The following is a 50,366-nucleotide window of genomic DNA, read 5'->3' as shown; positions in this document are numbered from 1 at the left end:
CAGGATACTCATAAGATGATTGATCATTCGATTAGAATACGATTTGCATAAATCTAATTTTTTAAACTGGTTGTATATGAATGCTGAATGATGTATAGTATTTGCAGGAGACACCTTCTTTCGTGAATGCTGTAAATGTTGGTTTGGGCACTTTCATTATACAACACAATCGAATTCAAGGTGTCTTTCTTTTATGCAAAATCACGAACTTGCTCATTTATAGTTTATTTTAAGAAAAACTCTCTTTTTATCAAACAGAGTAGAGAAATGATTCTGTTTTGAGATAAGAAGGGAGCTTTTTTATTTTGCGGGGAAGGCTGTTTTTTAGCAGAAGCAGATACTTAATAATAGAAAACATGTAGTTCTTTGAAAAATGAAATTAGAAGATGAAAAAGAAAAAAAGATACAAATGAATAAAAAAGATAAAATTGATTGACAACATTTAGGGGGGGTTACAATTATAACACACATTAAGGCACGATAAGGGGGGAGTTTTTTTATGGTGACTTTTTCGATGTTGAGCAAACCGGGAAATCGAGAAAATAATGAAGACAGTATTGGAATGTATCAGGATGAAAATCGATATTGCTTTATTTTAGCGGATGGACTTGGCGGTCATGGAAAGGGAGAAGTTGCGTCAAGGCTGGCAGTGGATTCTGTCATAGAGAAGTTTGCACTGGGAAGAGAAGAAGAAAATTTCATAGATGGGGCATTTGCGCGTGCACAGGATGCCATTATAGAAAAGCAGGGTGAAGATCGCTTATATATGGATATGAAAACCACGCTGGTTGTTCTCGATATTGAAGACGAACAGATACAGTGGGGACATATCGGTGATTCCCGGCTTTATTTTTTTGAAAATAAAAAAATTGTGGAGAGAACGCTTGATCACAGTGTGCCTCAGATGCTTGTTGCAATCGGTCAGATAAAAGAGAAGGAGATTCGACATCACCCAGATCGGAACCGTCTGCTTCGAGTTCTTGGAACAGAGATGGATGAGATGAAACATCAGAAATCAGAAGAAATTCCAAGACAGAAAAATCAGGCATTTCTGCTCTGTTCTGACGGCTTCTGGGAGTTGATTGATGAGCGGAAAATGGAGAGTTGTCTGAAGCATGCAAAAACTCCGGAAGAGTGGTTAAGCAGTATGGAAGAAATTGTATTAAAGAACGGAAAAAATACAGATATGGACAATTACTCTGCGATTGCAGTCTGGCTAGAATAAAACAATAAAAGAAACAGCAATAGAATAGAAACTATTAAACGGGAACAAGGTACGGAAAAGGGAAATAAAAAAGCCTGTAAATAAAAAGAGAATGGAGAGGACAAAAGATGGCACTGATTAAATGTGGACATGGACATTATTATGACACGGAAAAATTCTCACAGTGTCCTTATTGTGGGATTTTCGCTGTGGATGAGGATGAAAAGACGGTTGCAGTAGATAATCAGGGAACTCAGGGGAGATTTGGAAAAGAGGAAAAGACAGTCGCTCTAAAAAAAATCCAGTTATTTGGAAAAAAACAGACCGTGGATGATACAGAAGAAAAGACGCAGGCGATCGATCAGAATCTGACGAAGAGAACAGAGCCGGATCTGCTCGCCGGATGGCTGGTATGTGTAAGTGGACCGGAAAAAGGAAAAGATTATCATTTATACCGGGGGTTCAATCGAATTGGAAGGGCAGAGAATCTGGATATCGCAATTCGAGAAGATCAGAAACTTAGTAGGGAGGCATCCTGTGCGGTGGTCTATGATGACCGTAGCAATCAGTTTTTTGCGGTACAGCAGGCTGGAGGAAGCGCATACTTAAACGAAAAACTTCTTATGCAGGCAGAAAAACTAAAAACTGGGGATCGGATCAAGGTTGGAGGCAGTGAGCTGGAATTTGTGGCATTCTGCAGAGAGGGGCATGTATGGAGCGAAGATTAAAACTGCAACCCCCCGGGTATCTGTTTTTGTGTCTGATCACAGCCCTGTTTTTAGGACTTGGAATTGGAAAAGAAAACTTGGTTTATGCGGAAGAAAATCGAAGCATAGAACAGGTATATGTAAATCTGCCAGAAGTGACGGTATATGGAAATGGAACAGCAGATGGAATTTCAGAGGCATATCTGGGATCTCAGAAATTAAATTTAGATTCGACAGAACAATTCGGACAGACCGGAGAGGCAGTCTATTACTGTATTCTTCTTGATGTATCAAACTCGATTCCAACTTCTTATTTTGAGGGAATCAAGGCATCGATCGGATCGTTTGAGCAGACTTTGCGGGCGCAGGATCGGATGCTTCTGTATACGTTTGGAGAAGAAGTTTCAATGCAGTTAGGAGAGGAACATACTCCGGAGCAGACGCAGGCGGTGCTTGCAAGTCTTAAAAATACGGATAATCGCACGTTATTGTTTGAGGCGATCAATCAGGCTTCGGATATGCTTGACCGTATTCCAGACGAGGTATGTAAGAGACGAGTGATGATCGTAATTTCGGATGGCGAGGATTTTACGATCGGAAAAACCGGGGCACAGGAAGCACAGAATATCTTGGCACAGAGAGGAATTCCAGTATATGCATTTGGAATTGCAGATACAGCCCGGGAAAACACAAACAGTTTTGGCGAGTTTGCGAGAACTTCTGGAGGAAATCTGACCGTATTTGAGGTGAGTGAAGCGGGACAGATTTTAAATAATTTTGCAAGACAGACAGAATCTGCAAATGTCTGGAAGTTTTCAGCGGAGACGAATATTGTCCCGAACAGCATGCAGTCATTTATGATGACCGGGGCAGATGGTCAGAAACTGACAAGGGATGTGATGGTATCCCGCTACATTCCGGATCGAACTGCTCCCGTTATTTTACGGGCAGAGTTGGTATCGGATCAGCAGTTGGAAGTGGAATTTTCGGAGCCGGTGGATGGATCGGATCAGGCTTCTGCTTATACACTGAAAATAGAAGAAGAGAAAAAAGAGAAAAAGGAAGAGAAGAAAGAGGACAGCGATCAGGACGACGAGAGTCAAAAAGAGGAAGATAAAGAAGATGAGGAGCAGGAAGAGCAAGAAACCCAGGTTGCAGATGTGACAATCACGGGTGTAACGATTTCCACAGACGCGTTAAATACTGTGATTCTGGCACTTTCCGAGAAGCCGAAGAGTGGAAATTACCAGCTTGTCTGCACCAATATCACAGATCGGTCCATGGAGAAAAATTTGGTGAGCGCTCCGGCATCTTTTGAAGTGGAGAAGGGATCATTCAAGGAGAGAACCTTTCAGGCAATCCGAGAATGGTACTGGATTGGACTGATTCTTCTGGCAGTCGTTTTGGTTGTGATTCTGCTTGTTGTTTATTACAAGGTGAAGAAAAAACATGGTGTGATCTATGTGGATGGAAAACCAGTGCTTGCCTCCAATGTAGAACTTCACAAGCATATCAAGATTGAGGAGGCTCAGAGCAAGTCGTTTGAGCTTGTGGTTCGGGCAAAGGGTTCTGCACCGGAGACTCTGAAACTCACGATGCAGGACAGCTTTATCATTGGACGGTCGAAGATCTGCAATCTCTATCTGGATGACAAACAGTTGTCACGTCAGCATTTCGCATTGGAGTGGGATGGAACACACATGTTTATCACAGATCTTGATACGACAAATGGAACGTTTGTAAATCATAAAAAAATTACAAAGAGAAATCCTTTGCGGGTGGGCGATGAGATTTCGGCTGGATCGCTGAGTTTTGTAATCAGATGGTAAGAAAAAATCAGGTGGTGATAGAAAGTGACACAGGAGATCAAAAAGATTTGTCCAAATTGTTTTTCGAGTCATTATGATCCGGAGCAAGGATGTCAGGACTGTGGATATCTGGAGAACCTTGAAAAACGTGGGACTTATGTCTTGCCGGTTTACACAATTCTTGCAGATCGGTATCTGATCGGGCGGGTTCTTGGAATCGGTGGTTTTGGAATTACCTATAAAGCATTTGACAGAAAGACGAGAGAAATCTGTGCGGTTAAGGAACTTGCACCATTTGGGCTTGTTTTTCGCAATCCGGGCGAATGTCAGATGCAGTTGAGTCATGCAAACTTTACGGCACAGTTCGATCACATCCAGATGCGATTTATCGAAGAAGCCCAGATGCTCAAAAAGTTTGAGACGATCTCGGGAATTGTTCAGGTTCGGGATTGCTTTAAGGCGAATCAGACTGCTTATTTTTCCATGGAATTTCTTGATGGAATGAACCTCAGAAAAATTGTTCAGGTGACAAAGGCAAGACTTTCTGTGGAGTCTGTCAATCACATTGTTCGCGAGGTGGGAGAGGCGATGGAACTCATTCATCGAAAGACGGGAATCCTTCATCGTGACATCAGCCCGGAGAATATTTATATTCTGAAAAATGGAACGGTAAAGCTGTTAGATTTTGGAAGTGCGAGACAGCAGAGTATGGACGAGAACAAGGAGTTTACTGTCCAGTATAAGCATGGATTTGCCCCACCGGAGCAGTACAGCAGAACCGGTCATCAGGGAACCTACACAGATGTCTATGCGCTTGCAAGCACCTATTACTATACGCTGACGGGAATTCCAATTCCGGATGCAATGGATCGTCTGGAGGGAGGAAATTATTTGCCACTCTCGAGTCTTCGCACAGATGTCAGCAAGTCTGTTTCGGAGGCGGTAGATCGGGCGTTAATTCTGGACTATCGGGAGCGGACACAGACGATGGCGCAGTTTCTTGAAGAGCTGAGCAATTCTGATAGTGGAGTAGCAGTTGAAAAGACGGGTGTTCCGTATTTGGAGTTGATTTCAGGTGCGCATGCGGGGATGAGATGGAAACTTCCGATGGATCAGGAGATAAAAATCGGGAGATCGCCGAAATGGAGCAATATTATTGTTTCGGAGGATGAGTGCATCAGCAAGCAACAGTGCTGTCTGACCTATGACAGCAAAAAGAGAGAATTTTTGCTGAGAGATGTCTCATCAAATGGTACGTTTGTGCAGGGAGAGCGCCTGGAGAAAGAACGGGAGTACCGATATTCTGAGAATGTTCAGATTTCTTTTGCGGGATCAGACTGTGTGTTGAGAGCGGGGATTTCTTATGAGTGATAGCAATGTGATCGAGCGGATTCAAAACAGGGAGAACAGCCCCATCTGTGGTGCGGTTTACAGCATTATCGGAGACCGGGAGTATCAGCAGGATTTTGCTGGCTTGGTTGTGGAAGAAAAAGGTACGCTTGCAGTTGTCTGTGATGGGATGGGCGGTTTGAATGGTGGAGAGGTGGCAAGCCGGGAGGCGGTACGACTCCTGCTTCAGGATTATGAACATATAGATCCCAAGCTGGGAATGCCACAGTTTTTGCTGGCGGAGGCAAGCCGGATGGATCAACTTGTCTCGATGATGAAGGATTCTAACGGAAAGGATCTTCATGCGGGAAGTACCGTTGTCTCGGTGATCGTTCAGAATGGACAGCTTTTCTGGATGTCGGTGGGGGACAGTCATATTTATGTTTTTCGCAGACCCACTATGGTCCGTGTCACAAAAGATCACAATTATCGTCAGGAAGTGACCGAGGCGTTAGAACATGGGGAGATCTCTTTTGATCAGTATGAACAGGAGCTGAATACGAAAAAAGTGGAGGCTCTGACCAGCTATCTGGGAATGGGAGGGCTGTGGAAAGTCGAGAGAAATCTTCATCCGCTGATGCTTGAGGACGGGGATGAGATTTTGCTGTGCAGTGATGGGCTGTATAAGAGTTTGGAGGAACAGCAGATTCAGGCATTGCTGGAAGATAATTACAGCAGTGTTCCGGTCGCAGTGAAGAGACTTGTGAGAATGGCGTGGGAGCAGTCAACCGGACATCAGGATAATACAACTGCAATCTTGCTGAAATATCGCAAGAAATAAAAAGATAATTAGAAATACAAATAAAAATACAAATAACAGGGATAAGGGAATTACAAGAGGAAAAAGACAGGGGGAGGACAGCTGTGAGCCGTTGCTATAATTGTATGAAAGAGTACCCGGACGGATTTGATGTCTGCCCGCACTGTGGATATGACAGGACAAAAGAAAATGAGAATTTGTACTATCTGAATCCGGGGACAGAGCTGTCGAATGGTCGCTATCTGATTGGAAGAGCGATCAATGCAGGTGGATTCGGTATTGTGTATAAGGCGTGGGATCATGTACTGAATAAAGAGCTGGCAATCAAGGAGTATTTTCCGGGAGGAATTGCCTCAAGACAGCCCGGAAGCAGTGAAGTTCAGATTTACTCAGAAAAGCGAATTCAGGCGTATGAAGAAGAAAAGCAACGCTTTCTGAACGAAGCGCGAACGGTTGCAAAGTTTAATGACCATCCTAACATTGTCGATGTATATGATTTCTTTGAGGAAAATCATACAGCATATATGGTGATGGAATATATGGATGGAATGAACTACAAGGAGTTTGTTCGTTCTCAGGGTGGAAAAGTGAAACCGCAGATTGCAGTCAGTGTGGCATTAGCAGTACTTGACGCACTCAGAGAGGTTCACAAGGCAAATATCATCCATCGTGACATCAATCCAAACAACATCTTCATCTGCAAGAGTGGAGTGGTCAAGCTGTTTGATTTTGGAACAGCCAGAATTCAGAAAATGGATATGACGACAGTTTTGACTCCGGGATATGCACCACCTGAGCAGTACAGCACGGGGGCAAAGCAGGGCGCATGGACGGATCTGTATGCGGTTGGAGCGACAACCTACTATGCGCTGACTGGAATCAAGCCGGAAGAGTCGACAGACCGAGAGCAGGAAGATCATGTGATTCCTCCTCATGAGGTGGATGCAGAGATTCCGCTTGAGCTGAGCAATACGATTATGAGAGCGATGGCAGTGAAACCGGAATTGAGATTTCAGAATACGGAGCAGTTTCGGGATGCGTTAATGAAGAAGAAAAATGTTCGCAACGTGGAGGAGGAGATTAAGCGAAGACGAAAGATCCGACTGATTCAGGTTACTTCTTTGACAGCAGTCTTTGCGCTTGCCGGAGTAGGTCTTTACAGTCAATATCGAAGCAGGAATGAGATGGGAACGTTACATTCCGCTGTGGTTACTGTGTGGATGCCTGCAAACAGGGATGAGAGCGTGGAAGAGGCACAGCAGAGATTCGACAATATGACGCAATCCTTTCAGCAGGAATATGGTCAGATTGAGTTGCAGGTGAAAGTGATTCCAGAACAGGAGTATGAAATGCAGATCAATGAATCTGCAAAGAACGGTACACTCCCGGATCTTTTTGAGAGTACAGAACTTGATCCTTCCTATGCAAGCAACTTAGAACCTCTCGATATGACGTGGCAGTTGCTTGCCTCGGCGGACTCCTCCTCGTACCTCTTTCTTGATCAGTATGAAAACTTGTTTCCGGATAAAAAACAGATGCCGTTGTGCTTCCAGATTCCAGTCGTTTATGCGAGAAGAGACTCGGAGATGGATGAAACAAAAATAGGGGAAGAAGTTCGATCCGGATATGAGACACTCAGAGAAAATGAGGATTTGTCCTACTCGGTTAAGGTGGATGATTTGAGGCTCTATGATCAGCTCCTGGGAGATGGATGCGCGGAGACTTATCGGGAACATCGGGGGCAATGGAAAGGAAATCAGGAATCAGATCAGGGACCGAATCAGAATCAGAGTCAGAGTCAGAGAAAATCAGAAGAGGGATATGAGTTGTTTAAGGATGGACAGGTGAAATTCTATCTCTCTGACACAAGTGACTATCGAAGAATCAATGAGGAGATGGGCGGGCAGTACCTGGTCATTCTTCCATTTGAAAAGCAGTTTGAGGTCCGTTTTGATCATCTGTGGAGTGTCAATGCAAACTCGGATGAGAATCAGAAGAAAGCATCAGAATGGCTGATTTATTATATGCTGTCAGATCAGGCACAGAATGTGATCGGCGTGAAATCACAGAGGGGAGTCCCGCTGAGTCGCAGGATGTGTGAGGTGTTTGCAGATGTCTATGAGGGAGACTTAAAGTTAAAGGACGAGATTCAAAACGGAAGAGCACTCGGAAGCGAGTGGATGCAGGAGAATCAGAGATACATAAGGGAATGGGAAGGAAACGAGTAAATGGATACAAGATCGCAGAAAGAACCACTCTTGCTGGTGATTTCCCCGGACGGGAGTGTGAAAGAGTATCATCTGAATCAGTTGAACAGAGATGTCTATGACATCGGACGAAGTGGGACGAATGATATTGTGCTGGACAGCAATGTGGTATCCCATGAGCATGGAAGGCTGACGAGAAGTGGAGAAAACTTCTTTTATGAGGATTTAAACAGCAACAACGGCACCTATGTGGATGTGCTGGGAAATAAGAGATATTTAAAGAAAACCACAGCGACAATCGAGCTTCGAGATGGAATGGTTTTGAATATTGGGGGACTCAAGAAACAGGGAGCGGTTTATCTGCTTTATTCGCTCTGTCAGGAGAATGAGAGCTGGAAGAAAATCAGCATCAATAAAAAGAAACTCTCGATCGGACGGGAAGCTGGAAATGATATTGTGCTGGAACATCCGGCAGTATCGAGATTTCATGCCGTGATTGAACCGCTTGGCGATGAGGAGTATGAACTGGTCAGTGTAAACAGCACGAATGGAACTTTGCTGAATGGCAAACTCATAGAGGGAAGACAGAAGCTGAGTGAGTTTGATATGATTCAGATTTTTGCCTTTCAAATGATTTATATTCAGGGGTGCATTTTTTATAAGAAACGTTCCGAGGGAATCAATCTCACCGTCTCTCATCTCGGAAAGGTTGTGGGAAAGAGCAAAAGGAAAGAACTGCTTCACGATGTGAACCTGCAAATTGAGAGCAATGAGTTTGTCGCAATCATCGGTGGCTCTGGAGCGGGAAAGACCACGCTGATGAATGCGATCAGCGGTTTTGACCGGGCAGTTACCGGAAATGTCTACTGCAATGGCATGAATCTGTTTGAGAATTTCAAGTATATGAAGAGTATCATCGGATATGTGCCCCAGGAGGACATCATTTATCAGAATCTGACTTTGCGCAGAATGTTGGAGTACACGGCAAGACTCAAGATGTCAGGAGACATCACGAAGGAGGAGAGAGAGCGACAGATTGACAGTGTGCTGGAAATGGTGGAGCTTGTTCCACAGCAGAATACGTTTATCCGAAAGCTCTCCGGTGGACAGAAAAAGAGAGCGAGCATTGCAGTAGAGCTTCTGGCAGACCCGCATCTGTTCTTCTTGGATGAGCCGACTTCGGGACTTGACCCGGGCACAGAACAGAATCTGATGAGAACGCTGAACCGTCTGGCAAAGACGAGAAACAAGACGATCATCATGGTAACCCACACGATTCAGAATCTGGATTTATGTGATCGCATTATCCTGATGGGAACAGGGGGACGGTGCTGTTTCTCCGGAACATTTGAAGAGGCAAAGATGTTCTTTGACACGGAGAATCTCGCAGATGCATACAACAAGGTTTCGGCAAACTCTGCGATGTGGGAAAAGGAGTTTGCGAAATTTCAGGAGAGGGATTACACACCTTCCGAAGAAAAACGGGAACCGGCGCGAACCAGATACAGCGGAAAGCGCACTTCTGCGATTCGTCAGTGGGGAATTCTTGTACAGCGGTATGCAGAACTGCTCAAAAATGATATGGCGCGTCTCGCCATCATGTTGCTTCAACCGGTTATCATCGGTCTGATGCTCTATCTGGTCGCAGATGAGAGCGTGTTTGACATCTACGAAAACACAAAGACAATGATGTTTGCTCTGTGCTGTTCGGGAATCTGGATTGGACTGTTCAACTCCATCCAGGAGGTCTGCAAGGAGCGAAGCATTTTGAGACGAGAGTATATGACGAATCTGAAACTTCCGGTTTATATGTTCAGCAAGTTCTTTGTGCAGATGGGAATTGGAGGAATCCAGGCCGTTCTGTTATCCGGAAGTTTTCTGATTGCAGTTGGAAAGAGTGGAGAGGGAGTGTTCTTAGACAGTTTTGTCCCGGAGATTATGCTCACAATCTGGCTTGTGATTCTTGCCTCGGAGGCGATGGGATTTGTTGTCTCGGCAAATGCAAAGTCCGGGGACAAGGCGATGGTGGCAGCACCGTTTCTCCTGATTATTCAGCTCCTGTTTTCAGGAATCCTGTTTAAGCTCGAGAATGTCGGAGAGTGGATTTCCTACATGACGGTCAGCAGATGGACGGTGGAGGCACTCGGAAGTGTTGTCAAGTTGAATGATCTCTCGCTGAAAATGCAGGAGGAGTACCCGATGATCGAGCATGAGGCAGAGGAGTTCTTCGAGTCGACGAGTGCACATGTCTCTTCCTGTTGGGGAATTCTGGCAGGGATGACGATTTTCTTTTTGGTGATTGCGACGATCAGTCTGAGACGACTGCCGAAGGATTCAAGATAGGGGGGATAAACGATGGACTGGTTAAAGATATGGTGTGGAATTGTATTAATTTTATGGGCGATTTTTTTAATCATTGGTCTTTTGTCAAAGCGGGAAGAATTTGATATGTGTCAGGAAACGACCGGAAAAGTCCTCCATGTAAAGCGGGGATTTTCGGTCACATATATGATTTTTGGAGCCTGGGTAGCGCTGTTTCGAGGTCATGTATCCGGATTTTTTACCTGTCTTCTTGTTCAGCTCTTTTCGGGTGGACTGGGAACCTTTGTCCTGGCATTTCATTATAATGGGATGTACATCAACTGGCTGGTAAAAAATGGATACAAGAGAGTTCCTGAAAAAGATGAGTATGAAGAAATTCCATTGACGGGAGAAAAAGTGATTGAACCGGAAAAAGGGGATACGCTTCATGGCGATGACAACGAGACGAGAATTCTTCCGAAAGGTGGTCTCATCGGCATTAAGGGATTTTACCAGGGCGCAGAGATTCCTCTGAATCTTGGAGAAAAGATTGTGATTGGTCGTGATCAGGAAAAGAGCAATCTGATTATCTCAGCAAAGGAGATCAGCAGAAAGCACTGTGAGATCAGTTTTGATCCGGTCAGCAAAGAATATATTGTCTGTGATGAATCGACAAATGGAGTTTATTTGGGAGATGGATCAAGAATAGAATCTAAGAAACCGGTTCACTTAAAATCCGGAACTGTTTTGCAGATGGGACAGACCGAGCATATGTTTAAATTGAAATGATGGAGTGACGGTAAATGGCAGTAGTGAGATGTTTGAATTGTATGACGGAGTACGAGGAGACATTGAGGGGCTGTCCGAAGTGCGGGTGGATCAGAAAGGATGAGAGGGCTTTTGGAATGGAGCTGGAGGCAGGGTCCATTCTGAATTCTCGCTATATTCTGGGGACACTCCGAGGAGAGAGCTCCAATGATTTTCTCTATATTGGCTGGGACGCTCTGTTTTCCCGAAATGTGCTGATTCAGGAGTATTTTCCTAAGGAGCTGGTGTCCCGTGCGGACGATGGCAGTAAGGTGAAGGTAAATCACGAAGAAGACGTGGAAGTTTATCAGAGGGGGTGTGAGCGCTTTGAACAGTGTGGACAGGCTCTTCTGGCTTTAGATGGAATGCAGGGAATGGTAAATGTGTTAGCCATTCCACACGCAAATGGAACGGTCTATCAGATTTTGGAGTATCCGGGAGAAGTTACACTTCGGGAAATCCTTGAAGAAAGAACCTTTTGGAACGTTCAGCAAGCAGAGAAACTTCTTTTAAAACTGGCAGAACCTCTTCTCATCCTGCATGAGAAGGGAATCTATCATGGGCAGATCAGCGTGGATTGCTGTTATCTGACGGAAGATGGGGGATGGCAGATCGGGCGATTTAACAATGCACAAGCGTATGAAAGAAAAGCGTATGAAAAAGAAGAGCTTTCCGAGGAAGAGTTGACAGAATCGGGAAAAAATGCAGACATCTTTGAACTGGCGCATCTCATGGGAGCGGTTCTTTGCGGACTTGAGGAGTGGGAAACGCACAGTGTGGATGAAAATCTGGATTTGATGGAAGAACATTTTCCGGAGTATCTGGTGGATGCACTCGAGTGTGCGCTGAGCGAAGATCCGAGCCTCTGGCCGGCTTCTCTTCAAGATTTTTTGAATCAATTTCTGGATGAGGAGACGACAGAACTCCTGGTTCAGGAGGAAGAAAAGATCAGAGAAAATGTCCAGTGGGATCGCAGTCAATCGATCTGGGAGAAGTTGTTTCGGTAAAACTATTTCGGAAAAAACATTTCGGTGTTTTGTAAAAATAGTTGAAAAAATAAAGATGATTTCATTAAGAAAACGTAATTGAAAGAAAACGTTGGAAGAAGACGAAGGAGGAAATAAAGATGAACTTAAAAAAATGTGAGAATGGACACTATTACGATGCAGATAAATATTCAACATGTCCACATTGCAGTAAGGCAGGTCAGGGGGATGACAGCAAGACTGTCAATATGCAGAAGACCATTCCTGATAGTAAGGACGATGGCTATACGCAGGTTCAGAGAACGGAAGATCCGTATGAAACTCAGGAAAGTTCCGGATCAGTTTCTCTTGTGGATGCTGTGAATGTTGCAACATCTGCGTCTGTGGATTGGAATACGGCGGAGGAAGATAACGATAAGACGATCAGCTATTATGGAGAGTCTATGGGAACCGATCCGGTAGTCGGATGGTTGGTTTGTGTGGAAGGTTCCATGCTTGGAAAGGCATTTGAGCTGAAAAACGGAAAGAATTTTATCGGACGTTCCAGAGAGATGGACATCGTTTTGGAAGGAGATATGAACGTATCGAGAGGAAGACATGCGATTGTCACCTATGAGCCGAGAGGAAGAATTTTTATCGCACAGCCGGGAGAGTCCAGAGAACTGTTTTATATGAATGATCAGGTTGTGCTGACGAATATGGAGATGCATGCCAGAGATGTTCTGTTGGTTGGAAAGACAAAGCTGATGTTTGTTCCATTCTGTGGACCGGAATTTTCATGGGACGACAACGACAGATAGAGGTTTGACAGCAGATTGACAGCAGAAAAATACGAATGAGTAACAGGAATGGATAAGAAGTAGAAAAAGGACTGGGGAGCAGTAAGAATGAAGACGCTTTGTTTGGGTTGTATGGAAACCTATGAAGGAGATTTTGATGTCTGTCCATACTGTGGATATGTCCAGAGTAGTCCGGCAAAAGAGCTTTTTCATATCACACCGGGAAGCGTTCTGCGAAAGCGCTACAAGGTGGGAACAGCGCTGGGAGCTGGTGGTTTTGGAATCACATACAAGGGATATGATCTTGTATTGGAGAAAAAAGTTGCGATCAAGGAATATTTTCCGGTAGAATTTGCGACCAGAACCCTGAATCAGACAAAATTGACGGTATACACCGGGGAAAAACAGGAACAGTTTCTTGCAGGAATGAAGAAATCGCTGGATGAGGCGAGACGACTTGCCGAGTTTCAGCAGACAGCCGGGATTACGCAGATCTTTGATTTCTTTGAGGAGAACAACACAGCTTACATTGTGATGGAGCTTCTGGAAGGAGAAACGCTCAAAGAAAAGCTGAAACGAGATGGCAAAATTCCTGTGGAAGAGGCACTGCCGATTGTCCTTAAAGTGCTTGGCGCTTTGAAAGAAGTTCATGCGAAGAAGATCATTCACAGAGATATTGCGCCGGATAATATCTTTCTGTTGAAAGACGGAGGCGTAAAACTCATGGACTTTGGCGCATCGCGTCAGGCGACGGGAACGCACAGCAAGTCGTTGACCGTCATTCTGAAAGTTGGATATGCGCCGGTGGAACAGTATCAGAGCAATGGAAATCAGGGACCGTGGACCGATATCTATGCATTGGCGGCAACGTTTTACAAGATGATCACAGGAGTTCGACCTCCGGAAGCTCCTGATCGGAGATTGAAAGATACCTTAAAAGAACCATCCAAGATGGGAGTCACCATCGACAAAAATATTGAAAATGCATTGATGAATGCGCTTCATGTGAGGATGGAAGACCGCATAAAGTCGGCGGAGGAATTTGAGGAGGCACTTCGATCTTCTGATGTAAAGAGAACGACGCCAACTGTTGAGAAGGCAGATATGGGAAAGTGGCCACTGTGGATGAAGGCAGGGTGTGGAGTTGCGACAGCGCTTGTCATCGGTGCAGGTGTTCTGATTGCGACAGGAGTCATTGACACCCCGCTCCCGACGCTTCCGGGATTCTCTCAGAGTGAGGGAAGTGTCTGGATGCCGAGTCTCGTCAATTTGTCTCAGGATATGGCAAAACAGCGACTTGAGGAGAGTGGACTGAAATTTGCGGTAGGTGCGACGGAGGCATCCGATACGATTTTGAAGGGCTATGTGCTTGGTCAGACCGATGAGAATGGAAATAAAATTGCCCCGGGTGATGAAGTAAAACAGGGACAGACGATCTATGTGACGATCAGTTCTGGTAATGGAATGGCAGTGATTCCGGATATTCTGTGGATGAATCAGGAAAGCGCAGAGCAGATGTTAAATGAGAGTGAACTGATTGCGATCAACACGGAAACGGATGTAGAGAGCTGGGCACCGGCAGGCGTTGTCACAGCGGTAGAACCGGAACAGGGAACAGAGGTGAAACTGGAGGATGTGATTACGCTGAAAATCTCAGCGGGAAACAGCATTGCGGAAAGTGGAGAAGTCTCTGTACCGGATTTATCGGGAATGGATCAGACAACCGCCTATGATACTTTAAAGACGGAAGGGCTGTTTGTACAGAAAGAGGGACTGGAAAACAGTGTAACCGTGCCGGCAGGAACTGTAATTCGACAGGAACCGGAAGCTGGAAGCGTACAGAGCAAGGGCGATACCGTTCGCATTGTCGTCAGCAGTGGACCGAGAAAGATACAGCTGACAAGCGTGGTAGGTCAGGCAGAGGCGAATGCGCGCACAGAGCTGGAAGCTCTTGGACTTGTAGTCAATGTTGCTTATGAGTACAGTGACAGCGTTGAGAGAGGCGTTGTGATTTCACAGAGCATAGAGCCGGGAACGGTTGATGAGGGAATGGGAATTACAATTACTGTCAGTCAGGGAGCAAAACCGGCGGAGACGACCCAGAGCAATCGAAACATTAATCGAACAAATACCAACACGCAAAATAACAGAAATACAAATAATGGAAATTCTAATAACAATGTGAGTGCGCCGACACAACAGACTGCACAGCCGACACAGGCACCGACAAGCGCACCGGTTCAGGAGACAGCACCTCCGGCAACGCAGGAGCAGAAGTCGAATCCGTGGAACTGGTAGAAACTGGCGGATAACATAAATGGTGTGAGCAAGCAGACAGAAAAAAACAGGAAAACGGGCAAACAGATCTGAGTCGGAAAAGCATTACAGTATTACAAAAATGGAAAAGATACGTTAGGAGAGAGAAAAATGAGAAAGAGAATAACAGGATTGTTGACAGTTGCAATGGCAATGACGATGACATTTTCTGCATATGCAGGAGAGTGGATTATGGAGGGAGACAATTTCCAGTACAAGAACGACAGTGGAAGCTATGCGCGAGATCAGTATATGGTGATCGATGGTGCAACTTATGGATTTGATGCAAATGCATACATGATCAAAGGCTGGAATCAGAAAGATTCCAAGTATTATTACTTTGATCCGGAGAGCGGAGTTCAGCAGACCGGGTGGAAGCAGGTTGATGGCAACTGGTATTATCTGAACCCGAACTTATCCAATGCGATGCAGACTTCCTGGCTGAAACTTGGAAACAGTCTTTATTATTTCCATCCAGATGGACATATGCAACCGGGAAACACCACGTTCTTTGCGGACGGTTTCGGGTATGAGACGAAGGAAAATGGGGAAATAAAGAGAAATATGAGTGAGGAGAAAGGCGACGGTGTCACGATGATTTACGAGGATAACGGTAAAATGAAATACCGTAACGCCACGACAATCACCACGAATGCGGCAGCGGGATCGGATGTCTATGTGTACTGGATGGAAGGAAGCCAGAATACACAGATCATTGATGACACAAAGCAGACTCTTCGCGAGAGTGTAACGGAGAAAAAGGAGGATCTGTATCAGGAGTATTTAAAGAAGGTCAGATCCGTGACGAAATCAAAGAAGCGGGCAACGCGCAGAGCAAAATGGGAGGACAAGGTGAAGCGAAATCTTCAGGAGATGAAGGTTTCAGACGAAGAGATCCAGGATTACATTTATGACGTAGAATCCGGATCTTACAACGGCAAGGAACGCGATTATGAGGAAGATGAGTATGACTCTTACTACGATGACTGATTGGCTGAAGGGACATTACTGGAGTCTTATCATAGCCATTGGATTGGTTCTTTTAGGGGCAGTTATAGCGAGTGTGATTATCCTGATGCTCAATAAAAAGAAAAAAGAAGATCCTCCAACTTTTCAAAAATTGGAGGATCAACGGGGAGAAGAAAAGGATAAAGAGAAGGCGGAAAACACAAAGACCATACAACCCTCATCAGATCCGAATGAAAAACATAAAACAAGATATGTTTTTGGGGGTTCAGATATGGAACTAAAAACGTATCAGCTTACTTTTCGTGATCTAAATAATCCAGAACAGGTTTGTCGAGTAAATATTGCTGACAGAATTGTATTGGGAAGAAAGAAATCTTGTACCATATGCATCCCTAATGGCACGATTTCTGGAGAACATTGTGAGATTCTTTTAAAGGATGGAAAACTTTATCTCAAAGATTTGAAGTCTTTGAATGGTACAAGTGTAAATGGGGTTCCAAATCATGGAAAGGAAACTGTTTTGGGAACGGGTAGTATCATTAAAATGGGGGCTGTAAAGCTACAAATGGAAATAGCAGTACTTCGATTATAAAAAGTGAAGACGGTTTTATATGGGGAAAGAAAATGAAATATCTTTTAGGAATTGTGTGTATAGCATTAGTACTGGGAGGATTTCTTCTGTGGAAGCGATGGAAAGAACAGAAGGAAGAAAGAGTAAGCTATCAGGAAAAAATAAAAGATAAGGTTTTAGATGAAGCGATAAAAAATAACACACTTGCCTTGAAACAATTAGAAAAAGAAAGCATTCTTTCCTTGGAGGAGCAGATACAAAACGACAATAAAAAAAGCAAGGATCAGGAATGCGTCATTGTAGAATTGACGGTACACAGCAAAGCAGGAGAGCAGAATTATATTTTGAATCCTGAGAAAACGATTCATATTGGTTCTGAAAAAGGGAGGAATGACCTTGTTCTGCAAGATGAGAAAATCGCAAAAAAGCAGTGTGAGATTTTTTTGCATAATCGGGAAGTTTATGTAAAAAAGATAGATCAGAGATTTGGAGTTTGGATACAGCGGAAGGAGCATTATAAAGAACTAGAAGAGTCTGCAATAAAATTAATGACAGGGGATAAGCTGTATATGAATAACTATCAAATTTTGATTGTGCTTATGGATTATATGGGGAATGTAATATCTGGTTAGAGGAGGGATTATGAGTACTGTATTATCAATTTATACAAAGAATGCGTATAAAGAATATCAGCTTCCTGCCGTAAAAAATGAAGACTATGATCTGATTATATCCGGAAAAATATTTTCTCTTCAGGAAGATATAGAATTGCGTTTAGAGGCAATCAATGGACGCTGGAAACCGAAATCAGGAAAACGGTATATACTGACAAAAGAAAATGGGAATCCATATGAATATTTTTCGGCAAACGATGTATTACAGATGACGACTTATCAAGAGGAACAACTCTCGATTGTTGTGATGGCGAGGGATGATACATTTTTTGTCATGAAAAAGTATGATATTTCAAAATTAAATCAGGTCAGTATCGGTTCGGCGGGTGAAAATGATATTTGCTACAATTTTCAGGAGCTTGTATCCAGAAAACATGCCGTGTTAAAAAAAGAAACTAATGGATGGCTCGTGGAAGATTTGAGCTTGAATGGCATATTTGTCAATGAAACTCGAATAGACCATTCTTATCATCTGGAAGTCGGAGACTGCATCAGTATTTATGGATTAAAAATCATCTATTTGAATGGACGCATTGCGATTTGTGCAGTAAATCATCAGGTGACGGTCAGCAATGGATTATTGCCATTACATTTTATTGAAGATGGTAAGAAAAGGGCGAGTATAAATTTTCGAGAAGATTCAGAAAAACATAAATATTTTCATCGGTCACCTCGAAGCATGGCAGTATTGGAAACAGAACCGATTTGTATTGAAAACCCGCCTATGCAGAAAGTGATCAGTAAAAAACCATTGTTTTTGACAATTGGTCCGTCATTTACAATGATGATTCCAATGCTTCTGGGAAGTTTGCTTGCAATGTATAGTTCTCGGGCATCAGGCGCTAACATGGGAGCGTTTATGTATACCGGAATTATTATGGCAGTAGGATCTGCAATTCTGGGCGTGTTCTGGGCTTTGGTAAACATTCAGTACGAAAAGAAAACTACCGTAGAAGAGGAAGAAAAAAGATTTCAGGGTTATAGTGAATATTTGCTTCAACAGGTTGAGCGAATTAAAAAAGTATATGAACAAAGTAGAAAAGCCTTACTAGAGCAATATCCGGATGGATCTGCATGCCTTTCCTATAATGAGACGAATCCAGCCTTATGGAGTCGAAATCGTGGACATGAGGATTTTTTGAGTCATCGTTTAGGACTTGGAAATTTGCCGTTTCAAGTTCCAATTGAAGTGTCAAAAGAAAAATTTAGTATGGCAGAAGATAAATTGATGCAGAAACCGAGCATGATTCAAAAAGAATATCAGACGCTGTATGATGTTCCGATATTAATTGAGTTAAAGAAGCATTCTGTAATCGGATTAATTGGTGGCTTAGAAAAGAAAGGCGCTGTGGAATTGATGCATGTTCTTTCTGCACAGATAGCGGCAAATAATGCATACACGGATGTAAAGCTCGTTTATATTTATGACAAAAAGAAACATGCGCAGGATTGGAGTTTTGCAAAATGGCTCCCGCATGTATGGTCAGAAGATAGGAAGATTCGTTATGTTGCATCTGATCGTGCAGAAGCAAGTGATGTATTTTATGAATTGGTAAAAACGTTTCGGGTTCGCTCAGAGGAAAGTGAAAACAGAAAAGAGGAGATTCCGAAACCATACTATATAATGTTCATAGAGGATGCATCCGTTCTGGAAGGCGAATTGATAACAAAATATATTTTGAACGATTTGCCGAATTTGGGGCTTACGTCATTCTTTATGGCGGAATCTTATGAACAGCTACCAAATCAGTGCGATTATGCAATTCAAAATGATAGCAGTTTTCAGGGCATTTATGATTTGAAAACAGCAGGTCAGCAGGAGATAAAGTTTGATCATGTATCCGCAGAAGAACTGGAGCAGATGGCAAGAAGAATTTCTGGCATTGAGATTAATGAAGCAGAAAAGGGAGGCGATATTCCAAATTCCTTGTCATTTTTTGAAATGTTCCATGTACAGCGTCCGGAAGAACTGAATGCGCAGGAGCGTTGGAGAAAAAATCGAAATTATGAGAACATGAGAGCGGAAGTAGGTGTGAAAGCAGGTGGAGAACTCTGCTATTTGGATGTACATGAAAAATATCATGGCCCTCATGGCCTTGTAGCGGGAACAACAGGTTCTGGAAAATCGGAGACGCTTCAGACATATATGCTTTCGCTTGCCTTAAATTTCAGTCCCGATGATGTAAACTTTTTCATCATCGATTATAAGGGTGGAGGAATGGCGAATTTATTCAATGGTTTGCCTCACATGATTGGACAGATTTCCAATTTGTCCGGAAATCAGGTTAATCGAGCCATGATCTCCATAAAAAGTGAAAATAAACGAAGACAGAGAATTTTTAATGAGCACAATGTAAACAATATTAATCTTTACACAAAATTATATAAGAGTGGAGAGGCATCGATACCCGTTCCTCACTTGTTTATCATTATTGATGAGTTTGCAGAGCTTAAAAGAGAAGAAGCGGATTTCATGAAAGAACTCATCAGTGTGGCACAGGTCGGAAGAAGTTTGGGTGTGCATTTGATTCTTGCAACACAAAAACCAAGTGGAACCGTAGATGATAACATTTGGAGTAACTCGAAGTTTCGTCTTTGTCTGAGAGTTCAGGACAGACAGGACAGTAATGATATGCTTCACAAACCGGATGCTGCTTATATTACACAGGCCGGACGTTGCTATCTTCAGGTCGGTAATGATGAGCTTTATGAGTTATTCCAGTCCGGATATAGTGGTGCACCGTATAATGCGAATGCAGAAATGTATCAGTCGGGAATTGCATCGATGATTTCACTGACGGGAAAGATGGCATTGATTGGAAATCGTTTGAAACGTCGTCAGCAAGATCAAATGCGAGCTACTTGGATTGGAAATCTGATTCAGATTATGCAACAGACAGCAGTTGATCGCAATCAAAGCATGCAAGAGCTTGCGGAGAGTGAAGATGCGGTAAGTGCAGTTTATAAGAAACTGGCATTTTTTGAGGTGGATTATCCGGAGAATGAGTATAATGCCAAGCGCTTAGAAGAGCTGATGCAGACATATGTTGCGATCTCTAAGATAGCAGGAGAAGAGCAACAAAGAGAACTGAAAGAGGAAGTAGAAGAAGTTATTAAGTGTGCAGATGAAAATCATATCAAACTTCCAGAGCAGAAGGTTCCGACACAGTTGGAAGCAATGGTTGAATACCTAGCTAAAACAGCGAAAGAAGCTGGATATAATCATAAGTTTCAACTTTGGATGCCACTTCTCTCCACATCCATTTCGCTGGAAGAGTTGGATGGATATTCAAAGAATACGTTTGATGGCAAGAATTGGCCGACACATAGTGGAGAGTGGAAATTGGAAGTTCCGATCGGTCTTTGTGATGATCCGGTGAGTCAGGCACAGATGCCACTGCTTTTGAATTTATCAGAAGGAGGACATCATGCATTATGTGGAATGATTGTAAGTGGAAAGAGCACACTCATGCAAACAATTATTTATGCACTGATTCAGACTTATTCGCCGGAATACATAAACGTGTATGGAATTGATTTCAGCAGTCATATGCTGTCTGCGTTTGAACATGCACCGCATGTTGGTGGAATTGTTTACGAAGATGAACAGGAAAAAATAGAAAAATTTTTCCATATGATGCAGGAAATGCTGGAAGCCAGAAAGAAGCTGTTTCGTGGAGGAAATTACAGCCAGTATGTGCATTCAAATGGAATCAAAGTTCCAGCTGTTGTTGTTGCGATTGACAATTATACGAGCTTTAAAGAAAAGACGGATAACAAATATGAAGAAGTTTTGATGCATATTGCACATGATGGAGTTGGTTATGGAATTTATCTGATTCTGACAGCCGGTGGATTTGGAACAAATGAGATCCAGACGAGAATAGGAGATAACATGAAGACCGTTATCTGTCTTCAGATGAATGACAGATTCCAGTACGCGGATGCGATGCGTGTACCGCGGGTAGAGGTTCTTCCTGAAACGAATATCAAGGGAAGAGGAATTGCAAAAGTTGGCGATCGGATTCTGGAATTCCAGTCTGCTCTTTCTATCAAGGCAGAGGACGATTATAAGAGAATTGAAGCGATTGATAATGATTGCAAGAAAATGCGGGAGAATTGGAATGGAAAGTGTGCACGACTCATCCCTGTTCTTCCAGAAAAACCGGTATGGTCAGAATTCGTAGCAAATCCGGAGGTACAGGAGCTGATCGAGACGCGTCAGTACTTGCCGTTTGGATATGATATGGAAAGTGCAGATGTGTATGGAATTGATCTTTCCAAGATTTATTGTTATGTAGTCTCCGGAAAAGCGCGTACAGGAAAAACAAATGCGATGAAAGCGTTGATTTCTTCTGCTGTGAAGTTTGGCGGAGATGTCACCGTTTTGGAACTGTCCGGGGATGATCTTCAGACCACTGCTCAGAACACAGGAGCGAATTATATCACAACGCAGAAGGATCAGGGAGAATTCTTTAAAAATCTGATTCCACTGGTTCAGGAGAGAAATCAGATAAAGAAAGATTTAATTGCAAATGGAAAAGAGGAAGAAATCTTTTCTAAGATGCAGGAATTAAAGCCAAGTTTCATTTTTATTTCCGATCTGACAGATTTTGTAGAAAAGATGCATAGTCCGGAAGATGGAGTCCTGAATATTAGACCTTTCCTGGAGAATCTTACGGAGAAGGGAAAACAGTTGGGAATCTATTTCTTTGTATCGTTGAATCAGGATAGCGCTTCATCGGTAATGGGTCTTAGAACCTATGAAAATGTAACTGGCTATCATACAGGAGTCCATTTTGGAGGAAATGTCGCAAATCTGCGATATATGGATTTTAGTTACTTGAATTATACGGAACAGTCTCGAACAGAAAAACCGGGAATTGCCATGTTGCCGTTAGCGAATGAGGAGAGTACAAGAAAGATTCTGGTACCGTTGGTGAAAGGGTAAAAAGAATGATTTTAGTGGATATTTATGTTCCAAGCATGAATCGGACATATGATTTTAGCCTGAATGAAAATGCAGAAATTGCACTTTTGCTGGAAGAGATTAGTGGAATGATTTGCCAGAAAGAGCAATGTGAGATTCTTGGTAGTTCAAAAGAATTGCTGTTACTCAGTAAAACACAGAAGAAAATTTTAAATCCACAGATGACTCTCAGCCAATATGGAATTTCACAGGGAGAACAGTTAATGATTGTGTGAAAAAATGATCTTATGATCTCATGTTTGAGCAGAGGAAAAAAGTATGTTTTCAATAGAAATACGGGAGATTGAACAAGCAATACAAAATCTTGAACAGTTGACAAAAAAAGAAGACATTCAGAGACAGTGCTTAGAGAAAACCATATCTGAAATCCGCCAGATATCGGAGTTTGAAGAGGTGATTTGCACATTGCAGAGAGTTTTGAGAAGACTTGAGGAAGAGGAGTGTGCACTTAGAAAAATGAAAATTGGCTTAGAAAAGAGTTGTCAACTTTATCAGCTGTGTGAGAGACGGATTCTGCAATATAAAGATGAAATTATGAAAATGAGTGTATCTAATAACAGCAAGGGAAATTCGGATGGACATAATAGGAATTAATTTAGAGGCTCTGGGTAGAGATATCGGTCAAATGCAGACTGAATTGCAGTTGTTACGTTCTCATATAGGATTAACCTATGATTCAATAAAAGAATTGAATACCATGTGGAATGGCCCGGCAAATGAGGCATTTAACCAGACATTTGAATCAGATTATCAGTCTATGAATGAAATGTGTAAGATGATAAAAAGTTTGATTGAATATATGGAAAATGCGAGAGATCAGTACAGACATTGTGAAGATCTGGTGTCTCAGGAAATTGAATCAATTAAATAAGAGGGTAAGAATCTATGGCAATAGCAGGAAGCGTAGAATTATTAGTAATGCCTGAACTATTAGTTCAAAAAGCGGATGAAGTGCAAAAGAAAGTTATTGATATGAAGAATTGTTTCGATAGAATGAAAACTCTGGTTGACAGAAGTAAAAGCTACTGGGTGGGTGAGGCTGGAGATCAGCATCGAAAAAATTACAGTGAACAGCAACAGAATATCAGCGATATGTTACGCAGATGGGACGAGCATCCCAGAGATTTGAATGCGATTGCACAGACGTATTTGACAACAGAAAAAAACATACAGCAGGTTATCGTTCAGGAACTTCCTGGAGATTTATTATAAGAAACACAAGAGGGGAGGTGAAAAGATGGCGCGCAGTTTAAGTGTGATTCGTATGGATTTCCGAAAAGCGAATCAGCAGGCAAAAGATTTGGACGCGCTTGCAAAGCGCTTGAAAATCTTGTTAGACAGAAACCTTAATGAAACCCTGGATCATGTTTCTCAGAATTGGAAAGGTGAAAATTCTGATAGGTATGTGAAAAAAGGAAGAGTTATTCGAGAACATATGCGAGAAACTGCGAGTGAGATTTCTCAAGTGTCAAATTCGATTCAAGAAATTGCAAAAGCTGTTTATGATGCGGAAATGAGAGCTTGGGAAATTGCGCATGACCGTGATTGAGATCTCATAGGAAGTACAACAGATAACTTGTAAAAAAATATTTTAGGAGGGGCTTATTATGGCATTAATTAGCGTAACATCGTCACAGATAAGAAAAACGAAGGAAACGCTTCAAAGTTACAATCAGAGTTTTAAGTCACAGGTGACGCGCCTTGACGAGTCAGAACAGAAGCTGAATACTATGTGGGAAGGTCAGGCGAACGAGCAGTTTCATTCAGCATTTAGCAGTGATAAGTCGTATATGGATGGATTTTATAATTTAATCAATCAGTTTTGTGAGGCACTTGAACAGATTGCAACCGAATATGATAAGGCAGAGAGCCAGAATGTTGAGACAGCGAAAGTGAGAAAATATTAAAAATTTTTATAGATGGAGGGCATGAATATGGCTATGGAAGGTACGTTATTGGTAACTCCGAGTGCATTGATTACAACTTCTGGAGAGTTTCAGAATTGTATGAATCAGGTGCAGACTTTAACGGGAAACATGATGGAACTTGTAAATGGAACTGCTAGTTATTGGAAGGGTGATGCTGCTGATGCATATCGCAATAAGTTTCACCAGTTACAGGATGATATTGAGAAGATTCACAAGATGATTCAGGAACATGTAGACGATCTGATGGATATGGCAAGGGTATATCAGGATGCTGAGAATAAGAGCCAGCAGATCAGTGCGTCACTTTCAGGATCGGTATTATAAAGGAGATTATGCCCGGGCAGGTGGAATTTTGCCTGTCTGGGTAAAAGGATTTAGATATTAACATTATAGTTGTGTTAAAGAGAGAAGAAAAATAATGGAAATTACAGTTACACCAGAAGAATTACTTAGAAAAGCAGAAGAACTTGAATCTTTTGTAAACAATATTAATCATTCAATTGAAATTATAGAAGATAATATACATTGTACTTCGAGCTTTTGGAAGGGTAATGCAAATGAAAAATTCATTAGTTGTTATAATAAAAAACGACAGAATGTGATTGAAATTTTGCAGGAGTTAAAAAACAGCGAGATAAAATTAAGACAGATGTCAGGAACATATACAAAAGCTGAGAAAGAATCGGAGAAGATTATAGAAGTCCTTCAAGGAGATATTTTATAGGGGAAATGTATGGGAGAATATATAGAAGCAGATACAGGCCGAATGAGTAAAGTAGCAAATGAGATAATGAGTCAAGTTACAAAAATAAAGGAGATTATAAAAGAAATAGGAGATTCCATGTTAGAGTTGGATGCTGATTGGGATGGAGTTGCCAGTATGGTATTTTTGAATGGAATAGGTCAAGAGTGTGAGGCCCTTTCAGAGTATTGTGAATTCATGGAAAAATATTGTAATAATATAGAACTTGCTGTTCGATATTACCAACAGAATGAAACATCAATAAATGATGCTATATTGAATATATAAACTATGATAATAGGATAAACGATAATGGGAAATATTGAGTTGGATTTTCAAAATGCAAAAAGTAAATCGAGGGAATTAAACGAGATTGCCAGTCAGCTGAAAAAAATTTCTAATGTAGAGTTAAAGGATGACATTACTATGATTTCAAGTGCTTGGAAGGGTGATAATGCTTCGATTTTTTGTCGAAAATTAGATAAATTAGATACAAAATTGGAAAAAGAAGTTAAAAAGATGGAAAGATCAGCAGAAAGTATTAATAGAATTGCTAAATGGATGTACGATGCTGAGTTAAGGATTCAGACTTTTTTAAGAAAAAGGTAAATTAATGAAGTATGTAAAGGCAATTTGTATTATAGTTGCATTTGGTATTGCGATAAGTTGGTTTATATGCAGTCAAAGAAAGGAAGTTATGGAAGAACAATTAGTATATGAAGTTGCGAAGAGTCCAGATGATATAAAAAATCAAACTTTGAAGTATTTGAATAGTTTATATGAAGATGAATTTACGGTGGTTTCTGCAACAGCTCCTAGTATAGTAGAATCATTTGCGCGAATTATGGTGAAATCAAAAAAGTATTCAGATCAGATTTTTTTAGTAAAAAGATCTTGTAAAAATGGGAACGTTTCTTTTTCCGATAATTATTTTACGTTATACATGAAAAAGGATGCAGATTTATATGTGCAAGAAATTGTAAATCAGGTGCTTTCAGATGTACAAATTTCCACAAAATTTACTGAGTATGATCGTCCGAAAAAGTTAGATGCAAAATCAAACTTTAATGATTATGTTGCAATGGGAGGTTCTTTATTTTTCTATATAACCATTACATCGAGGAAAGAGCTGGAAGAAAAAGAACGTTTAGATGTGATGGAACGGTTTTCAAATGAAAAGTTTCGTTGTACCGTGATTTTTTGTTCAGGAAGATCAGAATTTAGATATTCCATTGATTCGGATTATGATATTAGAAAGTATAACTAGGAGGGAGAATGGCACTTACAGATAATGAATTGATATTATTGGATAATCTAATTTATTTTGATGGCACCTATACAGAGGGAGATTCCGTAGAACAGATTATTGAAAAAATAGCTGAGCGCATTCAAAGTGATCCGGAAGCAGAGTATGCATCTATGTCAGGAAGTGAATGGATGGATATTATATCAGCGGTTCAGGAAAATGAAAAATTAAAAACTTATAAAGTCACAAATATAGTGACACCAAGTGACGATATAGCGACAGGAACCGCGGCTTGTTTTGTTGATGATATAGAAAATCCATCAGATGTAAATGTTATTTTTAAAGGCAGTCAAAATGCATATGAATGGAAAGATAATGGTGAAGGAATCTATCTGATAGAATCTGATAGTCAGATGGCAGTAGCGAAATATGTTAATGGATTACCTTCAAAATATGGAAATAATATAACAGTATCTGGACATTCAAAAGGAGGAAATAAAGCGCAATATGTTACAATTGCGACGGATCGAGTAGGGCGATGTGTATCTGAAGATGGTCAGGGATTTTCAAGTGAATTTTGCGAAAAATATGCAAAACAAATTGAAGAAAAGAAAAACCGAATTAAAAATTATTGTGCAGAGAGTGATTTTGTTAATATATTGGGGAAGAACATTGCAGGGGAAACAATTTTTATAAAAACAGATATTCAAGAAAAACCGTGGCATTATCATAAACCAAATATTTTACTGAATGAAGATGGGGGATTTAATGATAGAGGAGAACAGACAGAATTTATTCAAGATTTACAAGAATATATTCAGTATATGATTGATGAGGTGCCAGAGCCACAGCGGTCATATGTAATTGACGGTCTTACGGGATGGATGATAGCTATAAGTTATAGTGAAAGTGATAATGTAAGTTTGAACAATAGGATTATTGCTGGATTGACAGCGGCTGGTTATTGGGGAGTTTGGATGTTAGAAAAAAAAGAATGGTTTCGGGATGCACAAGAATGCCTTAGTAAATTTATTAAGGGGATGACGATACTGGTAACACCGTCATCATGGTTTGATATGACTAGATTTAGCGTTGATATTGATTCGTTAGATGTGTGTGTGGAACATATAAAAAACTATAAAACACGATTAGAAGATATAAATGAACAATTGTTAGAGACTAAACGAGGATTAAAAGGAATTACATATGGATCTATTCGCAGATCTATGGATATACAAGCTTTATCGATTCAGGAAGAAGCAAAATGTTGTGAATGTATAATAAAAGCGTTGCTACGAGTAAAATCAAATTATGAGACAACAGAGAGAAGGATTTCAGGATTATTTGAGATGTAAAAAGAAGTTGGCTTAGAAAGGAGAATAGATGGATTATTATAGATACGAAAACAAACGAATCTTAAGACAGCTTCCCTATCTTTTCTGTGGATTAGCCGGAATTGTGGGAATTATGAAATGGATTCGGATTGAGATTCCGTTTGTGACCGATTTTAATGGTTCTTATCACATCTGGCAGTTGTTAAAACTTCTGAAAGAAGTGGATGGTTATATCGATGATGAGGATTTAAAGATCATCAGTATCATTGTATCGATTCCACTGGTTTTCTGGGCGTGTGGAGTTCTGTCAGCAGTTGTGGGCGCAATCATTGACGCAGGAAAGAATTTTGCAAAAAAGGTTTCTGTTTTTGCGATAATTTCTTCTGGTTGTATGATGATTTCCGGATTCTCTTATCTGATTATGGTATATTGGGTAAAGAATAAGATCAATGAGACCATGCGGGAAGAAATTGGAATCGCAATCGGCGGAGGGCTGATCAAAGTTCCAATCTGGCCGTGGCTGATGCTGATTTTTGGAATCCTGGGGATCGTGGCAGTGGTTCTGGCGCAAAATCATACAACTTTGCAGAAGTTTACGAAAGACCAGATTGATAACAAGGAAAGACAGGAGTCTGTAAAAAAACAAACCCTAGGCAAATTTCCGGGGATTATCGTGCTTCATGATCTGAATCATCCGGATCAGCTCTATGGCGGAGAACTGGGAAAGCCGGTGATTGTGGGACGAGAGGCAGGCTGTGAAATTGTAATAAAAGGCGATACGACAGTATCAAGACAGCACTGTAAGATTTTCCGGTCGGCAACTACCTGTTATGTGGAGGATCTGAACTCTTACAATCACACCTATGTGAACGGAGTGATGATAACAAAGGCAGTTGTACTCAAAAAGGGAGATACCTTGAAAATTGGAAATACAAAACTTGTTGTAGAAGAATGTAAGATGGATGCACAGTTTTAGAATGGGCAGATGAGAAGATGAAAAAGAGAAGATTCAAGAGTGTGATGGGGCTGGCATTTTTTATCTGCCTATGTCTATTCTACATAAGTGATTTTCTGTCCTACGCAGGGATAGAACTCGGAAGCTCATTGCCGTTTACAGACCGGGATTTGCTTGTCGCGACACAGATTGCGTATTACGATTTTGATCAGACTTCTCTCAGTGAGGGAGAGAGTTTGGAACTTTCAGAGTTATTAAAGAAAAGCCAAATTGAAGAAAAACTTAATCAGAGCTATGAAAATGCAGAAGAAGAACTGCGAAAACAAATGGCAGAGGGAAGTCTTGATCTATATAAGGAAATCTGTTCGGAAGATTCGGCATATGGACACTGGAAGATTGTGAATGTTCGGGATCTGAATGCAGAGAAAGGCTTTTATGCAGTTCTGATTGATACCGGAAATGACTGCGCGATTCTTGCGTTTCGTGGTTCTGAATCGACCGATACAAATCAGCTGGTGAAAGACTGGATGAATGCAGATTTTGGTCTGTTGATGGATCATGATACAGTTCAACAGGAAGAAGCTAAAAAATACTTAGCAGATATTGAGAGCCAGTATTCTTACAAGACATATGCGGTGACGGGACATTCTCTGGGAGGAAATCTTGCGGAGCACGCAGTTTTGACGGCATCGGATTCTATGAAGGACAAGATTGTTCAGATGATTAATTTTGATGGACCGGGATATTCCAAAACATATATCGAGCGTCATTCAGAAGAAATATCTAAAGTGACAACAGCGATTTCTCATTATAAGTGGTCGCTTGTTGGGGAACTTTTGACACAACCAGATTGTGTGACTTCGAAGACTGTAAAAGTTGTTGAGGCAATCAAACCATATGAAAATATCAATGCAAATTATCTGCGCCACGCTGTATTTTTTGTGGATTTAAAAGAAAATTCTGTGCAGGAAAGCAGTCCGGATCTGTTTTCACTTAGCATGGGAATTTGGTCACAGAAAGTGGATGCTGAGATTATACAGCAGAGAAACAAAATGTAATTTTAGAAAAGGTGATACATACAAAAGATAAAATTATGATTTAAGCAAAGGATTAGAGTGAGTTAACAAAGAAAGGGGGAAATTGTATGAGAAAATTAAAAATCGTGATTGTGGCTGTATTATTATCATCGTTATTTGTAATGGTTTCCTATGCAGGACAGTGGAAAGCAGATGAGAAAGGCTACTGGTGGCAGGAGGATGATGGAAGTTATCCGGTAAATACTTGGCGATGGATTGACGGAGACGGTGATGGAATTTCGGAATGTTATTATTTTGATGGAAATGGATATATGCTTTCTGATACGATCACACAGGATGGAAATCAAGTAAATGAGAATGGTGCGTGGGTTACAGATGGTGGGATAGTACAAACTATGAATGCTATGGAGATAGCTGAACAAAAAGTATTAGCTTATTATAATGAATTATATCCAACTTCAGATGGGACATATGTTATTTTTGAAAGTGAGACTATTATTAAAGATGACTATTATGTATTTATGGTACGTTGGCAAATATCTGAAGAAGAACAAAAACGTCGCATGAGGGAAGAAATTCCAGCAACAACAAATCTTTTGTGTGGAGTGGTTTATTTTAATATTGAAACGGAAGAAATGCGGATAGAAGAATAAAAAATTTAAAACTTAAAAAGATTGTTGGAAGGGGGAACACGCATGAAAAAATCAAAATTAGTAATTACAACTGTGTTGGTATCATCCTTATTAACGATGGTTTCGTATGCAGGACAGTGGAAAGCAGATGAAAAGGGATATTGGTGGCAGGACGATGATGGAAGTTATCCAGTAAACACTTGGCGATGGATTGATGGAAACCAGGATGGAGTATCCGAGTGTTATTATTTTGATGGAAATGGATATATGCTTTCTGATACAACTACACCAGATGGAAATCAGGTAAATGAGAGTGGTGCGTGGGTTGAGAATGGTGAGATAGTACAGTTACAAAATAGTCAAACAAAAGTTTCTGTGGAGGAAATAGAGGAAAAATATTATGACTATTTAGGAACATTGGAAAAATCAGAGAGTGTAAGGTTTGATTTCGTTTATTTGAATGATGATGAAATTCCAGAATTAATGTATACAGTAGGGGACTCTCATGCACATGGAGTATATATTTGCACTTATGATAATGGAGTAGTATATCCGCTTACTTCATATGCACGTGGATCATATGGATATTTGACATATTTCCCTAGAACAGGAATGATTCTATCGGCAGATCTACATATGGGATATGAAACAGAGATAATTAATATTATGCAAGGATTAACTATGCAGGAATTGGTTTATATGTCATATAATTCTGGGGCTGATATATATGGTGGAACGACATCTGAGTATGATGAATTTAGATTAAATGGAGAGCAAAGCACAAAGACAGAAGTCTCAAATTATGAAAAGCAATTAATAGGACAATTAGAATCAGCAGAATTTTCTTATGAGAATGCATTTGAATATCATGGAGAAAGACATTAATAGAGATTAATATAGGTTATACTGGACAAAGAATTAGAGTTGCATAAACAAAAGAATACCACTAGGCGAGACTGAGCGAAGCGAAAAGCAAAGGGGGATCAATATGAGACGATTTCTGGCAACCATGATGTGTTCAGTGGCATTTTGTGCGGGAATTTCCAATATTTCGGCATATGCATCATCCAGCTTTGATGCTGGTTACTATGCGGAGAATAATCCCGATGTCATAGCAGTATATGGAACAGATGAAGCATCGTTGATTCGTCACTACTTGAATTCTGGAATGGCGGAGGGGCGCAAGCCTTCTGAGCAGGGAGAACCGGGTGATAGCCTTGATTTGACGGAGGAGCAGATGCAGATGGCATGGACTCCGGTTCCAATTGCAAATCTTGCGAATTACAAGAGCATTAAAAAGCGCATGACGGACAGTGAGTTTGAATCTGCCTATCAAGAAGCACTTAAAATTGTGACGCCGGTGGCATTTGCCAGCAGAGAGGAACAGTTGGTTCATATTGTGTCCTCGCTCAGACAGATGTTTGATACACAGATGACGTATTCGATGTCTGCGGATCACTATAATGATCCGTATGGATATCTGGTATTACATTCCGCATCTTGTGCTGGTTGTGTACGGGCAACGGGACTTTGCCTGAATATTCTTGGTATTCCGTATGAGCACGTAAATGAAAATCAGTATTCTCATCAGTGGTGTCGAGTTGATGTGAATGGCACTTATTGGATTTGTGATGCGTTTGGACTTTATTGTGGACCGGAACCAGCACCAAGACAGCATCCGTACATGTAATAAAAATATCTGTTGGGTATATTTTGAAACTTAACAGAGGCTTTTAGATGCCTCAGATGTTGAACATTGAGAAAGAATGTGCTTAATCAAAGTTAAGATAAAAAACTCTGCTTGACAAATGTAAAATTCGGGCGTACAATGCACTTAACAAAACAAACTAAAACCAAATAAACCGATGAGAAAGACGAGTAGGCTTTCCTCTAAAATCACAGAGAGCTGCAGGTGGTGGGATTGCAGTATGGCGGAGATTGCTGAATGGACTTTCGAGGGCGATTCTGAAACCGGGAGGGACAGATCATCAGAGCTTTACTTTTTTACTTTTAGAAGGCTGCTTTTGATGAATGAGGATCGGGAGTATGGAGCGACGGAGACTGCGACCGTTATCTGGCAGCGCATATGCATGTATGTGAAAAAGAGGGCTATTGCCAATTTGAGTGGTACCGCGGATTAAGTGAATTCGTCTCAGATACAGGAAACTGTGTCTGGGACTTTTTTTATTCCAAATCATATTCCAAAGAGCCGCTTCAGACTCCTTTTTGCAAAGACAGCATAATAACTCGTATCTGTTTTTATAACCATATTTCAGGAGGAAAAAATTATGAAAAAGAGAAATGTGAAAGCAGTGATTCTGGCGACAATGGCAATGGCAGTACTTGCAGGATGTTCTTCTTCAAAGAACACGGAGACGACAGCCGCTTCCTCAGAGGCAAAAGAGACTTCTGCGGAATCCAAGGCGGAATCTAAGGATGGTGCAGAGAGCAGCAGTGCCGGAGAGAATACCGGGGTTGCAGAAATCGCAGATGGCAGTTACACGGTTGGAATCGGTCAGTTTGCGGAGCACGGTTCTCTCGACAACTGCCGGATCGGTTTCCTTCAGGGCCTTGCAGATGAGGGAATCGTTGAGGGCAAGAACCTGACCGTCCTCTATGAGAATGCACAGGCAGACGGTGGTACCGCAAGCCAGATTATGAATAACTTTATTGCAAAGAAGGCAGATCTGATTTGTGCGATTGCAACTCCGATTGCACAGAGTGCGTACAGTGCAGCAAAGAAAGAGAATGTGCCGGTTATCTACACTGCAGTGACAGATCCGGTTGCGGCAGAGCTGGCAAATGCGGACGGAACTCCGGTTGGCGAGATCACCGGAACGAGCGACAAACTTCCGGTTACCCAGCAGCTTGAGATGATCCGCAAGGTTCTTCCGGATGCAAAGAAGATCGGTATCATGTACAGCACGAGTGAGATCAATTCGGTTTCCGCGATTGAGGAGTACAAGGCCGCAGCAGGAGATTACGGATTTGAGATTGTGGAGAGTGGAATCTCTTCCACCGCAGATGTTCCGCTTGCAGCAGACAATCTGGTTGAGAAGGTGGACTGCATCACGAACCTGACAGACAACACGGTTGTAAGCTCTCTTCCGGTCATCCTTGACAAGGCAGGAAAGAAGAATATTCCGGTATTCGGAAGTGAAGTGGAGCAGGTAAAGATCGGCTGCCTCGCAGCGATGGGACTTGACTATGTGAGTCTTGGCGAGCAGACCGGAAAGATGGCAGCCCAGGTTCTGAAAGGGGAAAAGAAGGCGAGCGAGATGAACTTTGAAGTCATCAAGGAAGCAGCTTTCTACGGCAATACAAAAGTGGCAGAGAATTTTGGAATCACCCTGCCGGATGACCTGAAAGAAAGTGCAGCGGGACTCTTCGATGAGATCAGCACAAGCACAAAGTAATAAGAGCCACAAAACAAAAAATAATTTAAAAACGTTAGAAACTGGGGGAACGACATGTCCATTGTACTTGGCGTGATAGAAGAGGGACTGATCTACGCGATCATGGCACTCGGTGTATATATTACTTATAAAATTCTGGATTTTCCGGATCTGTCTGTGGACGGAACATTTCCGCTCGGAGCGGCAGTCACGGTCATGCTGATCTTAAAAGGCGTGAATCCGCTTCTGACCCTGCTTCTTGCATTCCTGGCGGGAGCGCTTGCCGGATGTATCACAGGAATCATTCACGTCAAGTTCAAGGTGCGTGACCTGCTCTCCGGCATCATCGTGATGACGGCGCTCTACTCGCTCAATCTCCGGATTGCGGGAAAGGCGAATGTTCCGATTTTCAGTCAGGAGACGATTTTTGAGAACGCATGGCTGGAGAGTGTTGTACCGGAGGCACTTGATCCGTATCTCGTAGCACTGATTCTGTTTGTGATTGTTGCAGTGTGCAAGATTCTTCTTGATTTGTACCTGAACACCCGCTCCGGCTTTCTGCTCCGGGCAGCGGGAGACAATGATGTGCTCGTGACCTCCCTCGCAAAAGATAAGGGCATGGTAAAAATTCTCGGACTTGCGATTGCAAACGGATTTGCCGCTCTTGCAGGCTGTGTATACTGCCAGCAGAAAGGCTTCTTTGAGATCAGCACCGGAACCGGAACGATGGTCATCGGCCTTGCGAGTGTCATCATCGGAATGAAACTCTTGAAGAGATTCCACTCGGTAAAGGCGACAACCGCGGTTATCACGGGATCCGTTGTCTACAAAGCCTGTGTTTCGATCGCGATCGCGATGGGAATGGCAGCTTCCGATCTGAAACTGATCACAGCCGTCCTGTTCTTAGTGATTCTGGTAGTCAGCAACCGGACGGAGGGCAAAGTAAAAATCGCAGGAAAGAAGGGAAAATAAGTGCTTGAACTCAGCCATATTCATAAATATTACAATGCGGGAACCGTCAATGAGATGTGTCTGTTTCAGGACTTTTCCCTGACGATTCAGGATGGAGAGTTTGTCTCGGTTGTCGGAAGCAACGGCTCCGGAAAAACTTCGATGCTCAATCTGATCTGTGGAAGTATCCCGCTTGATTCCGGTTCGATCCGGATCGGCGGAAAGGACATCACGAACATGCCGGAATTCAAGCGCCAGCGAAAGATTGGGCGTGTCTATCAGAATCCGGCGATGGGAACCTGTCCGAGCATGACGATTCTCGAAAATATGTCCCTTGCGGACAATAAGGGAAAACCGTTTAATCTTCGTCTGGGAACGAATCGCCAGCGCATCGATTTTTACCGGGAACAGTTAAAATCCCTCGGACTTGGTCTGGAAGACAAGATGGATGTGAAAGTCGGAGTGCTCTCCGGCGGTCAGCGTCAGGCGATGGCGCTTCTGATGTCGACGATGACTCCGATTGAGTTTCTGATTCTCGATGAGCACACCGCAGCACTCGATCCGAAGACTGCGGAGATCATCATGCAGCTGACCGGAAAGATTGTGGAGGAGAAGCACCTGACGACAATCATGGTGACACACAACCTGCGCTATGCGGTCGAGTACGGAAACCGCCTTCTGATGATGCATCAGGGACATGCCGTCATGGATCGTGCAGGGGAGGAGAAGACGAACACCCAGATCGATGAGATCCTTGAGAAATTCAATGAGATCAGCATTGAATGCGGAAACTAAATATGAGAGGTAAGTACAGAACAAAATAAATAAGTACAGAATAAAATAAAAGCAAATCGGCAGATCGATGAGCGAACAGGAAAAGAGGCGTGAAAGCGTCTCTTTTTGCGTATTTTATAGTTTTTTCAGAAACGAAATCGGATTCTTATGGTATACTCTTTAGAGAGAGTTTTTTGTGGATTTCTTATTAATATTAAAAATATTATAAAGAGAAAAAACGATAAACAAAACAGAACAATCAGAAAGGGGTGTATGCGATGAGGTTAAAGACACGTCTTGCGATTGCATTCCTGGCATTTTCCATCCTGCCTGTGATCTTTGTCGGCATGGTGCTTTCGATGGGCAAACTGTTCGTGCTGTACCGGTTTAACGAATTCGGGCCGGAAGTGCGCTCCATGGTGATTCAGATGCTGGTCTCCGGTGTGCTGATGCTTGTTTTTGTCTGCGCTTCTCTGACGATCTGGGTGTATCGCTCGATCTTAAGACCGTTAAGCAAATTGCAGGAGGCGACCCGCAAGATCAGAGACGGCAACCTTGATTTTACACTTGATGTGGAGGAAGATGATGAGATCGGAGAACTCTGTCAGGACTTTGAGGAAATGAGAATCCGGCTCAAGGAGAACGCGGAGGAGAAGATCCAGTATGATCTTGAGAGCAAGGAACTGATCAGCAATATCTCCCATGATCTGAAGACGCCGATCACGGCGATCAAGGGATATGTCGAGGGAATTCTTGACGGAGTGGCATCCTCGCCTGAAAAACTGGACAAATATATCCGGACGATTTACAATAAAGCAAACGACATGGACCGCCTGATCGATGAGCTGACGTTTTACTCAAAGATTGACACCAATAAGATTCCGTACACGTTTTCCAAGATCAATGTCAACAGTTATTTCGGCGACTGTGCCGAGGAGGTTGGGCTTGACATGGAGTCGAGGGGAATCGAACTTGGATATTTCAACTATGTCAGTGACGATGTGGTCGTGATTGCCGATGCGGAGCAGATGAAGCGGGTGGTCAACAACATCATCAGCAATTCTGTCAAGTACATGGACAAGCCAAAGGGGATCATCAATATCCGGATCAAGGATGTCGGAGATTTCATTCAGGTTGAGATCGAGGACAACGGAAGAGGAATCGCGGCGAAGGATCTCCCGAATATCTTTGACCGTTTTTACCGGACGGATGCGTCGAGAAATTCTTCCCAGGGAGGAAGCGGAATCGGTCTCTCGATTGTGCGCAAGATTATTGAGGATCACGGCGGACGGATCTGGGCGACGAGCAGACTCGGAATCGGCACGGAGATGCATTTTGTGCTGAGAAAATATCAGGAAGTTCCGCAGACAGACACACCGGCAGCGGAGCCTGAGCGCCGGGGAGGTTCCGGGAAAAAGAATATGAAATAAGAAATAAAAGGACAGTGGAGCGTAAAAATGAGCAGAATTTTGATTATTGAGGATGAGACCAGCATTGCAGAGCTGGAAAAAGATTATCTGGAACTGAGTGGATTTGAGGTGGAACTGGAAGAAAACGGAAAGAAGGGACTTGACCGCGCGCTCGGTGAGGACTTTGATCTTCTGATTCTCGATCTGATGCTTCCGGATATGGACGGATTTGAGATCTGCCGTCGTTTCCGCGAGGTGAAGAATACGCCGATCATTATGATTTCCGCAAAGAAAGAGGACATTGATAAGATCCGCGGTCTGGGACTTGGGGCCGATGACTATATGACAAAGCCGTTCAGCCCGAGTGAGATGGTGGCGCGCGTGAAGGCACATCTCGCCCGCTATGAGAGACTGATCGGAAGCGGAAGCCCGGAGAATGAGGTGATTGAGATCCGCGGACTCAAGATCGATAAGACAGCGAGACGGGTGTGGATCAATGGAGAGGAGAAAAACTTCACGACGAAGGAGTTTGATCTTCTGACTTTCCTCGCACAGAATCCGAATCACGTATTTACAAAAGAAGAACTGTTCTCAAAGATCTGGGATATGGAGTCGATCGGGGACATCGCGACCGTCACGGTTCACATCAAGAAGATCCGCGAGAAGATCGAGTTTAACACGGCGAAGCCTCAGTATATTGAGACGATCTGGGGCGTGGGCTATCGTTTCAAAGTGTAAAATACTCACAAAGCATTCATAAATAAATATAGAAGGGAAATTACTCTAATGAAAAAGAAAACAGGGATTTGTATAGCGGCGGCAGCGTTATTAATGGCGACACCGGTGTGGGCGGGCTCACCGGTTATCGCAGCAGGGAATGCGAGCAATCATACGACGACAACCTCTGCGGTGAGTGCAGATACCGTACAGCTTAACCAGAGTCCTTCACAGGGGATCAAAACGGGAGTAGCTGCGACTCAGCCGGCAAATGGAGAGGCTGTGACGCTTCCCCTGCTCGATGAGAGCAGACCGGTTGTCTCCGAGACCTTTGTGCCGGAGAAATTTGTACTTTCGCAGGACGCCTCGGTTCTCGTTGTTGTCGAGGGACGCGGGGGCACAGATTGTCAGGTCTATGCCTATGAGAAGAATCCGGATGGCACAGGCTGGACGAAGCGTTTGGAGGTGGCCGGTCATCTCGGAGAAAATGGAATGAGCAACGATCGCCATGAGGGAGATAAGACAACCCCGATCGGTGTTTTCAAGATGAACACTCCGTTCGGTCAGGCGCAGGCGCTCGAGGGCTTCCCGTCTGATTATATTCAGGTTGATAACTCCTATGTCTGGGAGGAGACGAGCAATAAATTAGTCAAAGGTTCCACGCAGGATGGAGAGCGAGTTGGCAGTCAGCGTTATGCAAAATTTTACAATTATGTGATCGATGCAGGATACAATCCTAATGCTGTGAGCGGACGCGGTTCTGCACTTTTCCTTCACTGCGATGTGCCGGGAGATACTGAGACCTCGGGATGCGTGGAGATTCCGGAGGCAGATATGATCACGATTATGAAGCTTTACGGAAAGTACGGCAGCGGTCATTCTTACATTGCACAGGCTCCGCAGGGAACCTTTGATCAGATTTACAATTCCTACGGGGTAAACAATGGCTTATCTCCGGAGGGAACATTCTAAAGTTTCCGAAGTTTCCAAATAAAAACAAAAATCTTTCCCACACGGAGAGATTTTTGTTTGTGTGTACCTCAGAAAAACACGATCAAAAAGAAGTCAAAAAAGCAAATGAATTTGCATAAAAATTCGGGATTTTGTTTGATTGACATGAAAACATACCTGTGTTAAAATTTTTAGACGTATGCGAGAGAGGATTCAAGGTCTATCTTGAACCCTCTCTTTCTTTAAGGAAAGAGAGACAGTTGCAGGAGAGAAAGAGAGCGGAAGCAGATCTGTCGGGAAAATTGCGCCTGATGCAGAAGTGAGGAAGACGTAAGAAAGTCAAATGCAACCGAAAATCATACAAAAATCATAGAGAAATCATACAGAGAAACAAAAGCAAAAAAGATTCAAACAAGAATCAGAAACATGAAAAATAAGGAAAATGAGGACACAGAATGGATACAGTAAAATTTGAAGAGCTGCAGATTGACGACCGAATTCTCAGAGCCGTGACGGATATGGGATTTGAGGAGGCTTCTCCGATTCAGGCAAAGGCAATCCCGGTGCAGATGGAAGGTGTGGACATCATCGGACAGGCACAGACCGGAACCGGAAAGACCGCAGCGTTCGGAATTCCGCTGCTGCAGAAGATCGATCCGAAGAACAAAAAACTGCAGGCGATTGCACTCTGCCCGACGCGAGAGCTTGCGATTCAGGTGGCAGATGAGATCCGCAATCTTGCAAAATATATGCATGGAATCAAGGTTCTGCCGATCTACGGAGGTCAGGACATCGTGCGCCAGATCCGCGGACTCAAGGACGGCACCCAGATCATTGTCGGAACGCCGGGACGTGTGATGGATCATATGCGCCGCAAGACGATCAAGTTTGATCAGGTACATACGGTAATCATGGATGAGGCAGATGAGATGCTCAACATGGGCTTTTTAGAGGACATGGAGACGATCTTAAGCCAGCTTCCGGAGGAGCGTCAGACGATCATGTTCTCTGCAACGATGCCGGATGCAATCCAGAAGATCGCAAAGACCTTCCAGAAAGATCCGCAGATTGTCCGCGTGGTGAAGAAGGAGCTGACCGTACCGAAGGTAACCCAGTATTATTATGAAGTAAAGCCGAAGACCAAGGTGGAGGTAATGTGCCGTCTTCTCGACATGTATGCGCCGAAGCTGTCCGTTGCTTTCTGCAACACGAAGCGTCAGGTTGATGAGCTGGTTCAGGAGCTTCAGGGAAGAGGATATTTCGCTGAGGGTCTTCACGGAGACTTAAAGCAGATCCAGCGTGACCGCGTGATGAACAGCTTCCGAAATGGCCGCACGGAGATCCTCGTCGCAACCGATGTGGCAGCAAGAGGAATCGACGTTGACGATGTTGAGGCTGTTTTCAACTACGACATTCCGCAGGATGAGGAGTACTATGTACATCGAATCGGTCGTACCGGCCGTGCGGGCCGCGAGGGTATCGCGTTCAGCTTTGTCGTAGGCCGTGATGTCTACAAACTGCGCGACATTCAGCGCTACTGCAAGACGAAGATCGTTCCGCAGGCAATCCCGTCCCTCGATGACATCACCGAGATCAAGGCAGAGAAGATCCTCGATCAGGCAAAGCAGGTGATGGCGGACATGGATTTGAGCCGGGTTCTTCATATTGTAGAGAAGAAGCTTCTTGAGGAAGATTACACCTCCCTCGATCTGGCATCTGCACTTCTGAGAATGAGCATGGGTGAGGAGAATCAGGATATTGCGATTGATTCCCAGCCGGCTCGTTCCCTCGATGATCTCGATTCCTGGGGCCGCGGCGGACGTGGAAGAGGACGTGACAACGGTCGTGGCCGTGGCGGAAGAGACAACCGCGGCGGACGTGGAAGAAAGAGCGAGGGCGATATGGCCCGTCTCTTTGTGAATCTTGGAAAGAACCAGGGCGTGAGACCGGGAGATATTCTGGGCGCGATTGCGGGAGAGTCCGGAATCTCCGGCCGTATGATCGGAAGCATCGATATGTATGACAAGTATACGTTTGTCGAAGTTCCGTCAGACTGCGCGGGAGAAGTTGTGGAGAGCATGAAGAATGCAAAGATCCGTGGTAAAAATGTCCATGTGGAGCTTGCGAATTCCCAGCAGTAATGTAAAAAACAGATAAAACATTCTTGACAGTGGTGAGAAAAATATGGTAATATAGCTAAGTACATATTTTATCATACCACCTTAGAGAAAATGAGAGCAGGGTTGAGACCGGTGACGGTGTGACCTTGCTCTTTCTTTATGGTTTGAGAAAAAAATAACAATCATAAAATGGTTATGACCGACAGGGGAAAGGACAAAAATTATGGGGAAATACGTCATTGCTCTGGATCAGGGAACCACAAGTTCCCGCTGTATCCTCTTTGATCGGGAGGGAAATATCTGCAGTGTGGCGCAGAAAGAATTCACACAGATTTTTCCAAAGCCGGGTTGGGTGGAGCATAATCCGATGGAGATCTGGTCTTCACAGCTTTCCGTAGCCCTTGAGGCGATGGGAAAGATCGGAGCACATTACAGCGATATTGCTGCGATCGGAATCACGAATCAGAGAGAGACGACGATTGTCTGGGACAAGGAGACCGGAGAACCGGTTTACAATGCGATTGTCTGGCAGTGCCGAAGGACGGCAGACCGGATAGAGAAACTTAAGGCAGACGGGATGGAGGAGAAGATCCGTGAGCGCACGGGACTGATTCCGGATGCCTACTTCTCGGGAAGCAAGATCGCATGGATTCTCGACAATGTCGAGGGTGCACGGGAACGGGCAGAGCAGGGGGAGCTTCTGTTCGGTACGGTGGACACCTGGCTGATCTGGAATCTGACAAAGGGATGCATCCACGTAACAGATTACACGAACGCATCCCGCACGATGCTCTTTGATATTCACAAGAAGTGCTGGGATGATGAGATTCTTGATTACTTTAAGATTCCGAAATGCATGCTTCCAGATGTGAAGCCATCGAGCTGTGTATATGGATATACCTCCTCGGATGTCATGGGAGGAAAGATTCCGATCGCGGGTGCGGCCGGAGACCAGCAGGCAGCTCTGTTCGGCCAGTGCTGTTTTGAGCCGGGTGAGGTGAAGAACACCTACGGAACAGGATGTTTCCTTCTGATGAATACCGGAGACAAGGCAATCAATTCCACGCATGGACTGCTGACGACGATTGCAGCGTGCACCGCAAAGGAGACGCATTATGCACTTGAGGGAAGCGTGTTTGTCGCGGGTGCGGCTGTGCAGTGGCTCCGTGATGAGATGCGCATGGTGCGGAGTGCCTCCCAGACGGAGGAGTACTGCACCGCAGTCAAGGACACCGGCGGCGTCTATGTGGTTCCGGCATTTGCAGGGCTTGGTGCTCCGTACTGGGAGCAGTATGCGAGAGGAACGATTGTCGGCGTGACACGCGGAACGAGCAAAGAGCAGTTCATCCGGGCGACTGTGGAGTCGATGGCATATCAGGTGTATGACCAGATTGAGGCGATGCAGCAGGATTCCGGAATTCCGTTAAAGAAGCTCAAAGTCGACGGCGGAGCCTGTGCAAATAATTTTCTGATGCAGTTCCAGGCAGACCTTCTCGGATCGGAGTTAGTCCGCCCGCAGTGCATTGAGACAACTGCACTCGGAGCAGCTTACCTCGCAGGACTGGCTGTCGGTTACTGGAAAGACCGCGATGAGATCCGCGCAAACTGGAAGGCAGAGCGCGACTTTGAGCCGACGATGCCGGAGGCGGACAGAAAGAAGCTCGTCAAGGGATGGAAGCGCGCTGTTCGCTGTGCACTTGCCTGGGCGCAGGAAGATGAGGACGACGCTTGCGAGGATGAGCAGTGAAACAGAAAAACTTTGAGAAAATAAGAGAAAATAAAAGACGAATAGAAGACGAATAAGAGAACTTCCGTGAAACTGAGGACAATAAAGCAAATTTGGACAGAAAATATGCAAAAATGAGGATACCTTTATTTTCTTAGGAAACAATTCGAAAAAATGTGAAAAATTTTTGAAAAAAAAGTGAAATATAAATAAAATTTATGTTGACATTAAGGCAAAATGACGGTATACTTGTTTTTAGTTGAGAAGTACTTGTACACATTGCATGGAGATGAAAGAGCGCGCAGTGATGTAATTGAAAGAGCATGTTCGATTCAGTTATATCATTGCGCGTTTTTCTTTCACAGAAAGAGGTCGCGACATTTCTGTGAGCTGAGGGAAGATTTTCATTTCTGTGCAGTGTGGAAGAGTATCGCGGGAGGAAACTGCGACAACAGAAATTATGAAAACGGAGGAAGGGTGTTATGAAAAAAAGAGTAGCATTGCTTCTGGGCGCAGCAACAATGATGGCTGTGGCTCTGACGGGATGCGGAGGCAGCAAGACTTCCGATTCTGGTTCTGGAACGACAACAGGAGGAGATTCCGGCGCGGCATCTTCGGAGGGCACAGGTACAGAAGCCCACAAGGACACACTGGTAATTGGAACAGATGCGGATATCAACAATCTGGATCTTCAGTCCCAGCAGGATCAGATCAATAACATTGTTCTGAAAAATACGCATCAGACTCTGGTATTCTTCAACAATGGTTCTCAGGGAGATGAGCGCTTTGGCCCGTGTCTGGCAACATCCTGGGAGCAGGAAGATGACACGCACATCAAGATGAATCTTCGTGATGATGTTCATTTTAACGATGACGACGAGACTCCGATGACCGCAGAGGATGTCAAGTTCACGCTGGATATGGCGATGGACAACATGGTAGCATCCGTCCTCAAGGGCTACGTCGGAACAACAGTTCTCGATGATCACACGATCGAGATTGAGACCGAGAGCTACAACAACGAGTTCATCCAGTCGCTGGCTTCCGTTCCGCTGTCCATTCAGTCCAAGAAGGCATATGAGAGCGGCATGGAGGATCCGTACTACATCGGAACCGGCCCGTACAAGTTTGATGAGTGGGTAGAGGGCGAGTATTGCCGTCTGAAGAAAGTGGACGATTACTGGGGCAATGACCTTCCGGCAGATGACAACCTGTCCGCAGGTGTTGTAGATACGATCGAATTCAGACCGTACATCGAGGCATCTTCCCGTGTTATGGCACTTCAGGCAGGTGAGATTGATGTCTGCGTAAACCCGCCGATCAATGAGTTACAGTATCTCGAAGATGATGACAACATCACTGTTTATGAGCAGACCGGAACCCGTCTTTTCTACTTTGCATTCAACGTAGAGAAGGAGCCGTGGAACAACCAGAAACTGCGTCAGGCAGTTGCATGTGCGATCGACCGCAATGCAGTTCTTGAGGCAGCTGTGTACGGCAAGGGCACTCTTCAGAAGACAATTCTGAACCGTGGCCTGTGGGGCTTCTATGATGACATGGAAGGCTTTGATTACAATGTAGATCGTGCAAAAGAGCTGATGGCAGAGGCTGGATATCCGGATGGCGGAATCACCACAACCCTGACCTACGCTTCCGGTACTCCGTATGAGCAGATTGCAACTGTTATTCAGGCAAATCTGGCAGATATCGGAATTACCGTAACGCTTGAGCCGATGGAGACCGCAACCTTAAAATCTACCTGTGTAGATGGCAAGCAGGAGCTCTTCCTTTGGAGATGGAACGAGGATTCCAAGGTTGACTTCGTATATCGTGACCTGTTCTATACCGGTTCCGGATCTAACTATCATCACTTCTCTGACCCGAAGGTTGATGAGCTGACCGATCTGGTTGCAACTGAGAAAGATGCTGACAAGCGTCTCGCAGATGCAAAAGAGCTTCAGGAGTACCTGGTAGATCAGTGTCCGCAGGTTCCGCTTTACATTGCAAACCTGGTAGTAGCATATAACAAGAACCTGAAGGGTACCTACTTCTATGGCGGCGGAAACCATGACTGGCGTCATGCATACGTAGCAGAGTAATCGTTGTTGCAAATATCATTTGAGCGCAATGAATCTTGCGGGCTGCCGGTTTCCGGCCCCGCAAGATTTTTTTAAACAACAATCCGTTTGCTTATCAATATTTATTAGTATACCGGATAAATAAGTGATAAGGAAACAGGCAAAAGGCAATGGGTTTTATTTTAAAAGGAGAAGGAGTGAGCAGCAGATGATAAAATACATACTCAAGCGGCTTGTGATGCTGGTGCCGGTAATTCTGGTCACCTCGTTTCTGATTTTCTGGGCGATGAGCCTGACCGGCGGTGATCCGGCGCTGATGCTTGCGGGTGATAATGCACAGCCGGAGCAGGTAGAGCAGATCCGCGAAGAACTCGGTCTGAATGATCCGTTTATCGTGCGCTATGCGAACTACATGAAGGGCATGGTAACCGGAGATATGGGTAAGTCCTATGTGACAAAGCGTGATGTATTCAAGACCTTTATGGAGCGTCTTCCTAACACGTTGTTACTTGGAGGAACCGCAGTTGTGATTGCCGTTCTCGTCTCGGTTCCACTCGGTGTCTACACCGCGATACACCAAAATACATGGAAGGATACGGCGGGCATGATATTCGCCCTATTCGGAACATCGATGCCGAACTTCTGGCTCGGATTGATGCTCATTATCATCTTTTCCCTGAAACTCAAACTTCTGCCTACCGGAGGTAAGGGCGGAATTGACAGCCTGATCCTGCCGGCAGTGACCGTTGGTTTCGGTCTGGCAGCTCTGATCACAAGAACAACCCGTTCTTCCATGCTCGATGTGCTCCGTCAGGATTACATGACGACTGCACGTGCAAAGGGATGTTCCGAGAAGCGTGTCATCTTCACCCACGGTCTGAAGAATGCGCTGATCCCGATCATCACTGCAATCGGTCTTCAGATGTCTCTGGTTATCACCGGTTCTGTACTGGCTGAGACCGTATTCTCCTGGCCGGGAATCGGTCGTCTCGTTTACGATTCCATTTCCAAACGAGATACGCCGATGGTAACGGGATCGATCATCATGTGTTCGATTCTGATGTGTATCATCAATCTGGTGGTAGACCTGATTTACGCATTCTTTGATCCGCGTATCCGGGCACAGTACAGCAAGAAGGGGTGATCGTATGGCACAGACAAATTCAACCGGAAATACAAAACATGTAAAAAAGCGTACCATGCTCCAGGAAACCTGGAGACATCTGATCCGCAACCGCGGAGCCGTGCTTGGCATGCTGTTTCTTCTGTTCCTTGTTGGCGCAGCACTTTTCAGTCCATTGATTTTTGACTATGAGAAGGATGTAATCGGTCAGAACATGCAGGATCGTCTGATGGCTCCGTGTGCAGCACACTGGTTCGGAACCGATGAGTTCGGACGTGACCTGTTTGCCCGTGTCATCTACGGTGCACGTTATTCTCTGATCATCGGTGTCGGCTCCGTGTTCCTCGGTCTGATCGTCGGAACGATTCTCGGCTCTCAGGCAGGATTCCGTGGTGGTGTTGTGGATTCCATCATCATGAGAGGAATTGATATTTTCTATTCGATCCCGAACATCATGACCGCAGTTGTTATCGTTTCCCTGCTTGGAACGAGCACGGTAAACCTGATGATTGCACTGGCATTCTCCTGTGCGAGCAGCTTTGCCCGTATCGTGCGTGCGTCCGTTATGACGATCCGTGATCAGGAGTATGTGGAGTCTTCTTATGCGATGGGCCTTCCGACCTGGAAGATTATTGTAAAGCACATTCTTCCGAACTGTCTGTCCCCGATCATTGTTCAGATCACTCTGTTGATCGGAACGACGATCATTTCCGCTTCTTCTCTGAGCTTCCTTGGAATCGGTGTTCCGGCTCCGGCTCCGGAGTGGGGCGCACTTCTTTCCGCTGGACGTGGCCACATCCGTGATGCGAGCTACATGTGTATCATTCCGGGTCTTGCAATCATGATGACCGTTCTGGCACTGAACCTGCTCGGCGATGGTCTGCGTGATGCACTTGATCCGAAGCTGAAGAAATAAGCGGCATAAGAAAGAGGAGCAACAGAAATAGGAGGAGAATGGCATGGCAGAAGATTTAGTTCTTGATATTAAAGATCTGGTGGTGCACTATGAGACCGAAGATGCAGACGTGTGTGCGGTAAACGGCATTGATATCCAGATCAGAAAAAAACGTACCTTGGGACTGGTAGGTGAGACCGGAGCCGGAAAGACGACGACGGCGCTCTCCATCTTAAACCTGATCCCGAATCCGCCGGGTGTAATCAAAAACGGGTCGATTCACCTTGACGGAAAAGATGTCCTGAAAATGTCTCAGGAGGATTTGCAGAAAGTCCGCGGAAATGATGTCGCAATGATTTTCCAGGACCCGATGACAGCGTTAAACCCGGTTATGACAGTTGGAGAGCAGATCGGTGAGAGTATCATGCTCCATCAGAATATTTCCAAGCAGGAAGCATTTGAGAAAGCAAAAGAGATGCTCAAGATGGTAGGTATCGCGGAGTCCCGTGCCTACGATTATCCGCATCAGTTCTCAGGTGGAATGAAACAGCGTGTAGTCATCGCGATCGCACTTGCCTGCAGCCCGCAGCTTCTGATTGCGGACGAGCCGACAACCGCACTCGACGTGACGATTCAGGCGCAGGTTCTTGAGCTGATGAAACAGCTGATCCAGGAGAAGGAGATGGCAATGCTTCTGATCACGCATGACTTAGGCGTTGTCGCTGAGGTCTGCGAGGATGTGGCAGTTATGTATGCCGGACGTATCGTGGAGAAAGGAACGGCAGACGATGTGTTCAACCATATGCGTCATCCGTACACCGAGGGTCTGTTTGATTCTCTGCCGAACTTAAAGCAGAGAGGGGAGCAGCTTGTTCCGATCCGTGGTCTGATGCCGGATCCGTCGGATCTCCCGCCGGGATGTTCGTTTGCACCGCGTTGTCCGTATGCAACTGAGGCATGTACAAAGGCAATTCCGCCGTTAAAGTCTGTCGATGGAAGCACAACACATTTTGTGGCATGTACCGCATATGAAAATCCTGATTTCAGCTTGAGGAGGAACGAAAATGGCAAATAAGACAATTCTGGAAGTCCAGAATCTCACAAAATTTTTCACAACTCCGGCAGGCCAGCTGCACGCAGTCGACGGAGTCAGCTTTAAAATCGAGGAGGGAAAGACGCTCGGAATCGTAGGAGAGTCCGGATGCGGAAAGTCCACGACCGGAAGAACAATCCTGAAACTTCTTGAGCCGACCGGAGGAAAGATCATTTTCGACGGAAAGGACATCACTTCTTACAGCAGAAAGCAGATGCGTCCTCTGCGTCAGGAGATGCAGATGGTCTTCCAGGATCCGTTCTCCTCTCTGGATCCGCGTCAGACGGTTATGCAGCTGATCAGTGAGCCGATCATCGAGCACAAGCTGTTAAAGTCCAAGAAGGATATTGAGGACCGTACCCTTGAGCTGATGGAGACCGTAGGTCTTGCAGAGCGTTACATCAATGTGTATCCGCATGAGCTCGACGGTGGACGCCGCCAGCGTATCGGTATCGCACGAGCCCTTGCCGTAAACCCGAAACTGATCGTCTGCGATGAGCCGGTATCTGCACTGGATGTGTCAATTCAGGCGCAGATCTTAAACCTGTTAAAAGAGCTTCAGGAGAAGATGGGACTGACCTACATCTTTATCACGCATGACCTGTCCGTAGTAAAGTATTTCTCGGACGACATCGCAGTTATGTATCTGGGACAGATGGTTGAGAAGGCACCGTCCGATGTCCTGTTTGCAAATCCGGTACATCCGTACACGAAGGCACTTCTGTCCGCAATTCCGCTTCCGATTGTCGGAAAAGAGAAGCCGAAGCGCCAGCTGATCAAGGGCGAGATCACTTCCCCGGTCAATCTGCCGGATGAGTGCCGTTTCATGAAGCGTTGTGACTTTGCAGATGAGTGCTGCAAGAAGTGCAATCCGAAGCTTCACGAGATCGAGCCGGGACACTTTGTGGCATGTACGAGAGTCGCAGAGGGGACGATCTAAATTATAGGTTTTGATAGCAATGTATAAGCAACGAGAGGCGAGGCAGAACTTACCTCGCCATCGGAGCCGTAAGAGTAAAAGAAATAAATTCAAAAAAGAATTCAAAGGGGAAACGTTACAAAAACGAGTATTTTACTGTAAAAGGAGAAAGGCAGAAAAATGGAAAATGCTGTATGGGGTAGCATGCTCGAGCAATTTACAGCTGCGGGAATGACGGATCAGATGGAATATTTACTCCGAATTCTGATTGCATCCCTGCTCGGCATCATGATCGGAAGTGAACGAAAAAACAGAAACAAGTCGGCAGGAATCCGCACACACATGATTATCGCGATGGGTTCTGCGCTGATGATGGTAGTCTCCAAATATGGATTTTACGATAACTCCAGATGGGATGCATCCCGTGTGGCTTCTCAGGTAGTCAGCGGTGTCGGTTTCCTCGGCGCTGGTGTCATCTTTGTCCGCAATAACTTAGTCAGCGGTCTTACGACCTCTGCTGGCATGTGGGCGACTGCCGGAGTCGGTCTTGCGATGGGTGCCGGCATGTACGTTGTTGGAATCTGTTCCGCAGTCATGGTTGTAGTGATTCAGTTTATCACTCACAAAATTTCTTATTTTGCGAATGTCGCGACGAATGGTTATTTAAGGATGACGATTGACCAACAGCCCGGGGCGGTCGAACGAATGCAAAACTACCTAGAAGGGCAACGAGTCGAGATCGCCGGTGTGAAGATCAATAAGAATAAGAAAGAGGAGATCAAGCTCGAGTTTGATGTGGTATATCCGCCGGGATTCAAGAAAGGCGAACTGATTGCAAATCTCGTGGAGATGGAGCATGTGATCGCTGTCAGCGAATAAAAGAAAACGTCGCTGGAAATTGTGAGCTTATCACAAAAGATTGTGAAAATACAAACGATTGTCTGTAAATGATTGACAAGACCCCAATGTTGTGCTAGAATGAAAAACAGTTAAATACGATACCTTTTGAGAGAAGAGAGTAAGGTGAGCATAGGCAGAAAATGATTCTGCTATATTTCCTTACTCTCTTTTTTTATAAAGAGTCGGACTAAGCAATGTATTCAAGGAAATTCTTTTGCACTTACATTTTCGGGCGAAAAGAAATCTGAGACTACGTTAAGAACATGGAGGAGGACATAATGAAGAAGATGGATTACGATGTGGCGGTAATCGGTGGCGGTGTTGTGGGCTGTTCGATTGCCAGGGAGCTTTCCCGCTATGACCTGCACACCTGCGTGATTGAGCGGGAAGAGGATGTCTGCTCCGGCACTTCAAAAGCAAACAGTGCGATTGTACATGCCGGATTTGATGCACATCCGGGTTCCTTAAAAGCCCGTTTTAATGTTGAGGGCAACCAGATGATGGGGGATCTGGCAAAGGAACTGGATTTTGATTTCAAGCAGAATGGCTCTCTTGTGCTCTGCTTCCATGAGGAGGATATGCCGGCGTTAAAAGCACTTTATGAGAAAGGTGTAGAGAATGGAGTGAAGGATCTCTCCATTATCAGTGGGGATGAGGTTCGCAAGATGGAGCCGAACACGACCGATACGGTTGTAGCTGCTCTGTATGCACCGACCGGCGGTATTGTCTGCCCGTTCGGTCTGACGATCGCGATGGCTGAGAATGCCTGTGACAATGGCGTAGAGTTCCGTTTCCTGACTGCTGTTGAGAATGTAGAAGCAGTGGAGGGCGGTTATGCGATAAAGACTTCCAAGGGTGAGATTTCCGCCCGCTATGTGGTAAACGCTGCCGGCGTTTATGCAGATGAGATTCACAATATGGTGAGTGCAAAGAAACTGCACATCACCGCAAGAAAAGGTGATTACTGCCTGCT

The 50,366-nt window shown here is 44.1% G+C and carries 47 protein-coding genes and 1 other annotated feature; all 47 genes read left to right on the top strand.

From position 1 onward, the window contains the following. The first annotated feature begins 499 nt into the window (after window positions 1-499). The gene (locus tag ACR0QE_RS07445; protein WP_432627738.1) at window positions 500-1,225 is read left to right on the top strand and encodes a PP2C family protein-serine/threonine phosphatase; all 726 of its coding nucleotides are present in this window, start codon (window positions 500-502) and stop codon (window positions 1,223-1,225) included. Window positions 1,226-1,332: 107 nt separating this feature from the next. Then, window positions 1,333-1,932 carry an FHA domain-containing protein gene (locus tag ACR0QE_RS07440; protein ID WP_432627737.1) on the top strand — a complete coding sequence of 200 codons (600 nt, stop codon included), beginning with the start codon at window positions 1,333-1,335 and terminating at the stop codon, window positions 1,930-1,932. Further along, a complete protein-coding gene (locus tag ACR0QE_RS07435; RefSeq protein WP_432627736.1) occupies window positions 1,917-3,740 on the top strand; it encodes an FHA domain-containing protein in 1,824 nt (607 codons plus the stop codon). Before ACR0QE_RS07440 ends, ACR0QE_RS07435 begins: the two co-directional genes overlap by 16 nt. A gap of 24 nt (window positions 3,741-3,764) precedes the next feature. Beyond that, window positions 3,765-5,090 carry an FHA domain-containing serine/threonine-protein kinase gene (locus ACR0QE_RS07430; RefSeq protein WP_432627735.1) on the top strand — a complete coding sequence of 442 codons (1,326 nt, stop codon included), beginning with the start codon at window positions 3,765-3,767 and terminating at the stop codon, window positions 5,088-5,090. Then, window positions 5,083-5,889, top strand: coding sequence for a PP2C family protein-serine/threonine phosphatase (locus ACR0QE_RS07425; RefSeq protein ID WP_432627734.1), 807 nt, complete (start codon window positions 5,083-5,085; stop codon window positions 5,887-5,889). The genes ACR0QE_RS07430 and ACR0QE_RS07425 overlap by 8 nt, the downstream gene beginning before the upstream one ends. An 83-nt stretch (window positions 5,890-5,972) precedes the next feature. Beyond that, window positions 5,973-8,096, top strand: a complete 2,124-nt coding sequence (locus ACR0QE_RS07420) for a protein kinase domain-containing protein (protein WP_432627733.1) — start codon at window positions 5,973-5,975, stop codon at window positions 8,094-8,096. After that, window positions 8,097-10,418: an FHA domain-containing protein gene (locus ACR0QE_RS07415; RefSeq protein WP_432627732.1), complete on the top strand. Its 2,322-nt coding sequence runs from the start codon at window positions 8,097-8,099 to the stop codon at window positions 10,416-10,418. 105 nt (window positions 10,419-10,523) lie between these two features. After that, window positions 10,524-11,165, top strand: coding sequence for an FHA domain-containing protein (locus ACR0QE_RS07410; RefSeq protein WP_432627731.1), 642 nt, complete (start codon window positions 10,524-10,526; stop codon window positions 11,163-11,165). A 14-nt stretch (window positions 11,166-11,179) separates the two neighbouring features. Continuing rightward, complete coding sequence (locus tag ACR0QE_RS07405) at window positions 11,180-12,190, top strand: hypothetical protein (protein ID WP_432627730.1); 1,011 nt, start codon at window positions 11,180-11,182, stop codon at window positions 12,188-12,190. Window positions 12,191-12,309: 119 nt separating this feature from the next. Beyond that, on the top strand, window positions 12,310-12,969 hold the full coding sequence (locus ACR0QE_RS07400) for an FHA domain-containing protein (protein WP_432627729.1): 660 nt from the start codon (window positions 12,310-12,312) through the stop codon (window positions 12,967-12,969). 87 nt (window positions 12,970-13,056) lie between these two features. Beyond that, on the top strand, window positions 13,057-15,246 hold the full coding sequence (locus tag ACR0QE_RS07395) for a PASTA domain-containing protein (RefSeq protein ID WP_432627728.1): 2,190 nt from the start codon (window positions 13,057-13,059) through the stop codon (window positions 15,244-15,246). Window positions 15,247-15,375: 129 nt separating this feature from the next. Next, a complete protein-coding gene (locus ACR0QE_RS07390; RefSeq protein WP_432627727.1) occupies window positions 15,376-16,254 on the top strand; it encodes a hypothetical protein in 879 nt (292 codons plus the stop codon). Next, on the top strand, window positions 16,232-16,825 hold the full coding sequence (locus ACR0QE_RS07385; protein ID WP_432627726.1) for an FHA domain-containing protein: 594 nt from the start codon (window positions 16,232-16,234) through the stop codon (window positions 16,823-16,825). Before ACR0QE_RS07390 ends, ACR0QE_RS07385 begins: the two co-directional genes overlap by 23 nt. Before the next feature lie 32 nt (window positions 16,826-16,857). Then, a complete protein-coding gene (locus ACR0QE_RS07380; protein ID WP_432627725.1) occupies window positions 16,858-17,436 on the top strand; it encodes an FHA domain-containing protein in 579 nt (192 codons plus the stop codon). A 10-nt stretch (window positions 17,437-17,446) separates the two neighbouring features. After that, entirely contained in the window at window positions 17,447-22,429 is a 4,983-nt protein-coding gene (essC, locus tag ACR0QE_RS07375) for a type VII secretion protein EssC (RefSeq protein ID WP_432627724.1), read from the top strand. A 5-nt stretch (window positions 22,430-22,434) separates the two neighbouring features. Further along, on the top strand, window positions 22,435-22,683 hold the full coding sequence (locus tag ACR0QE_RS07370; RefSeq protein WP_432627723.1) for an EsaB/YukD family protein: 249 nt from the start codon (window positions 22,435-22,437) through the stop codon (window positions 22,681-22,683). Window positions 22,684-22,726: 43 nt separating this feature from the next. Further along, a complete protein-coding gene (locus tag ACR0QE_RS07365) occupies window positions 22,727-23,062 on the top strand; it encodes a hypothetical protein (protein ID WP_432627722.1) in 336 nt (111 codons plus the stop codon). After that, window positions 23,043-23,339: a WXG100 family type VII secretion target gene (locus ACR0QE_RS07360; protein ID WP_432627721.1), complete on the top strand. Its 297-nt coding sequence runs from the start codon at window positions 23,043-23,045 to the stop codon at window positions 23,337-23,339. Before ACR0QE_RS07365 ends, ACR0QE_RS07360 begins: the two co-directional genes overlap by 20 nt. Before the next feature lie 14 nt (window positions 23,340-23,353). Beyond that, entirely contained in the window at window positions 23,354-23,680 is a 327-nt protein-coding gene (locus tag ACR0QE_RS07355) for a WXG100 family type VII secretion target (RefSeq protein ID WP_432627720.1), read from the top strand. 25 nt (window positions 23,681-23,705) lie between these two features. Continuing rightward, window positions 23,706-24,017, top strand: coding sequence for a WXG100 family type VII secretion target (locus ACR0QE_RS07350; RefSeq protein WP_432627719.1), 312 nt, complete (start codon window positions 23,706-23,708; stop codon window positions 24,015-24,017). A gap of 58 nt (window positions 24,018-24,075) precedes the next feature. Next, entirely contained in the window at window positions 24,076-24,375 is a 300-nt protein-coding gene (locus tag ACR0QE_RS07345; protein WP_432627718.1) for a WXG100 family type VII secretion target, read from the top strand. 27 nt (window positions 24,376-24,402) lie between these two features. Then, entirely contained in the window at window positions 24,403-24,720 is a 318-nt protein-coding gene (locus tag ACR0QE_RS07340; RefSeq protein WP_432627717.1) for a WXG100 family type VII secretion target, read from the top strand. 94 nt (window positions 24,721-24,814) lie between these two features. After that, on the top strand, window positions 24,815-25,120 hold the full coding sequence (locus ACR0QE_RS07335; RefSeq protein WP_432627716.1) for a WXG100 family type VII secretion target: 306 nt from the start codon (window positions 24,815-24,817) through the stop codon (window positions 25,118-25,120). Window positions 25,121-25,129: 9 nt separating this feature from the next. Continuing rightward, the gene (locus ACR0QE_RS07330) at window positions 25,130-25,426 is read left to right on the top strand and encodes a WXG100 family type VII secretion target (protein WP_432627715.1); all 297 of its coding nucleotides are present in this window, start codon (window positions 25,130-25,132) and stop codon (window positions 25,424-25,426) included. Window positions 25,427-25,450: 24 nt separating this feature from the next. Beyond that, window positions 25,451-25,747 carry a hypothetical protein gene (locus tag ACR0QE_RS07325; RefSeq protein ID WP_432627714.1) on the top strand — a complete coding sequence of 99 codons (297 nt, stop codon included), beginning with the start codon at window positions 25,451-25,453 and terminating at the stop codon, window positions 25,745-25,747. A gap of 4 nt (window positions 25,748-25,751) precedes the next feature. Then, entirely contained in the window at window positions 25,752-26,405 is a 654-nt protein-coding gene (locus ACR0QE_RS07320) for a hypothetical protein (protein WP_432627713.1), read from the top strand. Window positions 26,406-26,413: 8 nt separating this feature from the next. After that, a complete protein-coding gene (locus ACR0QE_RS07315; RefSeq protein WP_432627712.1) occupies window positions 26,414-27,739 on the top strand; it encodes an Mbeg1-like protein in 1,326 nt (441 codons plus the stop codon). 28 nt (window positions 27,740-27,767) lie between these two features. Further along, window positions 27,768-28,694 carry an FHA domain-containing protein gene (locus ACR0QE_RS07310; protein ID WP_432627711.1) on the top strand — a complete coding sequence of 309 codons (927 nt, stop codon included), beginning with the start codon at window positions 27,768-27,770 and terminating at the stop codon, window positions 28,692-28,694. A 17-nt stretch (window positions 28,695-28,711) separates the two neighbouring features. Beyond that, window positions 28,712-29,731, top strand: coding sequence for an Mbeg1-like protein (locus tag ACR0QE_RS07305; protein WP_432627710.1), 1,020 nt, complete (start codon window positions 28,712-28,714; stop codon window positions 29,729-29,731). A gap of 86 nt (window positions 29,732-29,817) precedes the next feature. After that, window positions 29,818-30,363 carry a hypothetical protein gene (locus ACR0QE_RS07300; RefSeq protein ID WP_432627709.1) on the top strand — a complete coding sequence of 182 codons (546 nt, stop codon included), beginning with the start codon at window positions 29,818-29,820 and terminating at the stop codon, window positions 30,361-30,363. 42 nt (window positions 30,364-30,405) lie between these two features. After that, complete coding sequence (locus tag ACR0QE_RS07295; RefSeq protein ID WP_432627708.1) at window positions 30,406-31,227, top strand: hypothetical protein; 822 nt, start codon at window positions 30,406-30,408, stop codon at window positions 31,225-31,227. A gap of 103 nt (window positions 31,228-31,330) precedes the next feature. Further along, on the top strand, window positions 31,331-32,032 hold the full coding sequence (locus ACR0QE_RS07290) for a hypothetical protein (RefSeq protein ID WP_432627707.1): 702 nt from the start codon (window positions 31,331-31,333) through the stop codon (window positions 32,030-32,032). Between the two features lie 166 nt (window positions 32,033-32,198). After that, window positions 32,199-32,500: a binding site (T-box leader), on the top strand. 130 nt (window positions 32,501-32,630) lie between these two features. Further along, entirely contained in the window at window positions 32,631-33,758 is a 1,128-nt protein-coding gene (locus tag ACR0QE_RS07285) for an ABC transporter substrate binding protein (RefSeq protein ID WP_432627706.1), read from the top strand. 54 nt (window positions 33,759-33,812) lie between these two features. Further along, the gene (locus tag ACR0QE_RS07280; protein ID WP_432627705.1) at window positions 33,813-34,709 is read left to right on the top strand and encodes an ABC transporter permease; all 897 of its coding nucleotides are present in this window, start codon (window positions 33,813-33,815) and stop codon (window positions 34,707-34,709) included. Further along, the gene (locus tag ACR0QE_RS07275; protein WP_432627704.1) at window positions 34,710-35,483 is read left to right on the top strand and encodes an ABC transporter ATP-binding protein; all 774 of its coding nucleotides are present in this window, start codon (window positions 34,710-34,712) and stop codon (window positions 35,481-35,483) included. 257 nt (window positions 35,484-35,740) lie between these two features. Then, window positions 35,741-36,892 (top strand): sensor histidine kinase, encoded by a 1,152-nt coding sequence (locus ACR0QE_RS07270; protein ID WP_432627703.1) that lies wholly within the window; start codon window positions 35,741-35,743, stop codon window positions 36,890-36,892. Between the two features lie 27 nt (window positions 36,893-36,919). Beyond that, a complete protein-coding gene (locus tag ACR0QE_RS07265; protein WP_432627702.1) occupies window positions 36,920-37,609 on the top strand; it encodes a response regulator transcription factor in 690 nt (229 codons plus the stop codon). 48 nt (window positions 37,610-37,657) lie between these two features. Further along, complete coding sequence (locus ACR0QE_RS07260) at window positions 37,658-38,560, top strand: L,D-transpeptidase family protein (protein WP_432627701.1); 903 nt, start codon at window positions 37,658-37,660, stop codon at window positions 38,558-38,560. A 434-nt stretch (window positions 38,561-38,994) separates the two neighbouring features. Continuing rightward, window positions 38,995-40,680 carry a DEAD/DEAH box helicase gene (locus ACR0QE_RS07255; protein WP_432627700.1) on the top strand — a complete coding sequence of 562 codons (1,686 nt, stop codon included), beginning with the start codon at window positions 38,995-38,997 and terminating at the stop codon, window positions 40,678-40,680. 202 nt (window positions 40,681-40,882) lie between these two features. Then, complete coding sequence (gene glpK / locus ACR0QE_RS07250; protein WP_432627699.1) at window positions 40,883-42,406, top strand: glycerol kinase GlpK; 1,524 nt, start codon at window positions 40,883-40,885, stop codon at window positions 42,404-42,406. A 461-nt stretch (window positions 42,407-42,867) separates the two neighbouring features. Beyond that, window positions 42,868-44,484 carry an ABC transporter substrate-binding protein gene (locus ACR0QE_RS07245; protein ID WP_432627698.1) on the top strand — a complete coding sequence of 539 codons (1,617 nt, stop codon included), beginning with the start codon at window positions 42,868-42,870 and terminating at the stop codon, window positions 44,482-44,484. Between the two features lie 187 nt (window positions 44,485-44,671). Then, entirely contained in the window at window positions 44,672-45,607 is a 936-nt protein-coding gene (locus tag ACR0QE_RS07240) for an ABC transporter permease (RefSeq protein ID WP_432627697.1), read from the top strand. Between the two features lie 4 nt (window positions 45,608-45,611). After that, on the top strand, window positions 45,612-46,502 hold the full coding sequence (locus ACR0QE_RS07235) for an ABC transporter permease (RefSeq protein ID WP_308451479.1): 891 nt from the start codon (window positions 45,612-45,614) through the stop codon (window positions 46,500-46,502). A gap of 43 nt (window positions 46,503-46,545) precedes the next feature. Next, on the top strand, window positions 46,546-47,556 hold the full coding sequence (locus ACR0QE_RS07230) for an ABC transporter ATP-binding protein (protein WP_432627696.1): 1,011 nt from the start codon (window positions 46,546-46,548) through the stop codon (window positions 47,554-47,556). Further along, window positions 47,546-48,514: an ABC transporter ATP-binding protein gene (locus ACR0QE_RS07225; RefSeq protein WP_308451481.1), complete on the top strand. Its 969-nt coding sequence runs from the start codon at window positions 47,546-47,548 to the stop codon at window positions 48,512-48,514. Before ACR0QE_RS07230 ends, ACR0QE_RS07225 begins: the two co-directional genes overlap by 11 nt. 159 nt (window positions 48,515-48,673) lie before the next feature. Beyond that, entirely contained in the window at window positions 48,674-49,372 is a 699-nt protein-coding gene (locus ACR0QE_RS07220; RefSeq protein WP_432627695.1) for an MgtC/SapB family protein, read from the top strand. Window positions 49,373-49,671: 299 nt separating this feature from the next. Beyond that, a partial coding sequence (locus ACR0QE_RS07215; RefSeq protein WP_432627694.1) for an NAD(P)/FAD-dependent oxidoreductase occupies window positions 49,672-50,366 on the top strand: 695 nt, incomplete at its 3' end.

The organism is Brotaphodocola sp., from assembly GCF_050873065.1.
Classification (GTDB): domain Bacteria; phylum Bacillota; class Clostridia; order Lachnospirales; family Lachnospiraceae; genus Brotaphodocola.
This window is presented reverse-complemented; position numbering and strand designations above follow the sequence as displayed.

Bases quoted from the DNA above. Each gene is read 5' to 3' on its own strand.
- ACR0QE_RS07445 (WP_432627738.1), top strand. From the start codon at position 500: ATGGTGACTTTTTCGATGTTGAGCAAACCGGGAAATCGAGAAAATAAT.
- ACR0QE_RS07440 (WP_432627737.1), top strand. From the start codon at position 1,333: ATGGCACTGATTAAATGTGGACATGGACATTATTATGACACGGAAAAA.
- ACR0QE_RS07435 (WP_432627736.1), top strand. From the start codon at position 1,917: ATGGAGCGAAGATTAAAACTGCAACCCCCCGGGTATCTGTTTTTGTGT.
- ACR0QE_RS07425 (WP_432627734.1), top strand. From the start codon at position 5,083: ATGAGTGATAGCAATGTGATCGAGCGGATTCAAAACAGGGAGAACAGC.
- ACR0QE_RS07415 (WP_432627732.1), top strand. From the start codon at position 8,097: ATGGATACAAGATCGCAGAAAGAACCACTCTTGCTGGTGATTTCCCCG.
- ACR0QE_RS07410 (WP_432627731.1), top strand. From the start codon at position 10,524: ATGTGTCAGGAAACGACCGGAAAAGTCCTCCATGTAAAGCGGGGATTT.
- ACR0QE_RS07405 (WP_432627730.1), top strand. From the start codon at position 11,180: ATGGCAGTAGTGAGATGTTTGAATTGTATGACGGAGTACGAGGAGACA.
- ACR0QE_RS07400 (WP_432627729.1), top strand. From the start codon at position 12,310: ATGAACTTAAAAAAATGTGAGAATGGACACTATTACGATGCAGATAAA.
- ACR0QE_RS07395 (WP_432627728.1), top strand. From the start codon at position 13,057: ATGAAGACGCTTTGTTTGGGTTGTATGGAAACCTATGAAGGAGATTTT.
- ACR0QE_RS07390 (WP_432627727.1), top strand. From the start codon at position 15,376: ATGAGAAAGAGAATAACAGGATTGTTGACAGTTGCAATGGCAATGACG.
- ACR0QE_RS07385 (WP_432627726.1), top strand. From the start codon at position 16,232: ATGACTCTTACTACGATGACTGATTGGCTGAAGGGACATTACTGGAGT.
- ACR0QE_RS07380 (WP_432627725.1), top strand. From the start codon at position 16,858: ATGAAATATCTTTTAGGAATTGTGTGTATAGCATTAGTACTGGGAGGA.
- essC (WP_432627724.1), top strand. From the start codon at position 17,447: ATGAGTACTGTATTATCAATTTATACAAAGAATGCGTATAAAGAATAT.
- ACR0QE_RS07370 (WP_432627723.1), top strand. From the start codon at position 22,435: ATGATTTTAGTGGATATTTATGTTCCAAGCATGAATCGGACATATGAT.
- ACR0QE_RS07365 (WP_432627722.1), top strand. From the start codon at position 22,727: ATGTTTTCAATAGAAATACGGGAGATTGAACAAGCAATACAAAATCTT.
- ACR0QE_RS07360 (WP_432627721.1), top strand. From the start codon at position 23,043: ATGGACATAATAGGAATTAATTTAGAGGCTCTGGGTAGAGATATCGGT.
- ACR0QE_RS07355 (WP_432627720.1), top strand. From the start codon at position 23,354: ATGGCAATAGCAGGAAGCGTAGAATTATTAGTAATGCCTGAACTATTA.
- ACR0QE_RS07350 (WP_432627719.1), top strand. From the start codon at position 23,706: ATGGCGCGCAGTTTAAGTGTGATTCGTATGGATTTCCGAAAAGCGAAT.
- ACR0QE_RS07345 (WP_432627718.1), top strand. From the start codon at position 24,076: ATGGCATTAATTAGCGTAACATCGTCACAGATAAGAAAAACGAAGGAA.
- ACR0QE_RS07340 (WP_432627717.1), top strand. From the start codon at position 24,403: ATGGCTATGGAAGGTACGTTATTGGTAACTCCGAGTGCATTGATTACA.
- ACR0QE_RS07335 (WP_432627716.1), top strand. From the start codon at position 24,815: ATGGAAATTACAGTTACACCAGAAGAATTACTTAGAAAAGCAGAAGAA.
- ACR0QE_RS07330 (WP_432627715.1), top strand. From the start codon at position 25,130: ATGGGAGAATATATAGAAGCAGATACAGGCCGAATGAGTAAAGTAGCA.
- ACR0QE_RS07325 (WP_432627714.1), top strand. From the start codon at position 25,451: ATGGGAAATATTGAGTTGGATTTTCAAAATGCAAAAAGTAAATCGAGG.
- ACR0QE_RS07320 (WP_432627713.1), top strand. From the start codon at position 25,752: ATGAAGTATGTAAAGGCAATTTGTATTATAGTTGCATTTGGTATTGCG.
- ACR0QE_RS07315 (WP_432627712.1), top strand. From the start codon at position 26,414: ATGGCACTTACAGATAATGAATTGATATTATTGGATAATCTAATTTAT.
- ACR0QE_RS07310 (WP_432627711.1), top strand. From the start codon at position 27,768: ATGGATTATTATAGATACGAAAACAAACGAATCTTAAGACAGCTTCCC.
- ACR0QE_RS07305 (WP_432627710.1), top strand. From the start codon at position 28,712: ATGAAAAAGAGAAGATTCAAGAGTGTGATGGGGCTGGCATTTTTTATC.
- ACR0QE_RS07300 (WP_432627709.1), top strand. From the start codon at position 29,818: ATGAGAAAATTAAAAATCGTGATTGTGGCTGTATTATTATCATCGTTA.
- ACR0QE_RS07295 (WP_432627708.1), top strand. From the start codon at position 30,406: ATGAAAAAATCAAAATTAGTAATTACAACTGTGTTGGTATCATCCTTA.
- ACR0QE_RS07290 (WP_432627707.1), top strand. From the start codon at position 31,331: ATGAGACGATTTCTGGCAACCATGATGTGTTCAGTGGCATTTTGTGCG.
- ACR0QE_RS07285 (WP_432627706.1), top strand. From the start codon at position 32,631: ATGAAAAAGAGAAATGTGAAAGCAGTGATTCTGGCGACAATGGCAATG.
- ACR0QE_RS07280 (WP_432627705.1), top strand. From the start codon at position 33,813: ATGTCCATTGTACTTGGCGTGATAGAAGAGGGACTGATCTACGCGATC.
- ACR0QE_RS07270 (WP_432627703.1), top strand. From the start codon at position 35,741: ATGAGGTTAAAGACACGTCTTGCGATTGCATTCCTGGCATTTTCCATC.
- ACR0QE_RS07265 (WP_432627702.1), top strand. From the start codon at position 36,920: ATGAGCAGAATTTTGATTATTGAGGATGAGACCAGCATTGCAGAGCTG.
- ACR0QE_RS07260 (WP_432627701.1), top strand. From the start codon at position 37,658: ATGAAAAAGAAAACAGGGATTTGTATAGCGGCGGCAGCGTTATTAATG.
- ACR0QE_RS07255 (WP_432627700.1), top strand. From the start codon at position 38,995: ATGGATACAGTAAAATTTGAAGAGCTGCAGATTGACGACCGAATTCTC.
- glpK (WP_432627699.1), top strand. From the start codon at position 40,883: ATGGGGAAATACGTCATTGCTCTGGATCAGGGAACCACAAGTTCCCGC.
- ACR0QE_RS07245 (WP_432627698.1), top strand. From the start codon at position 42,868: ATGAAAAAAAGAGTAGCATTGCTTCTGGGCGCAGCAACAATGATGGCT.
- ACR0QE_RS07240 (WP_432627697.1), top strand. From the start codon at position 44,672: ATGATAAAATACATACTCAAGCGGCTTGTGATGCTGGTGCCGGTAATT.
- ACR0QE_RS07235 (WP_308451479.1), top strand. From the start codon at position 45,612: ATGGCACAGACAAATTCAACCGGAAATACAAAACATGTAAAAAAGCGT.
- ACR0QE_RS07230 (WP_432627696.1), top strand. From the start codon at position 46,546: ATGGCAGAAGATTTAGTTCTTGATATTAAAGATCTGGTGGTGCACTAT.
- ACR0QE_RS07225 (WP_308451481.1), top strand. From the start codon at position 47,546: ATGGCAAATAAGACAATTCTGGAAGTCCAGAATCTCACAAAATTTTTC.
- ACR0QE_RS07220 (WP_432627695.1), top strand. From the start codon at position 48,674: ATGGAAAATGCTGTATGGGGTAGCATGCTCGAGCAATTTACAGCTGCG.